Annotated in this window: 52 protein-coding genes and 1 pseudogene; 22 read left to right on the forward strand and 31 right to left on the reverse strand. The window is 40.7% G+C overall.

Annotation, left to right across the window (positions count from 1 at the left end; genetic code table 11):
• Window positions 1–313 precede the first annotated feature (313 nt).
• Window positions 314–661, reverse strand: a complete 348-nt coding sequence (locus tag NIES592_RS21785; RefSeq protein ID WP_016871409.1) for a histidine triad nucleotide-binding protein — start codon at window positions 659–661, stop codon at window positions 314–316.
• A gap of 79 nt (window positions 662–740) precedes the next feature.
• On the opposite strand from NIES592_RS21785, the gene NIES592_RS21790 reads away from it, so the two are divergent.
• Window positions 741–2,273 carry a YifB family Mg chelatase-like AAA ATPase gene (locus NIES592_RS21790; protein ID WP_073556869.1) on the forward strand — a complete coding sequence of 511 codons (1,533 nt, stop codon included), beginning with the start codon at window positions 741–743 and terminating at the stop codon, window positions 2,271–2,273.
• A 168-nt stretch (window positions 2,274–2,441) separates the two neighbouring features.
• On the opposite strand, the gene NIES592_RS21795 is transcribed toward NIES592_RS21790, so the two are convergent.
• The 7 genes from NIES592_RS21795 to NIES592_RS21825 all read right to left on the reverse strand — a co-directional run bounded on the left by NIES592_RS21795 (window position 2,442) and on the right by NIES592_RS21825 (window position 10,667).
• Window positions 2,442–3,401, reverse strand: coding sequence for an RsmB/NOP family class I SAM-dependent RNA methyltransferase (locus NIES592_RS21795; protein ID WP_009459410.1), 960 nt, complete (start codon window positions 3,399–3,401; stop codon window positions 2,442–2,444).
• Window positions 3,402–3,767: 366 nt separating this feature from the next.
• Complete coding sequence (locus NIES592_RS21800) at window positions 3,768–5,027, reverse strand: FAD-dependent hydroxylase (RefSeq protein WP_062250125.1); 1,260 nt, start codon at window positions 5,025–5,027, stop codon at window positions 3,768–3,770.
• 393 nt (window positions 5,028–5,420) lie between these two features.
• Window positions 5,421–6,176, reverse strand: coding sequence for a YebC/PmpR family DNA-binding transcriptional regulator (locus tag NIES592_RS21805; RefSeq protein WP_073556870.1), 756 nt, complete (start codon window positions 6,174–6,176; stop codon window positions 5,421–5,423).
• Between the two features lie 327 nt (window positions 6,177–6,503).
• Complete coding sequence (locus NIES592_RS21810; RefSeq protein WP_062250121.1) at window positions 6,504–6,965, reverse strand: hypothetical protein; 462 nt, start codon at window positions 6,963–6,965, stop codon at window positions 6,504–6,506.
• Between the two features lie 51 nt (window positions 6,966–7,016).
• On the reverse strand, window positions 7,017–7,718 hold the full coding sequence (locus NIES592_RS21815; protein WP_073556871.1) for a hypothetical protein: 702 nt from the start codon (window positions 7,716–7,718) through the stop codon (window positions 7,017–7,019).
• Between the two features lie 108 nt (window positions 7,719–7,826).
• Window positions 7,827–9,353 carry a lysine--tRNA ligase gene (lysS, locus tag NIES592_RS21820; RefSeq protein WP_062250117.1) on the reverse strand — a complete coding sequence of 509 codons (1,527 nt, stop codon included), beginning with the start codon at window positions 9,351–9,353 and terminating at the stop codon, window positions 7,827–7,829.
• A 228-nt stretch (window positions 9,354–9,581) separates the two neighbouring features.
• On the reverse strand, window positions 9,582–10,667 hold the full coding sequence (locus NIES592_RS21825; protein WP_073556872.1) for a hypothetical protein: 1,086 nt from the start codon (window positions 10,665–10,667) through the stop codon (window positions 9,582–9,584).
• A 1,700-nt stretch (window positions 10,668–12,367) separates the two neighbouring features.
• On the opposite strand from NIES592_RS21825, the gene NIES592_RS21830 reads away from it, so the two are divergent.
• Complete coding sequence (locus tag NIES592_RS21830; protein WP_073556873.1) at window positions 12,368–13,807, forward strand: glycoside hydrolase 100 family protein; 1,440 nt, start codon at window positions 12,368–12,370, stop codon at window positions 13,805–13,807.
• Window positions 13,808–14,003: 196 nt separating this feature from the next.
• Here NIES592_RS21830 and NIES592_RS21835 read toward each other — a convergent pair whose 3' ends face one another.
• From NIES592_RS21835 to NIES592_RS21845, 3 genes are all read right to left on the reverse strand, one after another.
• On the reverse strand, window positions 14,004–14,606 hold the full coding sequence (locus NIES592_RS21835) for a hypothetical protein (RefSeq protein ID WP_073556874.1): 603 nt from the start codon (window positions 14,604–14,606) through the stop codon (window positions 14,004–14,006).
• Window positions 14,607–14,726: 120 nt separating this feature from the next.
• Window positions 14,727–15,752, reverse strand: coding sequence for a glucokinase (locus NIES592_RS21840; protein WP_062250110.1), 1,026 nt, complete (start codon window positions 15,750–15,752; stop codon window positions 14,727–14,729).
• A gap of 202 nt (window positions 15,753–15,954) precedes the next feature.
• Entirely contained in the window at window positions 15,955–16,602 is a 648-nt protein-coding gene (locus NIES592_RS21845; protein WP_073556875.1) for a histidine phosphatase family protein, read from the reverse strand.
• 852 nt (window positions 16,603–17,454) lie between these two features.
• Here NIES592_RS21845 and NIES592_RS21850 point away from each other — a divergent pair.
• The 3 genes from NIES592_RS21850 (at window position 17,455) to NIES592_RS21860 (ending at window position 19,399) form a co-directional block, all read left to right on the forward strand.
• Entirely contained in the window at window positions 17,455–17,985 is a 531-nt protein-coding gene (locus NIES592_RS21850) for a hypothetical protein (protein WP_062250106.1), read from the forward strand.
• 318 nt (window positions 17,986–18,303) lie between these two features.
• Entirely contained in the window at window positions 18,304–18,801 is a 498-nt protein-coding gene (locus tag NIES592_RS21855) for a hypothetical protein (RefSeq protein WP_073556876.1), read from the forward strand.
• 106 nt (window positions 18,802–18,907) lie between these two features.
• Window positions 18,908–19,399, forward strand: a complete 492-nt coding sequence (locus NIES592_RS21860; protein ID WP_073556877.1) for a hypothetical protein — start codon at window positions 18,908–18,910, stop codon at window positions 19,397–19,399.
• Between the two features lie 168 nt (window positions 19,400–19,567).
• On the opposite strand, the gene NIES592_RS25460 is transcribed toward NIES592_RS21860, so the two are convergent.
• Window positions 19,568–19,705 (reverse strand): hypothetical protein, encoded by a 138-nt coding sequence (locus tag NIES592_RS25460; RefSeq protein WP_178379605.1) that lies wholly within the window; start codon window positions 19,703–19,705, stop codon window positions 19,568–19,570.
• A 27-nt stretch (window positions 19,706–19,732) separates the two neighbouring features.
• Here NIES592_RS25460 and NIES592_RS21865 point away from each other — a divergent pair, with 27 nt between their 5' ends.
• Window positions 19,733–19,921, forward strand: coding sequence for a hypothetical protein (locus NIES592_RS21865; RefSeq protein ID WP_062250100.1), 189 nt, complete (start codon window positions 19,733–19,735; stop codon window positions 19,919–19,921).
• 21 nt (window positions 19,922–19,942) lie between these two features.
• Here NIES592_RS21865 and ctpC read toward each other — a convergent pair whose 3' ends face one another.
• Both ctpC and ispG read right to left on the reverse strand, forming a co-directional pair.
• Window positions 19,943–21,226, reverse strand: a complete 1,284-nt coding sequence (gene ctpC / locus NIES592_RS21870; RefSeq protein ID WP_062250099.1) for a carboxyl-terminal processing protease CtpC — start codon at window positions 21,224–21,226, stop codon at window positions 19,943–19,945.
• A 310-nt stretch (window positions 21,227–21,536) separates the two neighbouring features.
• On the reverse strand, window positions 21,537–22,763 hold the full coding sequence (gene ispG / locus NIES592_RS21875; protein WP_062250097.1) for a (E)-4-hydroxy-3-methylbut-2-enyl-diphosphate synthase: 1,227 nt from the start codon (window positions 22,761–22,763) through the stop codon (window positions 21,537–21,539).
• A 105-nt stretch (window positions 22,764–22,868) separates the two neighbouring features.
• Here ispG and NIES592_RS25465 point away from each other — a divergent pair, with 105 nt between their 5' ends.
• Complete coding sequence (locus NIES592_RS25465; RefSeq protein ID WP_178379606.1) at window positions 22,869–23,012, forward strand: hypothetical protein; 144 nt, start codon at window positions 22,869–22,871, stop codon at window positions 23,010–23,012.
• A 209-nt stretch (window positions 23,013–23,221) separates the two neighbouring features.
• Window positions 23,222–24,253 carry an isochorismatase gene (locus tag NIES592_RS21880; protein ID WP_178379607.1) on the forward strand — a complete coding sequence of 344 codons (1,032 nt, stop codon included), beginning with the start codon at window positions 23,222–23,224 and terminating at the stop codon, window positions 24,251–24,253.
• 77 nt (window positions 24,254–24,330) lie between these two features.
• On the opposite strand, the gene NIES592_RS21885 is transcribed toward NIES592_RS21880, so the two are convergent.
• Entirely contained in the window at window positions 24,331–25,215 is an 885-nt protein-coding gene (locus NIES592_RS21885) for a LysM peptidoglycan-binding domain-containing M23 family metallopeptidase (protein ID WP_073556879.1), read from the reverse strand.
• 276 nt (window positions 25,216–25,491) lie between these two features.
• On the opposite strand from NIES592_RS21885, the gene NIES592_RS21890 reads away from it, so the two are divergent.
• Window positions 25,492–26,709: an HhoA/HhoB/HtrA family serine endopeptidase gene (locus NIES592_RS21890; RefSeq protein WP_009459431.1), complete on the forward strand. Its 1,218-nt coding sequence runs from the start codon at window positions 25,492–25,494 to the stop codon at window positions 26,707–26,709.
• 70 nt (window positions 26,710–26,779) lie between these two features.
• On the opposite strand, the gene NIES592_RS21895 is transcribed toward NIES592_RS21890, so the two are convergent.
• The 3 genes from NIES592_RS21895 to ispD all read right to left on the reverse strand — a co-directional run bounded on the left by NIES592_RS21895 (window position 26,780) and on the right by ispD (window position 28,901).
• Complete coding sequence (locus tag NIES592_RS21895; protein WP_062250091.1) at window positions 26,780–27,127, reverse strand: DUF760 domain-containing protein; 348 nt, start codon at window positions 27,125–27,127, stop codon at window positions 26,780–26,782.
• A 242-nt stretch (window positions 27,128–27,369) separates the two neighbouring features.
• The gene (gene scpB, locus NIES592_RS21900; protein ID WP_073556880.1) at window positions 27,370–27,900 is read right to left on the reverse strand and encodes an SMC-Scp complex subunit ScpB; all 531 of its coding nucleotides are present in this window, start codon (window positions 27,898–27,900) and stop codon (window positions 27,370–27,372) included.
• Between the two features lie 311 nt (window positions 27,901–28,211).
• Window positions 28,212–28,901: a 2-C-methyl-D-erythritol 4-phosphate cytidylyltransferase gene (gene ispD / locus NIES592_RS21905; protein ID WP_073556881.1), complete on the reverse strand. Its 690-nt coding sequence runs from the start codon at window positions 28,899–28,901 to the stop codon at window positions 28,212–28,214.
• A gap of 164 nt (window positions 28,902–29,065) precedes the next feature.
• On the opposite strand from ispD, the gene NIES592_RS21910 reads away from it, so the two are divergent.
• Both NIES592_RS21910 and NIES592_RS21915 read left to right on the forward strand, forming a co-directional pair.
• Window positions 29,066–30,025 carry a glycosyltransferase family 9 protein gene (locus tag NIES592_RS21910; protein ID WP_073556882.1) on the forward strand — a complete coding sequence of 320 codons (960 nt, stop codon included), beginning with the start codon at window positions 29,066–29,068 and terminating at the stop codon, window positions 30,023–30,025.
• A gap of 752 nt (window positions 30,026–30,777) precedes the next feature.
• A complete protein-coding gene (locus NIES592_RS21915) occupies window positions 30,778–31,542 on the forward strand; it encodes a hypothetical protein (RefSeq protein WP_073556907.1) in 765 nt (254 codons plus the stop codon).
• A 92-nt stretch (window positions 31,543–31,634) separates the two neighbouring features.
• Here the strand turns inward: NIES592_RS21915 and NIES592_RS21920 are convergent, their stop codons facing one another.
• Window positions 31,635–32,108, reverse strand: coding sequence for a CRR6 family NdhI maturation factor (locus NIES592_RS21920; protein ID WP_073556883.1), 474 nt, complete (start codon window positions 32,106–32,108; stop codon window positions 31,635–31,637).
• A gap of 410 nt (window positions 32,109–32,518) precedes the next feature.
• Between NIES592_RS21920 and NIES592_RS21925 the strand changes: the two genes are divergently transcribed.
• A complete protein-coding gene (locus tag NIES592_RS21925) occupies window positions 32,519–33,139 on the forward strand; it encodes a TMEM165/GDT1 family protein (protein WP_073556884.1) in 621 nt (206 codons plus the stop codon).
• Window positions 33,140–33,214: 75 nt separating this feature from the next.
• On the opposite strand, the gene NIES592_RS21930 is transcribed toward NIES592_RS21925, so the two are convergent.
• Window positions 33,215–34,075 (reverse strand): tetratricopeptide repeat protein, encoded by an 861-nt coding sequence (locus NIES592_RS21930; protein ID WP_073556885.1) that lies wholly within the window; start codon window positions 34,073–34,075, stop codon window positions 33,215–33,217.
• 391 nt (window positions 34,076–34,466) lie between these two features.
• Here NIES592_RS21930 and NIES592_RS21935 point away from each other — a divergent pair, with 391 nt between their 5' ends.
• Entirely contained in the window at window positions 34,467–35,513 is a 1,047-nt protein-coding gene (locus NIES592_RS21935; protein WP_084552373.1) for a hypothetical protein, read from the forward strand.
• An 84-nt stretch (window positions 35,514–35,597) separates the two neighbouring features.
• On the opposite strand, the gene NIES592_RS21940 is transcribed toward NIES592_RS21935, so the two are convergent.
• Both NIES592_RS21940 and malQ read right to left on the reverse strand, forming a co-directional pair.
• Complete coding sequence (locus tag NIES592_RS21940; protein ID WP_062250076.1) at window positions 35,598–36,767, reverse strand: homocysteine biosynthesis protein; 1,170 nt, start codon at window positions 36,765–36,767, stop codon at window positions 35,598–35,600.
• Window positions 36,768–36,998: 231 nt separating this feature from the next.
• Window positions 36,999–38,504, reverse strand: coding sequence for a 4-alpha-glucanotransferase (malQ, locus tag NIES592_RS21945; protein ID WP_062250075.1), 1,506 nt, complete (start codon window positions 38,502–38,504; stop codon window positions 36,999–37,001).
• 108 nt (window positions 38,505–38,612) lie between these two features.
• Between malQ and NIES592_RS21950 the strand changes: the two genes are divergently transcribed.
• Together NIES592_RS21950 and NIES592_RS21955 are read left to right on the forward strand one after the other, a co-directional pair.
• Window positions 38,613–39,038 (forward strand): NUDIX domain-containing protein, encoded by a 426-nt coding sequence (locus tag NIES592_RS21950; protein WP_073556887.1) that lies wholly within the window; start codon window positions 38,613–38,615, stop codon window positions 39,036–39,038.
• 144 nt (window positions 39,039–39,182) lie between these two features.
• Complete coding sequence (locus tag NIES592_RS21955; RefSeq protein WP_009459452.1) at window positions 39,183–39,578, forward strand: RidA family protein; 396 nt, start codon at window positions 39,183–39,185, stop codon at window positions 39,576–39,578.
• 286 nt (window positions 39,579–39,864) lie between these two features.
• On the opposite strand, the gene NIES592_RS21960 is transcribed toward NIES592_RS21955, so the two are convergent.
• A complete protein-coding gene (locus NIES592_RS21960; RefSeq protein ID WP_009459453.1) occupies window positions 39,865–40,317 on the reverse strand; it encodes a hypothetical protein in 453 nt (150 codons plus the stop codon).
• 425 nt (window positions 40,318–40,742) lie between these two features.
• Between NIES592_RS21960 and NIES592_RS21965 the strand changes: the two genes are divergently transcribed.
• Window positions 40,743–42,239, forward strand: coding sequence for an aldehyde dehydrogenase family protein (locus NIES592_RS21965; RefSeq protein ID WP_073556888.1), 1,497 nt, complete (start codon window positions 40,743–40,745; stop codon window positions 42,237–42,239).
• 204 nt (window positions 42,240–42,443) lie between these two features.
• Here the strand turns inward: NIES592_RS21965 and NIES592_RS21970 are convergent, their stop codons facing one another.
• Together NIES592_RS21970 and sfsA are read right to left on the reverse strand one after the other, a co-directional pair.
• Complete coding sequence (locus NIES592_RS21970; protein WP_073556889.1) at window positions 42,444–42,884, reverse strand: hypothetical protein; 441 nt, start codon at window positions 42,882–42,884, stop codon at window positions 42,444–42,446.
• 108 nt (window positions 42,885–42,992) lie between these two features.
• On the reverse strand, window positions 42,993–43,853 hold the full coding sequence (gene sfsA / locus NIES592_RS21975) for a DNA/RNA nuclease SfsA (RefSeq protein ID WP_073556890.1): 861 nt from the start codon (window positions 43,851–43,853) through the stop codon (window positions 42,993–42,995).
• A gap of 21 nt (window positions 43,854–43,874) precedes the next feature.
• Between sfsA and NIES592_RS21980 the strand changes: the two genes are divergently transcribed.
• Window positions 43,875–45,143 carry a tetratricopeptide repeat protein gene (locus NIES592_RS21980; RefSeq protein ID WP_073556891.1) on the forward strand — a complete coding sequence of 423 codons (1,269 nt, stop codon included), beginning with the start codon at window positions 43,875–43,877 and terminating at the stop codon, window positions 45,141–45,143.
• A gap of 62 nt (window positions 45,144–45,205) precedes the next feature.
• Window positions 45,206–45,566: pseudogene (locus NIES592_RS24165) on the forward strand (potassium-transporting ATPase subunit C).
• Here the strand turns inward: NIES592_RS24165 and NIES592_RS21995 are convergent.
• Together NIES592_RS21995 and NIES592_RS22000 are read right to left on the reverse strand one after the other, a co-directional pair.
• Window positions 45,457–46,212, reverse strand: coding sequence for a lipoate--protein ligase family protein (locus tag NIES592_RS21995; RefSeq protein WP_073556893.1), 756 nt, complete (start codon window positions 46,210–46,212; stop codon window positions 45,457–45,459). The pseudogene NIES592_RS24165 and the gene NIES592_RS21995 overlap by 110 nt on opposite strands.
• Window positions 46,213–46,239: 27 nt before the next feature.
• Window positions 46,240–46,728, reverse strand: a complete 489-nt coding sequence (locus NIES592_RS22000) for a YbjN domain-containing protein (protein WP_062250061.1) — start codon at window positions 46,726–46,728, stop codon at window positions 46,240–46,242.
• 181 nt (window positions 46,729–46,909) lie between these two features.
• Here NIES592_RS22000 and NIES592_RS22005 point away from each other — a divergent pair, with 181 nt between their 5' ends.
• On the forward strand, window positions 46,910–48,352 hold the full coding sequence (locus tag NIES592_RS22005) for a deoxyribodipyrimidine photo-lyase, 8-HDF type (protein ID WP_073556894.1): 1,443 nt from the start codon (window positions 46,910–46,912) through the stop codon (window positions 48,350–48,352).
• A 51-nt stretch (window positions 48,353–48,403) separates the two neighbouring features.
• On the opposite strand, the gene NIES592_RS22010 is transcribed toward NIES592_RS22005, so the two are convergent.
• The 4 genes from NIES592_RS22010 to NIES592_RS22025 all read right to left on the reverse strand — a co-directional run bounded on the left by NIES592_RS22010 (window position 48,404) and on the right by NIES592_RS22025 (window position 54,055).
• A complete protein-coding gene (locus NIES592_RS22010; protein WP_073556895.1) occupies window positions 48,404–49,255 on the reverse strand; it encodes a class I SAM-dependent methyltransferase in 852 nt (283 codons plus the stop codon).
• Window positions 49,256–49,396: 141 nt separating this feature from the next.
• A complete protein-coding gene (locus tag NIES592_RS22015) occupies window positions 49,397–50,656 on the reverse strand; it encodes a glycosyltransferase (RefSeq protein WP_062250057.1) in 1,260 nt (419 codons plus the stop codon).
• 710 nt (window positions 50,657–51,366) lie between these two features.
• The gene (locus NIES592_RS22020) at window positions 51,367–52,392 is read right to left on the reverse strand and encodes an ABC transporter permease (protein ID WP_073556896.1); all 1,026 of its coding nucleotides are present in this window, start codon (window positions 52,390–52,392) and stop codon (window positions 51,367–51,369) included.
• A 34-nt stretch (window positions 52,393–52,426) separates the two neighbouring features.
• The gene (locus NIES592_RS22025) at window positions 52,427–54,055 is read right to left on the reverse strand and encodes an ABC transporter substrate-binding protein (RefSeq protein WP_062250054.1); all 1,629 of its coding nucleotides are present in this window, start codon (window positions 54,053–54,055) and stop codon (window positions 52,427–52,429) included.
• 773 nt (window positions 54,056–54,828) lie between these two features.
• Here NIES592_RS22025 and NIES592_RS22030 point away from each other — a divergent pair.
• From NIES592_RS22030 to NIES592_RS22040, 3 genes are all read left to right on the forward strand, one after another.
• Window positions 54,829–55,164: a hypothetical protein gene (locus NIES592_RS22030; protein WP_016871397.1), complete on the forward strand. Its 336-nt coding sequence runs from the start codon at window positions 54,829–54,831 to the stop codon at window positions 55,162–55,164.
• 402 nt (window positions 55,165–55,566) lie between these two features.
• A complete protein-coding gene (psbB, locus tag NIES592_RS22035) occupies window positions 55,567–57,096 on the forward strand; it encodes a photosystem II chlorophyll-binding protein CP47 (protein ID WP_062250052.1) in 1,530 nt (509 codons plus the stop codon).
• A gap of 194 nt (window positions 57,097–57,290) precedes the next feature.
• Window positions 57,291–57,395 (forward strand): photosystem II reaction center protein T, encoded by a 105-nt coding sequence (locus tag NIES592_RS22040; protein WP_071846783.1) that lies wholly within the window; start codon window positions 57,291–57,293, stop codon window positions 57,393–57,395.
• The last annotated feature ends 276 nt before the right edge of the window (window positions 57,396–57,671 follow it).

Genomic DNA, 57,671 nt, shown 5'->3' on the forward strand with positions numbered 1-57,671 from the left:
ATACGTTGGCGCTTTGCGCGCGTTGTAAGGTTGCTGTCATTGTTCTTATGATTGCTTAACTTTCGTTAATGATTTGCGTAGGTTGTTTTACCTACATCCATAAGCTTAGAAGAAAGTTTTAGAATTGTAAACATTATTTAATTAATTTTTATTTATTTATGTAAACAAAATTCATAAAAAATTCTGATTTTATATTGTTTATAGGTTTTTTCTGTAAGCGATCACTCACTAAGAATTTATGAATTGCCCTTAAAAGTGACAGTTACCAGTTAACAGACTGTTCACTGATAACTGATAACTAACTACTGATATATCAACCGGGAGGCCATGCCATGTGTCTTCCTCCTAAGATATGCAGATGTAAATGGTAAACAGTTTGACCACCATCATCGCCAGTGTTGATCACCACACGATAGCCATTTGTTAGTCCGGCTTGGGCGGCGACTCGCTGAGCAGTTAACAAAAGATGCCCCAAAAGTGCTTGGTCTTCTGGTTCGGCTTCAGCTAGTTTCGGGATTGGTTTTTTCGGAATTACAAGGATATGAACTGGTGCTTGGGGGTTAATATCTTTGAAAGCCAGTGCTAAATCATCCTCATAGACTATATTGGCTGGTATTTCTCGACGAATGATTTTGCCAAAAATTGTGTCTTGGGTTGTCATGTGTAATTTTTTATTTGTCATTTGCCAATAGTCAATGATAAGACAAAGGACAAAGGACTATGACAAAGGAAAAAAGACCATGCTTGCCAGAGTCTGGAGCGGAGCGATTGTAGGCATTGATGCAGTGAAGGTGGGCGTAGAAGTTGATGTTTCTGGGGGTTTGCCAGGAATTGTTGTGTTGGGATTACCAGACGCGGCGGTACAAGAAAGTAAGGAAAGGGTAAAAGCTACTCTCAAAAATTCGGGCTTCGCCTTTCCGATGCGAAAAATAGTGATTAATCTTACACCTGCGGATTTACGTAAAGAAGGTCCCTGTTTTGATTTGCCCATTAGTGTAGGAGTTTTAGCAGCTTCCGAACAAGTTAATACTGAGTTGTTAGAGAATTATCTTTTCTTAGGTGAGGTTTCTTTGGATGGCAGTTTACGCCCAGTAGCTGGAGTGTTGCCTATAGGTGCTGCTGCCAATAAGATGGGAATTACAGGTTTAGTTGTGCCTGCGGATAATGCCCAAGAAGCTGCTTTAGTTAAGGGGTTGAATGTTTATGCTTTTAAACATTTGGCAGATGTAGCTGATTTTTTAAATAATCCAGGACTTTACCAGCCTGTACAGTTGGATGAAAAAGTAGAGACGCAACTTGGTGCATCTTCTCTACAAGCTGATTTAAAAGATGTGAAAGCCCAGGCTCATGCTCGTCGGGCATTAGAAATTGCTGCGGCTGGGGGTCACAATTTAATTTTTGTCGGACCACCAGGAAGTGGTAAGACAATGCTAGCAAGACGCTTACCAGGGATTTTGCCGCCGTTGAGTTTCCCAGAAGCTTTGGAGGTAACACGCATTCACTCGGTAGCTGGTTTATTAAAAAATAGAGGTTCTTTAGTACGCGATCGCCCTTTTCGTAGCCCCCACCATTCCGCATCAGGTCCATCCCTCGTTGGTGGTGGTACATTTCCCCGTCCTGGCGAAATTTCACTATCACATCTGGGTGTACTTTTTCTAGATGAGTTAACAGAATTTAAACGTGATGTTCTGGAGTTCCTGCGTCAACCTTTGGAAGATGGCTTTGTGACGATTTCCAGAACAAAACAATCCGTAACGTTTCCGGCTCAATTTACTTTAGTGGCAAGTACCAATCCCTGCCCCTGTGGTTATTACGGTGATACTATTCAACAGTGTACGTGTTCGCCACGCCAAAGAGAACAATATTGGGCAAAGCTGTCTGGGCCTTTAATGGATAGAATTGATTTACAAGTTGCGGTAAACCGTTTGAAGCCAGAGGAAATTACCCAACAACCAACGGGAGAAGCTTCAGCAACAGTTAGGGAAAGGGTACAAAAAGCACGCGATCGCGCATCTGTAAGATTTAATCATGAAGCGAATTTGCGTTGTAATGCCCAAATGCAAAGTCATCATTTACAGAAATGGTGCAAGTTAGATGAGGCAAGTCGTAACTTATTAGAAAATGCAATTAAAAAATTAGGTTTATCAGCTAGAGCAAGCGATCGCATTCTCAAAGTAGCACGTACAATTGCTGATTTAGCAGGAGACGAGAATCTGCAAGTTCATCATCTAGCAGAGGCAATTCAGTATCGCACGATAGATAGAATGCAGTAAGGCATTTATGTTTATTCTTACAACTTACTTAGTAAGTGTAGCGATTTAAAATGCAGAGGGACGCGGAGTCTTAGTGCCAAAATTTTGCGATGAATTTATTCCAATCTTCAGGTGTCCATTATTCTATAGAGGCGCAAACACCATTTATTAGCAGACTTCTGATTTGGTCTAATCATCACCGTACATATTTATCCAAATAGCAGACAAACTATCGATATCTAATATCTTTTTCTCGCCCTCATGAGTGTTTTTAAACAGTGCTGTAAAAGCACCTGCTCCTAAACCATCTTGAGGAAACATTCGATAACAAGGAATTTTAGTTAGATGAGACTGATAGTCTTTTAAATGATTAATTTCCATTGGTTCAAACTGAGAAAACTTTTTTATTAACCATTCACAAACTTCTTCATTTTCTTCTGGTGAATATGTACAAGTCATATAAGCAAGATAGCCTTGTGGAGCGACAATCTGAGCAGAGTTAGCTATAATGCGTTTTTGCCGATTTGCATTCTTATTAATAGCACTAGGATGAAAACATCCTGGTGCTTTTTCACCTTTCGCTATTAAAGATTGCCCAGTGCAAGGAGCATCGACTATCACTAAATCAGTGGATAAAGGTATGCTTTGTGCAAAAATACTAGAATCTCTGTTGACAACTATAGATCGACTAATATGACAACGCTTGAAATTAGAAATTAACATTCCCAGGCGTTTCCCAATCACTTCATTACTAATTAATAACTCTGGTTGCAATAGTTTCCAAGCAAAAATGCTCTTACCTCCTGGTGCAGCGCACATATCAAAAATAACCTGAACTGGTTGATTAACTGCTAGTAAAGTTGAAGCCGCAAATACAGAAGAAAAATCTAAACAATAAAAATATCCTTGTTCGTGTAGTGGATTCTGACCGGGTTTGGAACCCAAAGATAAACGATCTATAAAAGGTGGTTGCCAAGTTATAGGTTCTTCTACGATCAAAGGTAAATTTTCTACTTTATCTTGACACCAGATGATGCAGGGTGGAAAAGATTTAGGGTTAATTAAAGCTTCTATAAAACTTGCTTGTTCATCTGAATTATTGAATAAACGTTTGCTAAGTTTTAGTAATAGTTTTGACGGTGGTTCCATAAAATTATAATAGTAAATTTATAGTTGCAAAATTATAGAAAAATTATTTGATTCTGATTATTAGATGATTTCAAAATAAAAATATAATATATTGAGATGGCCGAGCATTTATTAGGCATATCCAGAAAATAATATGCGTTACCCAAAATACTTGTAGAGACGCTTCAAACAGCGCGTCTCTACGTTCTTCTTCACCAGATGTCTAGTTACGGTATTTAATAATTTTCGCCACAATTTACGTCAATAAGCATTACTGTGGTGGGATGAAGATTTGATAGATACATGATAGTAAAAACACCTAGTCGAAGGCTATCAATTCCATCAGCTGAAAATAGCCCAAAGCGATCACCTCGTTTTCAATTAATTTTAACGTCGTGCTAATTCGGGAGTACGCCCTTTCAAACCAATCATCAATTTGAGAGTGTATATTTTCAGGATTGGTAATCGCTGCATTGCCCATAAACCTAAGCGACGAACTACCATTACAGGCAAGAATGTATTAGAAAACATCCTATCTAACAAATCAGTAAAACCCAAAATAGTCAGGTTCTCCCGTTTCCGCCAACGTTCGTAGCGTTTGAGTATTTTGATGTCGCCAATATCTTCACCAGCTTGATGTGCTTGTTGGATTACCTCTGCTAAGGCTGCTGCATCGCGGATACCCAAATTTAAACCTTGTCCGCCTACGGGGTGACAGTTGTGTGCTGCATCACCTACCAAAGCGAGTCGGTGTTTGGCATAGCGATCGCTTTGCATGAGTTGCACCTGAAAAATAAAGCGATCGCCCAACAATTCTAACTTACCCATCTGATTACCAAAACGACGAGTTAACTCTTTTAAAAATTGTTCATCATCCAAAGCACATAAGGCTTTTGCTTCTTCATGGGGGGCAGTCCAGACAATTCTACAACGATTTCCTGGCAGAGGTAAAATTGCAAATGGGCCGCTAGACCAAAATTTTTCGTAGGCAGTGTGATTGTGTGGTTTTTCGGGCTTGACAAATGCGACAATGCAAGACTGCCAGTATTTCCAACCATGAGTTTTAATACCAGCAGCTTGGCGAATAGGCGATCGCGAACCATCAGCAGCTACTAGTAATTTGCTGCGGACTGTCCGCATTTCCCCTGCTACTTTGATATCTATTGTGACAATATCTTGGTGATAACAAGTACTTACCACTTCTGCTGGACATAAATAAGTCACATTCTGACAATCTTTGACAAACTCGCGCAGAGGATACAACAACGCTTGGTGTTCCGCTACATAACCCAAATCTTGCTTGTTGATATCTGTTGTTGTAAATTCCACCACATCTGGGTGATCAGCATCAGAAAGGCGGACGCGACGGTAAACTTCAATTTGAGGTAAGATTTTGTCCCAGACTCCAATACCTTGATAAATTAGCGCCGACAGCATATGTACTGCGTAAGCTTGTCCCTTAGCTACTGCTGCGGATTCTGCTTTTGCTTCTATCAGCAGTACACTTAATCCTGAGTCTTTGAAAGCAGATGCTAGGGTGAGACCGATAATTCCGCCGCCGACAATGACCAAATCATAGTCGTATCCCCGTTTGTCTGTGGCTACCTGGTTGGGGGAAAAAGTTTGTGGAAGCTGTGCTTGCGCCATTGTTAAGACAGATTACAGCATTTTAATTATTATTTTTACGCGATCGCGTCGTGGAGGGCAAGCGGGAGGTGGGGGAGTATGAGGAGTATGAGGAGTGTGTAGACGCGTAGCGGCTTCCCGTAAGGGTGGGGTATGAGGAGTAAACAACTAGCAACTAACTACTAACTAAATAAAGAAAAAACCCTACTGGTGCATGAGGAACGCAATAGGGTAGAAACCGTGTTTATGTGTGTAGAAGAGTAAGGTAAAGTTACTTATTATTGATTGTTAATGTTCAGCTATTGGTTGCTTGGCACTACCAGTTACCAGAATATAGTCATCAACAATATCAATAATCTCAAACGGATATGACATTGTTGTGTAATTGAGATGAATTTTGTGTTTCAGAGTTCACTAAGCCATAACAACCATTAAGTTTTCTGGCATTTCAAAGTTAGCGGTGACGTTTTGGACATCATCCAAGCCTTCTAAAGTATCTATTAACTTCAGTAGTGATCGCGCCTGTTCTGTGTTATCTACTTCTACGTTATTACTCGGAATCCAACGCAATTCAGCGTCTGTTACCTGAAAATTTTTTTCTTTGAGGGTTTGGTTGAGGTTTTCTAAATTTGCTACCCCAGTAAAAACCTCAGCAGTTTTCTCATCAGTCATTTCGTAAGATTCAGCACCACCTTCTAGGGATGCTTCTAAAAGTTTTTCTTCGTCTTCTACTCCCTCAACAATACAAACGCCTTTTTGGTCAAACATCCAGCTGACGCATCCTGTTTCACCAAGATTACCACCGTTTTTGCTAAAGGCGGCACGTAAGTCAGCTGCGGTACGATTGCGATTGTCTGTCAAGGCTTCTATTAAAATAGCAACGCCTCCAGGGCCATAACCTTCGTAACGAATAGCTTCTAAACTGGAACCATCACCTGTAAAAGTTCCTGCACCTTTAGCGATCGCCCTTTCAATATTTTCGTTGGGGATACCCGCTGCTTTGGCTTTTTCTATTGCTGTTCGCAGTTGAAAGTTACCTGCTGGATCTGGGATACCATTTCTCGCAGCAATGATAATTGCCCGGGAAAGTTGTGTGAATGTCTTACCCTTTTTGGCATCTACTACAGCTTTTTGGCGTTTAATATTTGCCCATTTACTATGTCCTGCCATACTTTACAAGAGTTATCAGTTACCAGTTATCAGTTGTCAGTTTTAATTATCTCTTGGGTTTGAGTTCATGGATATCAAAAGGCAGCAGCCTTTTCTTTCCTCGAAGGTAAGGTAGTTTACGGAGTACGGAGTGCTTTACCTCAATCCTTGGCAGGTAAAAGCCGCCCAAAAGTGAGGGTATGCAAAGGGAAATTTTTCACTACTATTTTTTTGTTTAGTAATTTCAAGCATTACTCCAGCGTACTTTCTATATTCGCGATCGCATTCCAGATATTCAGGTGAATCTACTGGGTATTTTTTCCCTGATTTCTGGCTTCCTTGCGCTTTTTAACTTTCTCCACAAATCTCTGCCAATTTTTCTAACAATTCCTCTGCTAAATCCAACAAGTCAATTTCATCATCACTGAAATCACGGTAGATGCTACCACTCGTAACGCTACCTACTAACACATTCTTCAACGCAAAAATCCGCTCTTCTTCTTCACCAAAACTCAAACAGTTTTCCAACTCAGTAGCAATTTCTTGTAGCGATTTATCTTTTAACTGCTTTCGGACTTTCACCGCAACTGAGTCATTACTTTCCAAAAAGTTAACAACAGATTCTACAAAAGTATTTTCCTCGTCATTTCCCCAAGTTTCTAACCAATCACCATCCACATCTTCACAATACAAATTTGCAGCGGTCAGCCCATACTTAAGTATGTCATCCTGTAATTTGCGTGCTTCTTCTAAATGTCGAAGAAACTCTTCAAATTTGCTTGGGCGGTCATTTTTAACTTCTCTAATCATGATGACCAAATTGTTGTGAATCTTAATCTAGATAAACGACAGAACTTGTAACTATAAACTGAATTTTAAATATATCCTTGATTTGAGGTTATCACTGTTATGTAGTGACAAATTGACTATTTTATTAATAAAATCATTTTTGCCAGGATTGTAATTTAAAAATAAACCTCTTTCAATCGCCCAGAAACGTAAAGTACTTTCCCAAGAATCGGATTTTTCTTGAGAATATTTATTAGCAAGGCTAGTAAGTTGAATACACAATGCCTTATCTTGCCTACTGCTAACAATTATATCAGTTGCCATTGATAGGTCTGCTATGTAACGCTTGATAACTGTACCGCCACGAACTTCAATACTATTGACAACAGAGTTGAGTAAATCAGCATCTTCCTGACGGAAATCCCCTGCCATTAACTTTTGTCGCCAGATGATAAATTTTGGATCGTTTTCCTTTAACCATTTGGCAAATAACTCTCTAAACCAGTATTTTTCAGTGGCTGTCATTTTTGTATAATAAACTTCTTGCTCCTCTTGGGAACCTAAAGCTTGAATATCAAGCCAAATTTGAGAGTCTTTAATAATTTGTTCTAGAAACAGTCTTAAAAATCTTTTAGTATTACCATTGAGCGAACCAGACTTAACATCTTTAACCCAACGATCTATTTGTTCTAACCTCTTGGCTAAACTTGGGTCTATTGTAGACGCTTCCTTAATCAGAGATTTTAATGTTTGTTTAATATCTTGTGCTTGCAAAAGATACCAACCTTCGACTTAGATTTTAAATTGGTAAATTCACACTCACCCGGTTTTAAAATTATTACATATTTTTGTGGGACAGGTATATTTACCTGTCCCTCCCTTTTAGGTATTTTCCTTAGTTGCTTCTTCTGATTTCTCTGGCTTGAGTAAGGGGAAAGCGATTGCATCCCGAATGCTAGCACAGTCAGTCAGCAACATGACCAACCTGTCAATACCAATACCTAAGCCTCCAGTGGGTGGCATTCCGTATTCTAAAGCTGTCAAGAAGTCTTCATCTACTCCCTGGGCTTCTAAATCACCTGCTGCTTTGCGGGCTGCTTGTTCTTCTAGGCGTTGACGTTGATCAATAGGATCAGTAAGTTCTGAGAAACTATTAGCAGTCTCTCGCCCGACAATAAATAACTCAAAACGTTCCACCAAACCAGGCTGAGAACGGTGTGGTTTTGCCAAGGGTGAAATTTCCACAGGATAGTCAATCACAAAGGTAGGTTGAACTAGGTTCGCCTCGACTTTTTGTTCAAAGGCTTCATTCAGCAACTTGCCAATTGATGGGCAATCTTCTATACCTTCTAATCCAGCATTTTTACATGCTGTTTTTGCCTCTTCCAGAGTTTGGAAAGAGTTAAAATCCAAGCCTGTGTATTCTTGTACCAAGTCGTGCATGGTTACACGCCGCCAAGGCGGCGTTAAATCAACTGCTTGCTCTTGGTAAGTAATTTGCAATGTGCCGAGTGTCTCTTGGGTGACGGTGGTAATAATCCCTTCCGTGAGTGCCATCATGTCGTTGTAATCGGCATAGGCTTGGTAAATCTCAATCGTAGTAAATTCTGGGTTGTGCCGGGTAGAAATTCCTTCGTTGCGGAAAATCCGTCCCAGTTCAAATACTTTTTCAAACCCCCCAACAATCAACCGCTTGAGATGAAGTTCTGTAGCAATCCGCAAATACAACTCCATGTCTAAGGTGTTGTGATATGTGATAAACGGACGCGCATCAGCACCTCCTGCTTCCGTTTGTAAAACAGGAGTTTCAATTTCCAAGAAATCACGTTCTTCCAAGTATCTACGGATACCAGCAGTAATTTGAGCGCGACGCCGGAAAGTTTGCCGAACTTCTGGGTTAACAATTAAATCTACGTAGCGCTGACGGTAGCGTTTTGCTACATCTGTCAAACCGTGCCACTTATCAGGCAAGGGCAACAAAGATTTAGTCAGGATTGTATATTGTTTAACGTAAACTGATAACTCGCCCTTTTCAGTCCGTTTGATAGTTCCTCTAGCACCCAAGATATCGCCGACATCTGTAAGCTGTTTGAGATGATTAAAAGCATCGGCGTCAATATCTGCCATGCCTTCCTGGATGCGATTTTTCTCTAAATAAAGCTGAATTTTGCCGGTTTCATCTTGTAAACTGAAGAAAGCAAGTTTACCCATAACGCGACGCGCCATGATGCGTCCAGCGATCGCCACATCGATATCTACTTCTTCTCCATTGGCTAAATCAGCAAATTTTTCCTGCAATTGTGCTGCGTAATGGGTAGATTCCCAACGATAGGCGTAGGGATTCATCCCTAATTGTCTCAACTGTTCTACTTTCTCTAGCCGTGTAGTACGGATTTCTTCTTCCGACATAGTTAACGAACTTTCAGGGGGCAAGAATTAATTATAGATGCTGCTAAAGTAGCCAACAGCTGGTGTTGAAAATAGCGATCAGGGATGAACTTAACAGCAAACGCATGATCCATCTGTGTTAATCGCCTTGCACGGTGTTCGTTCAAATTTTTATCCCCTCTTTTTGGGTGCGATCGCCCTTGGGGTTCTCCCTTAAGAACAATAATATTTGGTAGTCACTGATAACTGTTAAACAATACCCCCAGCTAATTCTTTTTTATAACCCAAGCGCGATCGCTCCTGCAAAAATAACTGCTGCATTTGTTGCAGATAAGGACACAACAAAGTCTTTTGTTCAGTATCCAAGTGGCTAATAATTGTTTCTGTCAAAATTTGACACCATTTTTCTGTCATTTCCCATTGAATACCTACACCCTCCACAACCATCACACACAACGGTAGCAGTTCTGTTTCTATAGATGTCATGCTCTTTTCCAAAAAGCACAACCACAGATAAGCTTGAAACATGTTCAAATCGCGCAGACAAGAGTGTTTAACATCTGCCTTACTCAATTCCCCTCTCCGGCTATGATGATTAGGCAACAACTCCACCAGTTGCTGATAAACAGATTCAGCAATTTTTGGTGTAGCTAATATCATCTGTTCTATAAGCTTTAATTCCGGTGAATCTATTTCATACTTGACAGCAGCCGCACAAACTCTTTGCCAGGGCGTAGCAACTTGTTCTTCAACAAATTTTAAGTAGGGAGTCAGTAATATTTTTTCTGTTGGTGTAAGTTTTTTCAGAATTAATTGGTTAGTAAAGTTTAATTGTGTAGTCATAAAGCCAAGGGAACGCCAATCCCTAGATATGACATGCTGTTCTTGAAATACCAGTAATACTGGTTCTAATGAATATGCCAATTGTGTAATCTCTGGTATTCCCAATATAAAAATGTGATTATTTTCCCATGTTTCGTTTGTAGGTACATTAATTTCAACAGAGTGTTTCTCGTAAATATCAAGTATTTTTTTATAGACACGAAAAGCAAACTGAGTTATGAGCCTTGCTTCGTTCAAATCTACGATATTTGGTATATAACTGTAGAATGTTTTTGCTTGTATACACGCCATTTGGCAATTAATATTTAATACATTATCCCTCAATCTAGCGGATGTTAAAGCTCGCCCCTCTGGTGAAGCGGTTGTCATCAAACTAGTATAAAGAGATTTTTCTAATGATACATGGGAAAAATCAAGTGTGTAACGCCTTGCCCAAAGCTTGAGCAACCTTTTTACTGATGGATTTTGAACAATTTCTACTGATTTAAGCATCAACTTTTCCTTGGGATTTTTTAATTTTTGTGGCAAATAAATTAAAGTGATATAATCGTTAATTATGATTTATTTTCGCATTCATAATAAGTTTTAAGTAAAGAAAGATTTGCGATAAATTAAATCTTCAGTTTAATAAATTGCTTATGTAGCAGAAATATATAAGATTGAATTATTACAACTATCAAGTGTAATTAAAAGACAAATAAGAATATCATAGAATATTAGTTGAAACAGAGATACTCTACTAAATTACGATTCGTCATGAAATAAATTTCACAGCATAAATTATACAGCCGTTTTAACCTGTATATACCCGTTATGGAGGCTTCCTGGAGGGTAAATTATTCAGGACTAAATTTTAGGCTTGTTAAAAACAGTGCAACACATCAATTGAAATGAACTAATTGTCAACTACTAGGACTGTTATCGGTGTTCAAAACTTAAGTAGAGGCTAATAAACTGCGTCAATAAACTTTAGTTTTTTATTTTTTCAACAGCAAACATAACTAGGTTTTGCAGTAATAACCCCTTTTTTGTGTACTTTACACAAACTTTAATAATAATCCGGAAAGATTTCATAAATTTTGCTAGGTAATATTTTTTCTTCTCCTAGATGTATGTGTAAATTATTATATAATTATAGTAACAATAGCTACAAAAATCTGATACTCTCAATAATTAGTTTAATTAATCTAGGTGAGGCTCAAAATACTTATTTGTATATCTGATAACAATTATTTGTGTATTCCAGATTTGTGCGATCGCGTTCACAGGACTTTGAATAGGACGCCTTGTTGAATTTGTGTATTCTGCGCTCTCAATCATTTTTCCTTGCCTACGAATAATTTAAGGGGGTTACATTCTTTATCTTCGGGTTATGAGTCTTCCACTGTTCCCCGTTATCTTTCCCGTGGAGTAAGGGCTTGGTTAGTAAACTTGCTGACTGAGGAGGAATTATTGCACCACCATCTAGCAGATGTAGCAATGGATCATGGCAATGAATAATTAACCAAAGAATTACCGTTAATCAAAAATCTTTGAAATTTATCACAAGGAAGACTATTGATAAACTTATTTTTGTTTTAAAACTGGTTACTTTTGCTATTTTGCGTGTATTTTCTTATGCAATTTATTAACTTTTATTGCTTCTTTGGCAAAAGTAGATTACAGCTTTGCAAGTAAAATTAAACACCAATTATTCTAAACATAGAAAAATGACTTTTAAAATTCATATTGCATATTGTGAAAATTCGTTATAATTTCTTATTATGTCTATCTCAGCAAATCGTTTCATTATAGTCAAAGTGACTTGTACATAAAATTAAGTATACTTGCTGAAACAGTATTTAAATTTACGAAAAATTTAAATACTACTGGGTATATGTCTTTGTATGGTAAAAAGTAATTTCTTAATTAGAAATTCAAAAAATAAAAAAGTAGATTTAGCTTACTTGCAAAAATCAAAGTCCTTGCTATTGCTAATTAATTAGCAAAGAATAATCTACTTCAATCCATATAAACAATGTAAAAAAGCGCATATAAAAGATAGCAGTAAAACAATTGCTTTTATTTAGCATTTACTCTCGTCTTTTTTTAATTAAAAAATGTGCTTGTTATGATGAGGATATTGGGAAAAATAAATCAAGGAATATCTACTATCTAATTAATAGTACAAGTTACATGGAGATTTTGTGGCGATGCAATTAGAAGACAAGGTAACACTTGAAAATGTAGAACAAGAAGCATGGGAAGTTTTAGAAAAATCAATAATGTACTATAAAGGTCGTCCAGTAGGAACGGTCGCAGCCATTGACAGTACAGTAGATGCGCTCAATTATGACCAATGCTTTATTAGAGATTTTGTCTCTTCCGCTCTACTATTTCTCATTAAAGGTAGAACAGAAATTGTTCGTAACTTTCTAGAAGAAACTTTAAAGTTACAGCCAAAAGAGAATCAGTTGGATGCCTATAAACCAGGTAGAGGCTTGATTCCAGCCAGCTTCAAAGTAGTTGTATCTCCAAGTGGTGAAGAATACTTAGAAGCTGATTTTGGAGAACATGCGATCGCCAGAGTCACACCAGTAGATTCGTGTTTTTGGTGGGTAATACTGCTACGTGCTTATGTAGTAGCTACAAAAGATTATTCATTAGCATATCAAAGCGATTTTCAACACGGCATCAGGTTAATTATGGAGCTATCTTTAGCGACACGTTTTGATATGTATCCTACCCTGTTGGTTCCAGACGGTGCTTGTATGATTGATCGTCGTTTGGGTATCTACGGGCATCCTTTAGAAATTCAATCCCTATTTTATGCTGCATTACGTGCAGGGCGAGAACTACTAGTTTGCCAAGGTAATCAAGATATTGTTACAGCTATTGATAACCGCCTACCTCTTTTACGCGCTCATATTCGTAAACATTATTGGATAGACTTAAATCGCCTCAATGCTATTTATCGCTACAAAGGTGAAGAGTATGGTAAAGGAGCTGTCAATCAATTCAATATATATGTAGATTCGCTTCCTTATTCTGAATTAGATCGGTGGCTACCAAGAAAAGGTGGTTATTTAGCAGGGAATGTGGGACCATCACAGATGGATACCCGCTTTTTCACATTAGGAAACTTGGTTGCGGTTATTTCTGATCTTGCTAGCGAAGAACAATCGCAAGCCATTATGAATTTAATAGAGAAACGCTGGGAAGATTTAGTCGGAGATATGCCGATGAAAATTACTTTCCCTGCCTTAGAAAATGAAGAATATAGAATTATTACTGGCTGCGATCCGAAAAATATACCTTGGTCTTATCACAACGGCGGCAATTGGCCAGTATTAATGTGGATGTTAGCAGCAGCTGCCATCAAAACTAATAGAGTGTGTCTAGCAGAGAGAGCAATTGCAATTGCCCAAACCCGCCTCAAGGACGATGAATGGCCAGAATATTACGATGGTAGAAGAGGGCGACTACAAGGCAAACAAGCTAGAAAATATCAAATATGGACTGTTGCAGGCTTCTTATTAGCAAAAGAATTGATTAATAATCCTTCTTGGTTGCCATTAGTCAGCTTTGAACCATTTACAGCAGAACAGGTTTCTAGGGCTTGTGAATTTGAACTCAACAGCTTTGACACTTGAATCTATTGGGTGGTTGTTGGTTGTTAGTTGTTAGTGGTTGGGAATTAGTAAAAAGTTAACAGTTAACAGTGAGTAATAGAATTTGATAACTGATAACTGAATTACACTTCCCCACTCCTCACACTCCACCCTTACCTTAAGCCGCTACGCGTCTACACACTCCTCATACCCCCACTCTCTGCGTCAATTCTCATCCTCATTTTTTCAAAACTAAGTGGAAAGAATTCAAATATCCGTTAATAGTTTTAGATAGAGACTTGTGTTGCTTATTGGTTGTGATCGCCATGACTTGATACAACCGCCCATCAGCAACGTACATGCGGTTTTTAGTTATTTTCCCACCAGAGTTGACATACTCGATTTCCTTGCCAGGATGACCATTGGAACTACGGATGCTACGCTGACGAATTAAATTACTTTGCGTAGTTTTTACAGCCATAGTTTGGGCATTGTTAAGTATTACTTGGGGATTGGTCATTTGACCATAGTTATAGGGAAAGTCGTTGTATGCTACTACATAAGCCACTTCTTGGTTAGCTACTTGCCCAACAAACAGTTGTAAGTTTATTTCCCCCATATAGGTTTTTTGGGTCTGAGACATGGCTTTAGGTCTCCCTGGCATTAAGACAGTGAAGCTACCATCTGGAGCAGTAAACAACTTCCACTCTGACTTAATCGGTTTATTGGGGGCTGGTTTGGTAGGAGAAATGGGGCGTTGGGGGGGACGCGCCTCAACGCGTGTAAATCCGCTACATACTAAAGCCAAAGTAATTAGGGATAACAACACTCTTTTTGTCATAGTTTTTGCTTTTACACGTGCTAATATTACGTAGACTGATAGTTTGTTATAACTTAGCAAAATATCTAGAAGCACCCGTAAAATTGTGTAAAAACAGCATTGTAGTCCTACGCATATCTACTATAACCTAGCAGCGTAAATAGCAGCACCTATCAACCCAACTTGTTGATTTGTTACAACATGTACTGGTATTTCTTCTAGCAGGGGACGCATTCTACCTTTATGGGTGAAATGAAACAGGAAATCACCTTTTTGAATTAAAGACAGAATTTTTGGGGCAATACCACCAGCAACATATAAACCACCGTAAGGGAGGAGTTTGAGAGCAAGGTTACCTGCTTCCGCGCCGTAAGCTTCTATAAATAACTGCATTGTTTGTTCACAAAGGCGATCGCTTCCTTGTAGAGCAGCGTTACCAATAGCAGCACCCGGATCGACGCTTTTTTCTTGTTTTCCTGCCTCTTGTTCCCAGGTTCTGACTATTTCGGCAATCTCTGGTGATTCGTCGTCAATTTTGCGATCGCGTAAAAATTGGTAAATAGAAACAATTCCTAATCCAGAAACTACCCGTTCCACAGAAACGCGCTGGATACTATGTTTATCCAACAGATATTTCAACAGCTGAAACTCCAATTCAGTCCGGGGGGCAAAATCAGCATGTCCACCTTCAGAGGGGAAAGCTTGATAAAAATTTCCCTGTTTGATTAAAAATCCTTGTCCTAAACCAGTACCAGCACCAATAATCCCAATCGGTGCATCTGGATCGTATTTGCCAGTTTGAAGTGTATAAAAGTCTTGTGCTTCTAAGCCTAAAATCCCATAGGCAACAGCAGTAAAATCATTAATTAAAGAAACATAAGTGATACCGAGTTGTTGTTGCAGACGTTCAGCATCGAGAAACCAAGCCAAATTAGTCAGCTTAGCGGTATTGTGAACTATAGGACCAGCGATCGCAAAACAAGCTTTTTGGGGTATCGGCGTATTAGCTGCGGTCAAAAACTGTTGTACTATTGGCACTAAATCGGGAAAATCACCACTGCGGTAACGTTGCTCATACACTGTACGTAAAAGAGGTTCTTCTGTTTCCTCTATCAGTCGCAGAATGGTTTTTGTCCCGCCGATATCTCCAGCTAGTAGTAAAGTCATAAATATTTAAGTTAATAGTTAGTGGTTGGTGGTTGGTGGCTAGTAGTGGATAGTTAGTAGTTGATTTTTTATCAATAACCACTATCGGTTTTCAATTACCTACAGATTGTTGACTGTTTGTCCATATACGACTATCAACCACTAACCACTATCCACTAACAGTCAGCAAGCGAAATTGGTTTAGCTATAATCCTTAATATCTCTAATTAAACCGAACAAATTCCTCTACTTGAGTTAAGTGAGAAGTATCTCCCTTCAGTTCGAGAAACCATTCAGGATGTTGACGCACAACTTTTACTAAACTACACAAACTTGCTTTAACTTCTGTTACAGCAATTTCCCCAACAAGTCCCATAGCTGCCCCTAGTACGGATGCACCATGTCCCACCAGCAAAATGTTGTCTGGAGAGTATTCCATGGCCAGACATCTAGCAGTTTGTCCAGAACGCGCCCGCACTTGTTGTTGAGTTTCTGGGTATTTAGCTGCAATCCGGGGTGTGTAGCTAATATCTATTCTAGGGAATAATTCACTCAAGGCAGAAGTAGACAGTCTTTGTGGTTCCTCTGCCATCCAAGCAGGATTAAGCCATTCACTCAAACCTGTTTCTAGTTTAATTGGTAAATCTAGAACTTCTGCAACAGCGTTTGCAGTTTGCACTGTTCGCAAGAAAGGCGAAGCAAAAATATGGGCAATTTTTTCTCGCTTGAGGCGATTAGCTAGCTGCTTTGCTTGGATGAAGCCATCTTCAGACAAAGGCGGATCGTAACGTCGTTCGGCGGTAAGAAACCAATCAGGGTTAACAAAATCAAGACGGTTAGCGTGTCTTGCTATCCAAATGATTTGACTCATGGATGGATTCCCAAGCGGATACACTTTGCGGACTGCAAAGTAAATATCATATCAAGTCCGGTGAATCACTTAGAATCAAAAATCGCGGACATGGACATATAGTTATGCTTCAAGGTAGTACTCGACAAATTGATTTTGATAGGTTTGTATTAGTTTCTTTGTGGTGAAACAGATCATCTTGAAACCACCAAGACACTAAGGATATTAGCACCAACTGTATTGCCTATTAACCTGTCAAAATTTTTATGGCAAACTAGTAGAATATAATTTTTATTTCTTGGCAATAAAAATAGTAATTGCCTTTTACATTCAATTGGTATAACAAAGCCAAATACAGGTAGTCCGGCATAAGCATGAAGTGCTTACAGTCGTTATATTAAGTTTTAAGCTGGTTGTAAATATGTCTATTAATGTCTGATAAAATATAAGTAGATCTCAGAAAAGATTGAAAATAAGCTGAAGTCTAGTTATTCCAAATGGTGATAGATGTCTCAAGATAATCAGTCCTCTTTGCCATATTGGTTAATTGACTAGAGAAATAAGAATGTAACTATCCAGAAATAAAAATTATAAAAATTATACTTTTTAGTCCACTAATGCTTTTGTTGTAGAAGTACTTTTCTATTTCTCTAGTTTGGCATGTGTAAACACATATAAATTGGAGAAATAACCTATGCATGTAAATCAATTTCTTTGCCAAGTTTGTCTCAGGCTTTAACAGTCTTCATCCGCTTATTAGCCTTGCTAAAAACGGATGGAAAATGCTTAAGCTGCTCTTTATCGGTAAGCAACCGAAAGCTAAAAATTTATCAATTTTTACAAAAGTGAGAGTTCATATCTCCAGAGGTAAATATGAAAAATACACTTTTTTACAAAATTACTGCTGTAGCGATCGGATCACTCCTTAGTTTGTCTGGTACAGCATTTGCAAGTACATATAGAACTACAGAAATAACCCTCACAAATACTTTGGGTAATGTTGAAACCCTAGTCGCTCAAGTTCCTCTTCAACTTGCTCTGAGAGAGGTACCAGCATTCGCCAAATCGGTATCTGTTGCAGAAAGCGCACTAGGAAACGCTTTAGCTGCTGCTCAATCACAAGCGATCACTGGTTCTGGTAAAACTGCTTTAGCTAAGTCGATCGCTCAGGCCAAGACTTTAATTGGAAATGCCACTGCTATTTCTGGTTCAACTGCTATTAGCGACAAAAAAGCAATTGCAGTTTCGCTAAGTAAAGCAGAAACAGTTCTTGGTGATGCTTTGGCTATAGCTCAATCCGACGCGATTAGTGGTCCTGGTAAACCCGCTATTGCTACATCACTAGCCACTGCAAAAACAGCTGTAGGTAACGCAACTGCTATTGCTCAAAGTAGCGTTCGGTAGGGTTCATAATTAATTTTTCCAGGATTTACGCAAAATATGACAATGTGTAGTACTAATTCTTCAAAATAGAACTACGTTGTTAGTGAGTACTGAAGTATTCACCACTAACCTAAGGGCATTTGTAGTCATTTTTTGGAGAAACGGTGTAAGTTACCCAAGAATAAAGTTTTCGTTTGCATCTCGCGTCAGTTATGTTTTCGAGTTGCAGCGGGAAAAAGCTTTATCTTATCTTCACGGGAGGGTCAGAGAGGGTGTCCAGAATCCGATTAATGCAAAGATGGGTCACCCTCTCGGTTTTTGAATCAGGAGATGAGCAAGATGAAAGAAAATCACTTTAGTCGAGTAACTGCTTTAGTGATGGGCTTGCTGATGATTTTCTCGGGTCAGGCATTATCATTCTCATTGAACCCCACCAAGGTAAATGAAGATTATGCATTAGATCACTCAAATTTTATTATCGCTCAAGAGAAAGTATCAGTAGGAGTTGCCGTTGCCGTTGCAGTGAAGGTATTAAATCAAGCGGTAAGCGTTGTGCAAACAGTGGCACAAACTGTACCAGTGAACATCCCTTCAAAGTACAGAGATATTGTCTTACCCAAACTTCGACAGGCTCAACAATCGATGGCTAAAGCTCAAGTTTCAGCTCAGAAGGGAGATAACGTTCAAGTGGTTACATCTGTATCTCAGGCAGTAGCCTTTATGGCTGAAGCACAAGCCGGAGCCAAAGGAGATGCAGGTTCTGTGCAGGTAATTACTCAGGCTATTGCTAAAGCAAATGAAGCAATAGCGATAGCTCAGGCTCAAACTCAGAGTTAGTCTCTCTAATCAATTAAGTATAAATGAGCAGATGTTCTCGAGTTGGCCATTGTATTGACTCCAAAACAGTCAAAAGTAGTATTTTATTCCCATCTAAAATTTATACATGAAAATCCTCAGGGTTTTTGCAGCCTGTGTAATTTTAATAACTGTGGGGAACACAGCTGTAGCCTACAATATCATCCCCACTAGTCAAAATTCTATCCTTCAGTTAAACAACAATCGCGATGTCAATAGTGTTACAGCTATTAATACCCGGAATTCTCATAGTTCATCTGATTACCAAGAAAGTACCATCAGCCTTAGCGCATTCAATCTCAGTCGCCCACACATCCTTAGCATTAATACTTCCGGTTCTGAATTGCAAGGCAACATCACTTTCGATGGCAGAGTGATCAGACAGATTCGTGGCAAGAGAGTCTATGTTAATCTGTCACCCTATCTTTCTAAGGGAAAACACATAGTCAAAATTTCAACTCGTTATTTTCCTGCATCATCTTCAGTAAAAGTCGAATTTAGCGGTCTTGGTATCAATGTGACTCAGGAAACTAGTGGTAGTGGGCGATTAAACTACATTCTGAATGTGAGTGTTTACTAGTTAAATACGTGGCAATATCTTTTTATTTCTATACTGCAATTGCGAGCTATAGAATGAAAAATTGGCACAATCTTCTAACTCTTGAGATTGTCGTAATTGGTTCTGAAAAAGGTACAGTACCGATTTTGCTTCAATAAGAAACGAAGTAGAAAATGGAAAGTAAACTACCTACGCTCCCTCGGTGAGCGTGTAGTATTTTTGTCCAGCAGAAAACATGGTAGTAGATTTCTTGCGTCCTCTATCACTGCGACTTGCATCTGGACGACGGGCTTTATCCCCCGTTCCAGTCGTCAACTTGCCCGCCATTCATCCCACACTTATCGGGTGAAAAAAATGAGCAATGCACAAAATTTCTATATTGTCAAGCGTCCTGCTGGCAACTGCGAAATCATCCCTAGCAATGAAGTTGCTGGGGATGACAATCCAGAAGTTATGGAAAAGTGGGGACCCTTTGAATCGCCAGGGGAAGCGATCGCTCGTCGTGTAGGACTGATTCGCGCGGGTAAATGCCAACCAGTCTAAAGGCAAAATTTAAACCACTTTCTAATTTCTTTGTGCATTTGTGCCTTTAGCTGCAATTTCTTTAGCTAACACTTCCACTGCTTTAGCAAACTGCGGATCTGCTTGAGTAGCGACTTTTTCTCGTTCTTTGATCCACAAGTCTTGTCGCTGCTTATCACTTAAGTCCACTACTATGTTTGGGTCAATTCCATGTTTATTGATATCTCTACCCAGGGGGGTATGATATTTAGCGATCGTAACTGCTAATCCTGAACCATCATCCAAGGGGCGTACAGACTGTACTAGACCCTTGCCAAAAGTCTGACTACCCACTACGACTGCACGCTTGTTGTCCTGCAATGCGCCTGAAAGAATTTCACTAGCACTGGCACTACCTTTATCTACCAATACCACCAAGGGTTTGTTCGTTAAGGCCCGTCCGTTGGCCATTTCTCGTTCTGCCTCACCCCGACGATCGATGGTAGAAACAATCGTGCCTCTATCCATCCACATGCGGGCAATGTCCACACTAGAGTACAGCAGACCACCTGGATTATTACGTAGATCTAAGATGTATCCGGCTACCTGCTTGCTTTCTAAATTCCTGATTGCATTCCGCATTTCTTTTGCAGCATTGGCACTGAACTGCTTCAAGCGGATATAGCCAATATTACCGGCAGGCGTTTGCTTTTGAGAAAATTCTACCGGATGGATTTCAATTCGCGCTCTTGTTATTGTAAAATCTTTTCTTTGACCTTCACGCAGGATTGTTAAGTTAACTTTAGTACCTGGTTCACCTCGGATTAGGGATACTGCTTCATTAGTATCCATGCCCTCTGTGCTTTTACCATTGATGTAGATAATGGTGTCTTTTGCCAGAATTCCAGCCTTAAATGCAGGTGTATCCTCAATTGGAGCAATTACAGTTAACTTTTTGGTTTTTTCATCCAGACCTATCTGGATACCAATACCTGTCAATTCACCAGAGGTATCAACTTGCATATTTTTGAATTCCTCTGGGTCCATAAACCGGGTATATGGATCATCTAGCTTCTTCAGCATTTCCCGGATGGACTTATATGCTTCCTCCTTGTTTGTGTAGGACTTATTCAGGTACTCACTCCGAACAGCTTTCCAATCTACCTGATTAAAAGTACCGTCTACGTATTGTTTATTAATAATTTGCCAAACTTCATCTACTAGTTCCTTAGGACTTTCTTTAAAAAGAGCTTGTCCTTGCGAGTGAATGCCAAGGCTTGTAACTGCGATTGTGGATAGCGTCACCGCCGTAGCACCCAAAACAAGTCCATTTCTTGTAATTACCATAATGACAGCTGCGTGGCTAGGGACAAAATTTTATATGTCAGTATGCTCAATCTAACACAGGCAAATACTGTACAGAATGAACATATCTTGTTATTTCTACAAAGTTATTAGGGATTGGGGAGGTGGGGAACTCGGGGCCCCCACGACCGACAGGGAGTGGGGATTAGGGGCAATGGGGAAGTGTGAGGAGTGTGTAGACGCGCTTTAGGCGGCTTCCCGTAGGGTGGAGTGTAAGGAGTGTGAGGAGTGTGATATTTCCTTGTCTCCCGTGTCCTCCTGTTCTCCCTTGATCCTCAGATCCCTAACTTCCTCACGGTTCTACCCAACGTCCATCTGCTTTGATCAAATTGATTAACTCCTCTACACCATGTTCTTCTGGGACTTTTTTGATTTCTTCTCTGCCACGATACAGAGAAATATAACCTGGAGTCTTACCGACATAACCATAGTCAGCATCTGCCATCTCTCCAGGACCATTGACTATGCAACCCATGACTGCGATGTCAAGTCCAGTGAGATGCTTGGTAGCTTCACGGACTTTGTGCAATACTTCTTCTAGGTTAAATAAAGTACGTCCACAGGAAGGACAAGCGACATACTCGACCATTGTTTTCCGCAATCCTAAGGCTTGCAGAATACTGTAGCAAACAGGAATTTCTTTTTCTGGAGATTCAGTCAGCGACACCCGAATTGTATCGCCAATGCCATCAGCTAACAAAGTAGCAATACCAGCTGTGGATTTAATTCTTCCGTATTCACCGTCTCCAGCTTCTGTCACACCCAAGTGCAAGGGGTAATCCATACCCAACTCATCCATTCGCTGTACCATAAGACGATAAGCAGCAATCATCACTGGTACTCGCGAAGCTTTCAGGGAAATCACTAGGTTGTGGAAGTCTAAAGATTCACAAATCCGGATAAATTCTATGGCAGATTGCACCATCCCTTCTGGTGTGTCACCGTAAGTAAATAGCATTCTTTCAGCTAGAGAACCATGATTTACCCCAATCCGCATAGCTTTGCCTTGATCGCGCAAAGAAATTACTAATGGTTCTAGAGTTTCGCGGATTTTTTCACCAATTTCGTCAAATTCGACTTTAGTGTATTCGGTTCTGTTTGGATTCGGTTTTTCAAATACATACAGTCCTGGATTTATCCGTACTTTCTCTATGTGCTTAGCAACTTCTAAAGCTATCTTCATGCCATTGTGATGCACATCAGCAACAATCGGCACATCTTGATAGGTTTTAATTAATTTTTGTTTAATTTCTGCCAAAGCTTTGGCATGAGCCATACTTGGTACTGTAACACGGACAATTTCACAGCCTATCTCATGTAGACGCCGAATTGCGGCAACAGAACCATCAACATCAAGAGTGTCCTCGTTGATCATAGATTGCACCACTACCGGATGACCTCCCCCAATGGTGACATTTCCTACTTTCACTGGACGGGTTTTCCGTCTTTTAATAGTTGTGTCAAAAGTAGGTTGACTGGATAAAGTATTTGCAGTAATGGGTGTAGGCAGAGTTTGCATAATCTTTTAGGTAATTTTGCGGTAGCGAAAATATCGGATTTGAAAACGCTCTGTTTCCCAGATTGCCATAGTTAGTGCTTTTTTGGGCAAATAATTAGCAAAAAAATGCTATCGGGAAATAATGAAAGAAAAAAGCAGATATTGACGATTTTTCTCAATGGTAAAAATATGCGTTCTGCATTGTTTTGGCAAAATAGCGATCGCTTGATTTCTCAATTACCAATACTGATTTATAAATGTCATAAGTAGTAACAATAATTGTTACTTATCCACCCTATTTTTATCCCCAACACTAATTCATTTTCTCAAGGTGCAACTTAATGGCTACTGTCTTTGATAAGTATACAATTAATACGTGTATGGTACTTAAAAATACATTCTTAAGCGAAATAATACGTATTAATTAGATGAAGATGGTAGCAAAAACCCGAATTTTAGCTGCGAATTGTAATTGTTGTATGAATAATCAAACATCCACCCAACTACCCATACCCCCACACTTCAACCCCGAAACAGTGGGCGCAGTCTGGCGTGTCCCTTACCAACAACGCGCCGCAGCTGCACAAGCATGGACAAAACAACACGAAATCAAACCCGCATCTGAAGATAAAACTCGGATTTGCTTACTTCTAATCGATGTGCAGAACACTTTTTGCATCCCCGAATTTGAATTATTTGTTGGAGGAAAATCTGGTAATGGTGCAGTAGATGATAATGTTCGTTTGTGTGAATTTATTTATCGTAACTTGAGAATAATTACAAAAATTATACCAACTCTAGATACCCATACAGCGATGCAAATTTTTCATCCTATTTTTTGGATGAATGCTGCTGGTGAAAATCCAATTCCTGCTGAAACTAACATTACACCAGCAGATATTGAACAAAGAATTTGGCATGTAAATCCTAATGTTGCTTTTAGTCTAGGATTTGATTATGAGTTTTTAGAAAAATACGCTTACCACTACGTTAAACAGTTAACTCAAAATGGTAAATATCCCTTAACAGTATGGCCTTATCATTCTATGTTGGGTGGTATTGGTCATGCTTTGGTTTCTGCTGTGGAAGAAGCAATTTTTTTCCACTCTATTGCGCGTAATAGTCAAACGCAATTTGAGATTAAGGGTAATAATCCTTTAACAGAAAACTATTCTGTTTTAAGTCCAGAAGTTTTGGAAGATTTTGATTCTCGTCCTATTGCTCAAACTAATAAAAAGTTAATTCAACAGTTATTAAACTTTGATGCTGTGATTATAGCCGGACAAGCAAAAAGTCACTGTGTCGCCTGGACAATCGATGATTTGTTAACAGAAATTCGGCAGGTAGATATGAAATTGGCGAAAAAAGTTTATCTGCTGGAAGATTGTACTTCTGCTGTTGTGGTTCCGGGTGTGGTGGATTACACAGAAGCAGCAGATAAGGCGTTTGAACGATTTGCTGATGCAGGAATGAAAATAGTTAAGTCTACCCAGTTAATCAATTTTTTCTAACGCAAAGGAACGCAGAGGAAGGCGCGGAGTAGCGCAGAGGAAATCTCTGTGTTCTCTGCGTGGAAAAACTACTCTAATTACTTCAAATATTCTCCTGGATCTTGAGCAACCCAACCCAAAGAAGAGTTTGAACGTATTTCAAAATGGAGATGGGGTTGAGTTATGGTTGGTTGTCCTGTTTTGCCGACGGTTCCTAGCAAGTCTCCCTGTTTAACTTGCTGACCAACAACAACTTTGATACTTTCTAACTGGGCATAACGGCTTTGCAATCCGTTACCATGATTGATTATTACTAAGTTACCGTACGTACCACGATCGCCTGCAAAAACTACTGTCCCTGGTGCGATCGCTTTTACAGGTGTTCCGATAGCAGCCAACAAATCAATACCACTGTGAAAGAAGACTTCACCGTTATTTGGGTTAAGCTGCCAACCATAGGGAAATCCCACTTGAACTGCTGATGGTAAGGGATAGCCGTTTATTTGCACAGCAGGGGAGTTTCCACTAGAAGTTGGGGATGTGGAGATATTCGCACGACTTAATGCTTGATTAGGTGCAGGGATAAATGCGATTTGAGATGGTGGTTTACAGCCATTCAACTCAAAAAGAGCATCAGCACGAACTTTGTATCTTTGTGCTAATTCTCGCCAAGTTTCACCACGAGCTACTTCTACCACAATCCCATCGTAGGGAGGGATGAGAATATTATTACCCGCACTCACTCTACCGTTTTTTAAAGTCGGATTCATGGTGATAATAGTATCAGGAACTAAATTGTAGAGCTGGGCGATGCTCTGCAAGGTTTCGCCACGGGCAACTCGATGGCGCTGGAAACGTTCCAGAGCTGGAGTTGGGCATTTAGCTACCTGTGCTAGTGCAGGATTTGGGCGTGTGGATACGAGTCCCAAAGCAGAGATTAAGCTAGAGAAAATTATTAGAAGTAGGCGATCGCGAACAGTCATGTATGTTAAGTGGAGCGAAATTAAAGTACTCAACGTCAACAGTTCGGGTATGGTGCGAGCATTCTTGCGATTCTAGCTAAATTTTATAGTTAGTTGGTTGTTGATTGTTAATAGTTGATTGTTGATTGGTATTAACCAGCAACTAACAACCACCAACGATTAACAAAAATCTACAATTTCACCGCTTTAATGATCAAAATTAATCTGTCCACTTGGCTGTTGCTTGACTACACTTAGAAATTAGCATCTGCATTGCTGTCCTTGAGTATAGTGATTATGAAGTTATCAAAGAAACAACTGGCCGTTTATTTTTCATTAGTTGTGGGCGGCGGCGTATTCGGCGGTAGTGCAGTGTTGCTAGCCAGTCCCTTTCTCCTGACACAGAGGCGTACATTTCAGGAGCTAAGGAATGTGACAATGGGCGCGCCGTCAGAAACAGTAGTTACCAATGCTTGGGGAAAAAGCATAGAAGTAACAGGGGGTGAGAGTGTTAATTTTATTGCTGCTGCCGTTCAAAAAACAGGACCAGCAGTCGTACGAATTAATGCGACACGCAAAGTAGCAAATCCTATCTCAGAAGCTTTTAAAAATCCTCTCTTACGCCGATTTTTTGGCGAAGATGAAGAACCTATTCCACAGGAGAGAATTGAGCGTGGTACGGGTTCTGGTTTTATCCTAAGTAAGAATGGAGAGATTCTGACCAACGCTCATGTAGTAGCAAACACAGATACAGTACAAGTTACCCTCAAAGATGGCAGAACTTTTGAAGGCAAGGTAATGGGAGTTGATCCCATGACAGATGTAGCAGTGGTGAAAATTCCTGCCAAGCAATTACCTAACGTGAAATTGGGTAATTCACAAAATTTGATCCCCGGACAGTGGGCGATCGCGATTGGAAATCCTTTAGGTTTAGATAATACTGTTACTATCGGCATCATCAGCGCCACAGATCGCACCAGTTCCCAAGTTGGCGTACCAGATAAACGAGTTAGCTTTATCCAAACCGACGCCGCCATTAATCCTGGTAACTCTGGGGGCCCTTTATTAAATTCCCAAGGCGAGGTAATTGGAGTAAATACTGCTATTCGTGCTGATGCTCAAGGACTCGGTTTTGCCATTCCGATAGAAACCGCTGCGCGTATTGCTAATGAACTTTTCACCAAGGGGCGTGTGGAACATCCCTTTTTAGGGATCGAAATGGTAGACCTTTCTCCTACCAAAAAACAGCAAATCAATCAAGAAAACCGTCTCAACATCCAGCAAAATACTGGTATTGCCATCAAGGGAGTTCTAGACAAATCACCTGCACAGCGAGCAGGACTGCGCTCTGGAGATGTCATCCAAAAATTTAACGGCAAACCAGTCAAAACTGCTGCTCAAGTACAAAAATTGGTTGAATCTAGCAGTGTTGGAGACACTCTGCAAATTGAAGTTAACCGTGACGGCAAAATTCAAACTTTTCCAGTACAGTTAGGAGCCTATCCCCAAAAATAGCCATTAGTCCAGAGTCTAAAGTCTAGAGCCAAGAGTTTTTTACTACTGACCATTGGCAATTGACTCTTTACTAATGATTATTAGCCAAATGATCTAAATGCATCCGTTGTTCCATCTGGCGCAGGAAATAGCCGGTCATCATTGCTGATGCTAAAAGACCAGCAAGATTATCTCGATCTGTTGTAATTTGGACGTTGAAGTTTTCAGCAGGCAGCATCCCAACTAGCCCCTGGACATTTTGCGAAATGATTTGCTTGATTTCGGGGCTAACGGACTGAGCGACGCTGGCCAAAACTTCCGGGGGCTGATGTTGCAAGTATTTGAGTAACTGATTAGACTGTTCCTCAAAATTGTCACTCAGATGCTGATGAGGGTGTTCTTCAAAATTGTCATTCAAAAAGTCAGGATCAAACACCATTGGCAATTTAAGTTTAGCGGAGTTGCTAATTCTACTCTAAACCATTGTATAGAGTTAAGACATATTTCCTCAGCTACTAGGAGTAGCAGTAAGAGTTGGTAGTTGATTGTTGATAGTTAGTAGTTAGTGGTTGGTGGTTGGTGGTTGTTCACTACCCCTCACACTCCCCACCTCCCCTAATCCCACAAAGTGGGGATCCCTAGCCCCCCATCACCCCACCTCTTCATCCGCCGATCCCCAACCTACTCTGTCTCCGAGGCTGCTTCTAGTTTTAGCTCCAATTGTCGCTGCTGTTGTGAACTAGAAAATGGTGAGGGAAGTTGTTCGATTTGGAAATACTGATGAAATTTGGGTGTTACTTGTAATGAGTAGGAGCGAGAGTCGCTATCTCGGCGTTTCTTAACAAAACCAAGCTCAACTAATTCTTGCACGTGTTGATATGCTCCTGAGCCACGCAGGTTAATTAGGTCAGTTTGGAGCATAGGACTGTTCAAGGCGATCGCTGCTAGAGTTCGCAATGCACCCACCCCCAATTCTACTGGTATCAGGGTTTGTACTAAATGTTGAAAATCAGACCGCAGTTGTAAGCAGTAGCCGTTTGGAGTTTCTACGACTTCTAGGGCAGTGTCTCGACGAGCATAGTCGTCAATCAGGTCAATAATACCTTCTTCGGCAGTAGCGCGATCGCACGCGGCATACTCAGCAATTTCGCTGATTGATAGGGGTTTGCCCTTCAAATAAAGAATTGCTTCTATTTTTGTCGCTGCATTCATTGATCAATAGTCACTAGTCAATAGCCAATAGTCAATAGTCAACAGCAAAGGACAACTGACAATTGACAACCGAACAAGGAAAGAATAATAAGTGTAAGGACTCTAATAGCACAATTTGAAACGAAAGTCAATGCACTGGTTAGTTGTTAGTTGTTAGTAGAGACGCGAGGAACATCGCTTTTGTACATTAGTAGTTAGTGGTTAGTATTTAGTGGTTATTTTCATACTCCTCACACTCCCCACACTCCTCTACTCTTTTCCTAATGCGTGAATTTTGAATTGTTTTCTCCCCATCTCCCAATCCCCGATCCCTACTTCTGATCAAATCTAGTGTTGAGGATAAATTCAGCGATCGCTAAATCTTGTGGAGTCGTTACCTTTAAGTTTGTTTCCTCTCCTTGGACAATTTGCACTTGATAACCGCATTTTTCAAACAAAGCGGCATCGTCTGTGACTTCCCAACCGTGAGCTACACCTTCGCCGTGACACTGTTTTAGCAGCTTAACATCAAAACCTTGGGGAGTTTGTGCTGCCCACAGCTGGCTTCGTTCTGGTGTACTCTGAATTATGCCATTTTCATCTACAACTTTGATAGTATCTTTGACTGGCACAGCGGCTATTAAACCAAGACAATGACAAATTGCTTCAGCACATCTGTTGAGTAAATCTGGTGTAGCTAGACATCTAGCTCCATCATGGATCAAAACTTGTTCAGCATTAGCTGGTAAGGAAAGCAAGCCATTGTAAACAGATTCTTGGCGGCTGGAACCACCCTTAATTAATTTCACAGGTTTAGTTAACTGTAAATCAGCAATAATTTCCTTAAAGTCTTGCCAATCATGGGGTTGAGAGATAATTCCTATCCAACTAATCTGCTCTGATGCTTGTGCAGCTAACAGCGTCCAAGCAATAATTGGTTGCGATCGCACTTGTAAGAGGAGTTTATTCCGATGACTCCCCATTCTTCGTCCGGTTCCGGCAGCTGGAATTAATAAATGCACAGAGTCCCTTAATCTTTAAAAAATTAAAAAATGATGAACAGTAAATTATGAATGATGAATTATAAATTATGAAATTTTCAGCATTCAGCATTCAGTATTCATTATTCTTACTTAGTCCCTATCTTCCCCTAAAATAGGGAGCGAGTAGGCTTACATTAAATATTATGCGAATAGTAGCCCTTGTCCCTGGTGGAATAAGCGACCAAATTTTATTCTTTCCGACACTAGACGACCTGAAGCGTAATTATCCTGACGCTCAGATAGATGTCGTTGTGGAACCCCGGTCAAAGGCTGCTTACCGGGTGAGCAAGTCAGTGAACGATGTACTGATTTTTGATTATAAGGACCGTAACAGCTTGGCTGATTGGGCTAACTTAGTAGGCATACTTCGCGATCGCGAATACGATGTTGCTATTGCCTTGACACAAAGCTTGTTAATGGGTCTTTTACTATGGTTGACTGGAATCCCCACACGTATTGGTTACAAAGGCAAGGGAGCAGCTTTTCTCACTAACACCGTACCTCTCAAGCAAGAACAATACGCTGCTGACGTGTATCACACTTTGCTGCAAGAGTTGGGCATTAAGTCCCCTTGTCCACAGTTAGCTGTGAATGTACCTAAATTAGATATTGATTGGGCAGACAAAGAGCAGCTAAGGTTGGGAGTCAAAGAAACTGGTTACATTTTGATTCACAATGGTGTAAATGAGTTGCCAGCAAATCAAGGTCAAGATAGGACATATCCTGCTGAGAATTGGCTGGACATTATCCAAGATTGCCAGCAGAAGCAACCAGATATACCTGTGATGGTAGTTCAAGAACCAGGCCAACAAGAGTTTGTCGCTCAGATAAAGCAGTCCATACCCGACATAAAAATTACTTCCCCAGATAATATAGGCAAGTTAGCGGCAATGATTGCAGGAGCCAATTTGTTGTTGTGTACAGATAGTGCGGCTATGCAGCTTGCTGTTGCTGTTCAGACTTACACTATTGCCTTGTTTGGTTCGACAGATCCAGCGAAGTTATTGCCCAAAAGCGAGAAGATTATTGCAATCAAATCCTCTACAGGCAAAATAGCAGATATTTCGCCCAAAACTATTTTGGAAAAAATCTGGGGTGGTTAGTACTGCTTGAGGTAAAGTCAAAAGTACACTCTTGAGTAGATGCACAGAGTGCGGTTCCCTGAAGGGTTGTCCTGATGAAAAATTTCACCTTTTGCCCTTAATTCCCAGAGGAAACCTGACTCTTGTTTTTAAATAAGCAGAGGGGTATCTGAATAGGACGGGGTGACATCTTGATATTAATCCCATTTTGCTTAATCGTTGTGGGGATTTGAATCTCCTTTCTGCTTGTAGGAATAAATTCACAGGCGGAAAGGAGGTTCCATATTGTTTACCCTACTCTACTATTACAAAAGTGACTTTTGTAATACATGTATTTAGCTGTTTTTTCATTTTTGTAAGTGAAATTACTTGACTAAAAGTGTTTTAAAATACTTACATGATTTTAAAATTTACGGTATAAGAGTTTAAACATGAGTAGTTATTAACTGCTTAACTGCTTAATAAAAAACTATTAAAAGCAGCTCATTTTCATCAAGAGACTATATGAGGTATCTTAATGTAAAGAAATTCATTCATCAAAAATAAAGATTTACACTAGAACAAATATCAATTTCTATTATCAGTTTTTGTCACTTGAGTTCAGCAAAACAGAAAATCCCCAGCTATTTAACGGTTATACTTGCCAAAGTTGCCTAGTGTGATTAGCTTTTGGATGCATCTAATGCACTATTAACTGTGTTGCTTGACTTTGAATCTTGCTAACTGGCAAAAGATCCACCAAGAAAGTCATGAAATTTTCAAAGGGAAAACAAATGACGATTCAATTACATGGTTATACTAGCAGTGCCAAACGTTACATTCAAGTGCAAAGCCAGCCCCATCATATTACTGGTATTTTGAGAAAAATGCTCTGCTTGTGTGGAAGTAAGTATGAAAGTAAACTGATGAATACAGAAAGTACTTATTTTGAGTGTGAAGAAGATGGAACAATTACTTTTTACCAAGCACTCAGTACTGATGAAGTGCAATCAGGAATTTGGACTTATCTAGTGTACGAATGTGCAGAAAGTGAAGAAAAGGTATTCCAAGATAAATTTATTGATACAAGTATTAATTCTTTACAAAAATTGTTAACTGGTCAAAAATTAGTTCAAGATGCTGTAGGTATTTATGAGTATCTTAAATATAAATTTTATGAAAGTGAATATTTAGATGTTATTCTTCCTTCGGATTGGGATAATCTCACCGGTAAAGCAATAGCTAATCTGCTTTTGGAAGAATTTAAGGCGTTGAATTCTTCATCTCTTTTTGCAGAAAATATCGGCAAAAAATATATGAACACAGTTATAAATAAATTTATTCAACTAGGACTAGAAATTTTGGAAACAGGTAGCACAATCATTGATTTTGAATTACGTCAATATGATGTATTGAAAAATATTAGAATTGGCGAAATCGCAAATTTAATTATAGAGCATAACGATTATCTTCTATGGCAATCATCATTACCTAGCAAATCTAAAGCTGTGGAATATGCTTTCAGTGCCGCTCTAGATTTAATATGTAGAATTAATTAATTTGAATTATACCAATTTTGATTTTTAACTTTAGTTTTTACTTGATAAATAACTCTCTCTCAGGAAGCTGTTTTGCAATCCTGTCTTCGTAATTAAAACATTGCAAAAAAACTCTCGTCTAGCTCATATCCTAGCATTTGAGCCATTGATTGTAGACGTGATTTACTAGGTATGTTGTGTTGTTTTAGCCAGTCACTTAAAATAAAAATCTTATGCATCAAAAAGATTTCTAAAGCCTCAGGATTATACTGAATTCCCTCTTTGGAACTGAATTGATGCGGTACTAGCATAGCTGTGTAACGAGCGAATTCTCCTGTTTTCCAGTCTAGTAAAAATGGTAACCAAGGATAACGGGCGTCGAGGCGAACAAACCACAGCCGCACTTCTGGAATTTCTGGAAATTCTCGCGGATCGTCCTCTTGTTGGGAATAATTAATCTCAAAGCGTAACTGTTGTTCATAGGATGCGATCGCCCCTTCTTGCAGTAATTGCTCAATTACCGTTGCTACAGGAGATAGATCCAAGCTATTAATGGAGTCAGAATTAAGAGCGATCGTAATAGTCATAATTAAATAATCTGAGAACTTTAACTCAAAAGCAACCTCGACAATTCAGACTACCAGCTTTGTGAGTCCAACGCTAGCAGGAGAAGGGAGACAAGGGGAAAAGATAACTCACATATCCTTCGTGTTCCTGCATCCTCAATCATTAAAAAATTCCTTTACTACAACCTGAGATAGATGTATAATTACTCATAAATAAAGAAGGGGAGTAGCTGCTGGCAAAACATTAGCCAGCCCATCTAAATCAACATACTGGTGATGAGCCTGGTTTAGATGACAATCAAGCAATAAGCTAGTTGGAAGCGAGACCTTCACTGAGTTCACACAAAAAATAAAGTGTGAAGTTCAGTGAGGTTTCGCTAGTCTCATTGAGCTTCACACACGGGTAAACGATTCGTCTGGAGCTTAAGAGAGTGCTAACAGGTTTCACCGCAGGTTTATTACTCATTACAGTTTCTGAGTTAGGTGATAAAACCTTTTTTATCGCCGTAATTTTGTCTATGCAGCATTCGCGGCGGCTTGTATTTGCGGGTGTTGTAGCAGCTTTAGCGGCGATGACAATACTGTCCGTAGGAGTTGGACAGGCTGTGTCCTTGCTGCCAAAGCTTTACATATATTATGCTGAAATTGTTTTGTTTATTGCCTTCGGTATTAAGCTGTTGTATGAAGGTAGTCAAATGCCTGCCGCAACCTGCGATACTGAAATTGTAGAAGAAGCAAAAACGGCAGTAGCTGAGGCAGAAAAGCAACTGAAAAATCAAAAAAGTATTTGGGCAATTTTACTAGAAGCTTTTGTATTGACATTTATGGCAGAGTGGGGCGATCGCACACAATTTGCCACCATTACCCTAGCAGCAGCAAATAATCCTGTAGGGGTAACAACAGGTGCAATTTTAGGACATGCCATTTGTGCAGCGATCGCAGTGATTGGTGGAAGAATGTTAGCAGGACGAATTTCGGAACGAACACTTACCATAGCTGGCGGATTCCTATTTATTTTATTTGGGATCGTCGCTGCTGTGGAAGGAGCGTGAAAGTTGGGGAACGGGGGGACGACAAGGGAGGACACGGGAATTGTCTTCCTTGTCTTCCTTGTCTTCTCCTCTTCTCTACGGTGTCGGTGCTGACGTCGCAGCAGGAGTGGGAGTCACAGACTCAGAACTTCTTTTATTGATTTCGTCTTTGTACTGAGCTGGCGCTAAAGCTGCGGCTTTATCAAACAAAGGTTTTGCTTCATCAGCTTTTCCTTGCTCTTTGACAACCATCGCTTTTGCCAAAACAGGTCGAAAATCATTAGGAGCTATATTAACTGCCTGATCATACACAGATAAGGCTTGAGGATAGCGTTTTTGACTAGCGTAAACATTACCCAACATCACTTGCACAGCAACAGTATCCACACTACCGGGTTCAATTTTATTTGCTTGACCGGATTTAGCAAGGGTATCTTGTAATAACCCAATTGCTGCTTCCGGGCGCTTTTGGTTGAGCAACAAAGCTACCATTCCTTGCAAAGCCTCAAGATTGCCTGGCTTGGTTTCCAAAATAGAGCGATAAGCCTGTGCAGCACCTTCCTTGTCGCCGATTTGTTGTTTGGCTTGTGCCAACAGCACGCCATACCTAGTTTGTTCCGGATTGAGCTTCGCTAATTTTTCTAGAGGTTCAATTACTGCTTTAATGTTACCCGCACCCAGACTTAGTAATTGCAAACGAGTTTCTAACAAGCCTCGCAGTGCTGTTTGATTTTCCGGTTCTCGCTGTAAAACTTGTTCATAACCTCTTGCTGCATCTTCCAATTTTGCTTTTTGATCTGAGGAAGACGAATTTCCTCTGCCGCTAGCGGAATTTGGGCTGGGCTGTTGCGTATCATTAAATGCGGCTATGATGGGAACCATAGACACCCCAACAAAAGCTATCACTGCCAACACTAAAACTACTTTGACTAACCAACGATTACGCGGCTGAGACACAAAACCGTCCTTAACTCTAATAAAACTATTGTTTACACAAATTGAGAAAATTAAAAAATTGGAAAAGTTTGCGGAATACCGCTAACAAACTGTGAACTTTATAACAAATAGCCATTTGTGATGCTTAAGCAAGAGATGACTTTAAGAGGAGACGCCTAAATTGTAGCTATGGTATGCTTCCGAAACTAGTGTAAAGACGCTAAATTACACATTTAGTATGTATGCGAAAAATCGCGTCTTTCAGTATCATAACAGGGCAAACGATGGTGGTTGTTTTAAAAGTAAATATACTTTTAAAAGTAAATATACTTTGAGCAGCCGCACAAACGCTCTTCCCTGTTGCGTTAATAAAATCCCACAATGGGATGTGTCTCCGCCGCAAGGAGTTTTTATGAATTCCGACTTAATGCCGTCCCCTGAATCGTCAAATTCCACAGCTTCTGATGAAGCTAAACCTAGTCAAGAAGCAACTACTACATCAGTAGTAGCAGCCGAAGCATCTCAAAGTGACACTTCGTCTGTAATGCCAAGCGAAACTGCTAATGATGGGAACTTAGGGAATCGACAGCAACCGATTCCACCTCCCAGCGAACCGATGCAGTATCGAGCGATTGGCTTAGTCCGAGGTCGTTACATTGCTAGCAGTGAACAATTTACCCAAGGTGTAATGTTGACCCCAGATGGCACTAAATTAGATACCGTGCTACTTGGCCGAATCATGAGTTTAGTCAAAAACCACCTCGATTTAGAGCAAGAGCATCTGTGGGTTGTTTATCCGCGCACACGTCAAGAAAATGACCAATTGCATCTTCAAATTGTAGGGGTATGGGAGCCAGAAAAACTGGCTAAAAGTTCCATAACCGAACAGCAGCAACAGTTGACCTTATCAGAGGAGGAAACAGCAAATCCTGATTCACCCGAGAATTTAGAGAAAACACCCCAAAATACCTCACCAGAACCGACACCATCATCAGAAATTTCAGACGGTGGTTTTTCTGTTCGTGGCGAAATAGTTTACCAGTCATACGACACAGAGAACTTGGTAATCAAGATTAAGCAATCTGCCCGTAAGCCAAATGATAAACCCAAGTATTTCAAATTGAAACTCAAGGGCAAGCTAGAAACCAAAGCAGTAGGAAAGTTTTGGGACTTGCAAGTCCAGCGACAAGGTGAATCTTTGGTTGTAGAAAAGGCGACATTTATCGCAGAATTACCCAGAAAACGTAGCACTAAACCACAGTTCAAACGTGGAGCTAAAGGCGGGGGAAGCCGCCGTCCCAGTGGTAGAAAGCCCTATCCCCCAAGACGAAACGGAGAAGGTTCACCACGTCCAGTTAAAAAAGTGGGCGAATCTCCATCAGCATCGCCACCTCCCAGACCTATACCCAAAGGTTCTGTTCCCAAGCCTGTGAAACGACCGAAACCACCACAGGAGTAACATAGGAAAGCAGGGAGAATATCAGGGGTATGAGGGGTATGAGGAGAAAATATTTCCCCACTCCTCACACTCCCCTATCTCTTGTTAAAATTCCGTCCACCGATCCTGGGGCAGAAAAGAGCGTTCCATTGGAATTTGAGCGACTGGTTCGGTAAGAGTAAAAGTACCTGCTTGAATCCATTGTTTTAACTCTTGGGCGACTTGTCGAGAGAAGAGTATGCTTACAACGGGCGCAACACGTACTGTTTTGCCTTCAATGATTATGCGTCCTGTTTTGAGTTGAGCGTAACTGACCAAGCCAAAAGTGGGGCGTACCCGCCGGGGAATGGAAAAGTCTACGATGGGTGCAACTAAGTCTTTATCACTAACTGCACATTTGGCTACTACTTCCTCGCTTAACACGGGAAATGGTACGCCTACACCTAGCATTAAAGAAGGACCGTAATTTTTGAAGTAACAACCTCGTACCCAACGAGCATCCATTTGTTTGGCATCACCAATTAGGGCTAAAGTTGCAGCTGGACCAATAGGTGTACGATTGGGCAAGCGTTTTTGTAAGGGGAAATGCTGTGTTCCTTCCCATGCTACATAGCCAATACCCCCACCCAGGAAAATTCGTGTGCCAATACCGACTAGTTGCAGATCAGGATCGTTGAACAGAGGGGAAATAGCACCAGGATTAGAATACACTGCATTACTCAAACGCGGCTGTAGGGGACCTAAATAAGTAAAAAGTGGGCGATCGCCTCCATTCACTCCTACAATAAAATTTTGATAAAGATTTCTCGGATTAAATAAATAAAACTGATTAATAGTGTCACGGGTAATTGTTGTTTCAAAAGTAGCCCTGGGGTAACAATCTGTAACTTGTCCTTGAGCGCGTACGTGTACAGGTTTACCAGCAATCAAATCTTCAATTACATGACCACCACCTCGTTCTCGGACTTCTTCCCCCTCCATCACCTCTACAGCAGAACTTGCACCCAAGTATAAATCTACAGCACCAAAACCTGAATAGACTGGCACACCATCCAACCAACAGCGACGAATTTTGATTGGCGGATCAGTATGTCCCAGGTTAATAATTGCACCACTAGATTCCATTGGCTCAAAAGTGCCAGTAGTAATTACATCGACCTCCTTAGTAACTTTTGTCACGCCAACTTCTGCAACTCTGGTTTTTAATTCTTCAGCAGTTAACACCACCGCGCGTTTGCGACTGATTTTTTCATTAATTTCCGCAATTGTTCGCATATTTAAAGGCACTAGGGACTAGAGACTAGGAGAAGAGATGGCGATCGCTCTCACTCCTCGTCTAGTTGAAATTAGGTGGGTTATACCCACCCTAACTAACCAAAACGATTCCAAAAGGGCAGTATTTGTCTTATACCATTTCACATTCACAAAATAATTGATACAAATTCTTCTCCTTGTCCTCCTTGTCTCCTTGCTTGCGAAATGTATCAGACTTATAGTGAAACGGTATTACCCCTTATAACGCCCATAAATCATAACCATCTCCCTAAGACGGTTGCTGTATTCCTCAGTTAAGGCTTCACTTCGATAACGCCAATCCCAATTGCCATCAGCTTTACTAGGGGTATTCATGCGAGCATCAGAACCCAAATTGAAGACATCTTGGAGGGGAATAATTGCCTGATGGGCAACAGAACTCATTGCCAATCGGATGAAATCCCAGGCAATGCCGTGGGGACCATTACAGCCAAGGTATTTTTGGACGCGATCGCGTTCATAATCAGAAGCATCTTGATAATACCAGCCAATGGTTGTATTGTTGTCGTGGGTTCCAGTATAGATTACGCTGTTAGGAACTACATTAAATGGCAAGTAAGCATTGTTAGCATCGCTACCAAAGGCAAAATGGAGAATCTTCATTCCTGGAAATCCAAAATGATCTCTGAGATCCAATACTGCCTGATCGATGTAGCCTAAGTCTTCAGCAATAATCGGTAGGGTGCCTAACTCTTCACGAATTGTCTCAAACAAAGCATAGCCTGGTGCCTTTACCCATTTGCCATTGATCGCCGTTTCCTCTCCTGCTGGAACCGACCAATAAGATTCTAAACCTCGGAAATGATCAATCCGAATTAAATCTGCATGAGCGAGGTTTTCACGTACACGTCTGACCCACCAATGAAAACGAGTTGATTGTAAGTAATTCCAGTTGTAAATTGGATTTCCCCAGAGTTGACCCGTTGCTGAGAAATAATCTGGTGGAACCCCTGCGACTTCAGTAGCTTCTCCCGTTTCGGGATCGAGCATAAAATTCTCCGGATGGGCCCAGACATCTGCACTATTATGGGCAACGTAAATGGGAATATCGCCTATAATCTGAATATTTTGTTCGTTAGCGTAGAGTTTAAGCTCAGACCACTGTCGAAAAAACTCGAACTGTAGAAATTTATGGAAAAATATCTCGTCTGTCAATTGCAGACGGCAATGTTCTAGTACCTCTGGTTTGCGCTTGCGCAGTTCTTCAGGCCACTCAGTCCAGGTTGTTGTTCCTTGCGTATCAAGCAAGGCCATAAACAGGGTGTAGTCTTCTAGCCAATTTGCTTTACCCCGACAAAAACCCTCAAACTCTTTCTGCTGCATTGGACTAGCCTTGTGTTTAAAGTTTTCACAAGCTTTCCGTAACACAGGTATTTTCCAAGCAATCACTTGCTCAAAGTCTATATGATCCAACGGAAAATCTGGAATATCGCGCAGATCATCTTCACTTAACAAGCCTTGATCTTTTAATACATCCGGACTAATCAGCAGGGGATTGCCTGCCATAGCAGAAAAACACATATAGGGTGAATTGCCAAAGCCCGTAGGCCCCAAGGGTAATATTTGCCACAATTGCTGCCCACTGCGAGCCAAAAAATCTACGAACTTATACGCCTCCAAGCCCAAATCTCCGATACCATAGCGACCGGGAAAACTGGTTGGATGTAGCAAAATACCACTGGATCTAGGAAAAGGCATAAATATCCTGAACTATAGAGAGCAAAGATATCCACTGAATTTAGCATGGAACAGTTGTTGACTTTCAGTTATCTGGAAGACCAGATTTGCTGTCACAATTGATGTTTTATGAGTTATCAAAACCCTGTTCCGACTGTTGATATCATCATCGAATTGCTTGACCGACCTCATCGACCAATAGTGTTAATTGAGAGACATAATCCGCCATTAGGCTGGGCCATACCTGGTGGTTTTGTTGATTATGGGGAAACTGTGGAAACAGCAGCACGGCGTGAAGCCTTGGAAGAAACTGGTTTAGAGGTGGAGTTGATTGAGCAATTTCATGTTTATTCTGATCCGGCACGCGATCGCCGCAAGCACACGATCAGTATTGTGTTTTTAGCAACGGCAAAAGGAGAACCAAAGGCGGGAGATGATGCCAAAGGGATAGAAATTTTTGAATCTTGGCGTGTACCGGAGAATTTGTGTTTTGATCACGATATAATTTTGCGAGATTATTGGCAGTATCGGCATTATGGGATACGTCCGAGGTAGGGATTGGGGAGATGGGGTGGTGGAGGGGTGTGTAGACGCGCCTTCTTCGGCTTCCCGCAGGGTGGAGTGTGGGGAGTGTGAGGAGTAAGTATTAAATAACTACTAACAACCAACTATCAACAACCAACTATCAACAGAAGAATTATGAGTAGAGAGATTATTCGTACAGAGAAAGCACCAGCACCAGTAGGCCCGTATAATCAGGCGATCGCTGCTGCTGGAAAGATGATATTTGTGGCTGGACAGATTGCACTTGATCCAAATACTGGTGCTATTGTCGGTGAAGGAGATGTCAAAAAACAAACTGAGCAGGTAATGGCTAATTTAGAAGCGATTTTATTAGCTGGAGGGACTAGTTTTGCTGATGTGGTGAGAACAACTGTATTTTTAACTGATATGAATGATTTTGCGGCGGTGAATGCCGTGTATGCAAAGTATTTTGATGAGGCGACAGCGCCAGCACGGGCCTGTGTACAGGTATCACGTTTACCTAAGGATGTGTTGGTAGAGATTGATTGTATAGCGGTGGTTAGTAGTTAGTTATTGATGCTTAGGAATCAGTGAACACTTAAGATTTAACACTTAACAGTGAGTAATAAAATTCGCTCACTGCTAACTGATTACTGATAACTGAACGATACTCTCCCCACCTCACATGTAATGCGTTAGCCGCAGATTTTGCTACAGTTTTTAGTGCTATGACCAAGCTAATAATGATGCAATTTAAAGATGGTAACAGGCAAAGACAAGCATAAAAACAAAGCCCGCACAAGCGGGCTATAGAAAAACAAACAGCTAACAATTGCTTAAGAAATAGTCTCAGTTACTACCTTTGTTGTTGCTGCTGGCGTCTTACATTCTCCCGATATTGGTCTAGTTGTTTCTTTTGTTGGGGAGTTAAAACAGCTTCCATTTGCTGTTGTGAAGACACCAAAATTTGCTGCAATTGGGTTTTTTGTTGTGGGGTAAAATCTAATGCAGCAAAAGCTTGTTGAGGAGGCTGACCTGATTGCATCGCAGTCTTGATTTGATCACGCTGCTTCTGTGTAAGCACCTTCTCAATACTATTACGAGCGTTAGCACGAATTTGAGCTATCTTTTGTTGTTGTTGCTGTGATAATTGTATACGGGGTGGTTGTAGTTGTTGGTTTGCTTGTGCAAGTTGTAATGGAACTTTTGGAGCGCTTTCTGCTTGCACAGAGCGCTGGGGCATGACTGTAAAACTGAGGGCTGCTGCTGCTGCTGCTGTGACTATCAGTGACAGATTTTTGAGTTTCATTTATTGCCTCGTGGATTTCTCCCTTTCGTTTTATTAATTATAGAAACTGATTGTCCATAACTACGTCCGTAATCTTCGCGCTTTCAGTAGAATCTCTTGTAAAGTCGTCTTGAAAAGAAGGCAGATGGCAGAGGGCAAAAGGGGGTAAGAATTTTCATAGCAAGGTTTATGCCAAAACAGGAGCGTGAATGACTATCTTGAAAATGGGTATTGGGGATCAACTTAACAGCAAACCTATTATCCATCTGTGTGCATCTGTGTACCCTACCCTACTCTACGAGAAGCCGCTTGTGCGTCTACGTTAATTTTTCATCTCCTTGTTGTGGGCAATTCCCCGTGGGGGTATAGGAAAAGGGTAAAACCCCCCAGATTTCTCTGTAGAACTAATCTAAAGAACTAATCTAAAATCTAAAATCCAAACTCGAATGGTCACTCCACTAACTTGTCGTAATTATATTAATGGTCAATGGCTAACCGCTGTTGCGGGAGCTACTTTAGAAAGCCGCAATCCTGCTAACAAGCGTGAAGTCATTGCTACTTTTCCCCGTTCTACTGGCACTGACGTAGAAGCAGCAGTGGTTGCTGCCCGTCAAGCTTACCAAATTTGGCGGTTAGTTCCCGCCCCAGCCAGAGCAGAATATGTTTTTAAAGTCGGGGAACTTTTAAGTAAGTACAAAGAAGAACTAGCACAGTTAATCTGTCGGGAAATGGGTAAACCCATAGCAGAAGCACGGGGAGATGTACAAGAAGGTATTGACTGTGCTTTTTATAGCGCAGCCGAAGGGCGACGCTTGTTTGGACAAACCACACCATCAGAAATGCCCAACAAATTCGCTATGACAGTACGGATGCCCATCGGAGTCTGCGCCCTCATTACTCCCTGGAACTTTCCTATCGCTATTCCCTGCTGGAAAGCCATGCCAGCTTTAGTCTGCGGTAACACTGTTATTTTTAAACCAGCAGAAGATACCCCTGCCTGTGCTACAAAACTAGTGGAAATTTTTGCCGAGGCAGGTTTACCACCAGGAGTCATGAACCTAGTACATGGCGTGGGTGAAGAGGTTGGAAAAGCTCTAGTTGCTCATCCTCATGTAGATTTGGTGTCTTTTACAGGTTCTTCTGAAACAGGTGCAGAGGTTGGTTCCATCTGTGGACAGACTCACAAACGCGTCTGTCTAGAAATGGGTGGTAAGAATGCTCAAATAGTCATGGAAGATGCAGACTTAGAACTAGCCCTAGATGGCGCAGTTTGGGGAGCATTTGGTACAGCCGGTCAACGCTGCACTGCTACTAGTCGTCTGATTCTGCATCAAGACATCAAGGAAAAATTTACTGCTATGCTCAAAGAGCGTACTAGCAAATTACGTCTGGGTGCTGGTAGTGATCCGAACACACAAGTCGGACCAATCATCAACGAAAGACAACTGCAACGAATCAGCCAATATCTAGATATTGCTCGTGCAGAAGGAGCAAAGGTATTAATAGGTGGAAAAATCGCAACAGAAGGGGAACTAGAAAACGGCTACTTCTTTCAACCAACAATCCTTGACGAAGTAACGCCGCAAATGCGAGTTGCTCAAGAAGAAATATTTGGGCCAGTAGTAGCATTAATAAAAGTTAATAGCTTTGAGGAGGCGATATCAATCCTCAACAACACCAAATACGGTCTTTCTTCCTCAATTTATACCCGTGATATCAACCGTGCCTTTACAGCCATGCGCGATATCGAAGCGGGAATCACCTACATCAATGGCCCTACCATCGGTGCAGAGGTACATTTGCCCTTTGGCGGCGTCAAACAAACAGGTAACGGACACCGAGAAGCCGGAACTACTACCTTGGATATTTTCACAGAATGGAAGACAGTTTATGTAGATTTTTCTGGTAGCTTGCAAAGAGCACAAATTGACAATCGGGAATAGTACTGACTTGAAAATGGGTGTGGGGGTGTAGGACGAGTCAAATGTTCAGAGAGTGCAGAGAAAAAACAAAGGTTTTGTCTATAAAATCTTCTAATTAGGACTAACGCAAAAAAACTCTCAAACTCCTATTTCTCCGTGTACTCTGCGTCCTCTGCGGTTTGTTTTTTTCGTTAGTTGTGCGTAAGTCCAGCTAATAAAATCGCTTCAACTACGAAAACGAGCAACGCTCAGCATTAGGGGTGCTGTGAGTAACACCCAGAACATCGGCAGTCCAAAGTAAATTGCTACGTAAATCGCATTAGTAGTGCGTGTCTTGATAGGCTCAACAGAGAGCCAAGCATTCATGATGCCTATATTAATTACTCCCAGCAGGAAGTGGAGGGTTAGCACAAGAATAGTAAGAATGACTATCCAGTGGGTGGCTAAGTTCAGCCGTTGTCCCCAAATGATAATGACAAGAGCTAGGGTAGTAGCGAGAGTGAGCCAGCGTATGCCCATAATGGGGAAGAAGATAATGACGGCCTCATTAGCATTGATTCCAGGGTGTTTGAATGGGGAGAGGGGTAATGACCAAAAAAATAGCAGGGCGGTAGTAGCAAGTGAAGTGAACCAGCAGCCCCAAAATAAAGTTTGTTTTATAATCATTATGTATTAATGTTTGATATGAGTTAAAATTATGACAAAAAACTTTTTATCGAACACCGATGCACACGGATGCACACAGATGATCACAGATAGATTATTTGTATGCTTTTATATCTTAATGTTAGGTGAGTTCGACGTAAAAGATAATTTAAGTTTCGCTAAACCTAAGTAGCGGATACCTATAGGTGAGATTTCAAAACGACAAGGTAGAACTTCTAAACCTAAGGATATTGCTTGCCGTAACAATTTTCCATATACTGGATCGGCACTATCACCAGGGGCAAATTCTTCACAATCTCCCCGATTAATGAAATAAAGCATCACTGCCCGATTTTGAGGAAGGAGTGCCATCAATTCTCGCAGATGTTTTTGTCCTCTTGTTGTTTCTGTGTCGGGAAATAGGGCGAGTTTGTCCTGCGCCCAGGTAGTGTTTTTTACTTCTAAATAAATCGGACGATGATGATCTGTGATTAGCAATTTACTGTCTTCTCGTGATGATGCTTCAGATAAAATTGTTTTATCTACGTCGATTAGTAATGAATTTGCTTGTTGGGTTACTGTTGCGGTTGCAGATAGAAAAAAATCTACTCGGCTTTTTTTATCTTGTCCGTAGATGACTTCACCACGAATTTGACTATATTTACCCAACTGGGGGAAAAGATTTTTTTCTAATGCTAATTTAATAACGCGATTAGGCAAACTTGTATTAACGCCTACCCAAGTTGGTTCATTATCATCCACTTGAATTAATTCCCAAGTGTAGGCTAATTTACGGTTAGGATTCTCACTTTTAGAAAGCTGCACTGCATTACCAGGGATACACACTCCTGTCATTGGTCCTGTATTTGGACAATGTGCTGTCACTACCTCTCCAGAAGCAAGTTCAATATCAGCAAAAAAGCGTTTATAGCGTCTGAGTAAAATACCAGGGTATAAAGTTGGGTAATAGTAAAGGTAGTCGGTAGTCATTAGCTAGTAGTTAGTAGTGATATGAATGATGATTTTTACAGTAGGGGATTGGCTAGAGCAAAGCAAAAAGATTATGCTGGAGCGATCGCGGAATTTACTCGTGCTATTGAGATCAACCCTCACTTTGCTGATGCTTTCTGCCAACGGGGTTTAGCATACTATGATTCTGGCGAAATTCTCTTGGCTGTTTCTGATTATACGGAAGCTCTACAACTAAATCCTGAAAGTGTTGAGGCTTATTATTGTCGCGCTTTGGCAAGAGTGGCGCTGAAAAATTTCCCGGGGGCGCTTGCAGATGGGGACCAAGTTATTCGTCTCAATCGCAATCATGCTGCGGCTTATAATTTACGGGGAATTATATACCGCAAAATGGGACGTGTCCATGATGCGATCGCTAACTTTAAGTTAGCTGCGGATTTATATCTACAGCAAAAGGATAAAGATAACTGTCGTCTGTGTTTGGAAAAAATTAAACAACTGCAACCTAAACAAAATCTGACTGTGGTTCAGCAACGCCCTACCCCAACTAAACCGATTATGTCGCCACAGGAATATTTCACTCAGTTGTTGGAAAAGGCAGAAAAGGGGGATACTCGCCAAGCTTTAGAAGATTTAAACTGGGTGTTGCAAGTCGATCCGCAAGACGCACAAGCTTATTGCTGTCGTGGGGTGGTACGTTATAAACAGGGAAATTATCGTCAAGCGATCGCAGATTTTAACCAAGCGCTACAACTCAATTTCCAAGATGCGATTGTCTATCGCAACCGAGGAAGGGCGCGTTTTCAGCTAGGAGATCATCAAGGAGCGATCGCAGATTTTAACCAAGCACTGCAAATAAAACCTGAGGATGCCCTGCTTTATATTGCCAGAGGTAATGTTTACCGAGCAATGGGTAATTATGTCAGTGCGGTAACTGACTATACTAAAGCTCTACAAATTAACCCTGATGATCCTCAAGCCTATTACAATCGCGGTCTTGCTTATGCCCACATGGAAGAAATGCAACGCGCCATAGCAGATTACCAGCAAGCAGCAAGTATATTTTGTGAAAAAGAAGACTGGAAAAATTACGAACACGTCGTTGAAAGTCTCAAAAAAATCCAGTCTCCAAGCATTGAATCTAAGCAAACTCAGTATAACATGCTACGACAACGCTTATTGAGACTGGTCGGAGGATATTGGGAAATAGCCCAGAGGTTAATTGATCAAGCCAAGAGATACTATCCTGGAATGTCAGAAGAATGGTACATGGAAAAAGTGATTGATGATTTGGAACGCGATCGCGGTTGAATCATTGAACTGAGGTTGCTAATCCCAAATTCTTAAACACTCAAACTTTAGTACTTTGGCTCATTACAGCTATTATTTATCCGTTCGTAATGATTGGGCTTGGGCAAATTGTGTTTCTGGCTCAGGTAAATGGTAGTTTAATCAAAAATACCCAAGGTGAAATAGTCGGTTCTGCTCTAGTTGGTCAACCTTTCACAAGCGATCGCTATTTTAACAGTCACAAAGGTGCGAGGAGTCCAACCCCAGCAATTGGAAACTTTGATTAACCAAAATACTGATGATCGTTTTTTGGGTATCTTTGGTGAACCAGGAGTTAACGTCTTGAAGTTGAATTTAGCTTTAGCTGACTTAGCGCCAAAATGGCTTGCCATTCATCTTCAGAAAGTGGTTGCACAGAAAACTGCATATCAAAGCAATCATTAGCAGTAGTCAGCAAAACTGCAATAATCTTTTCCATGCTCAAATTTTGCTGAATTTGCAGACAACTAAATGACTCACTGCCAAATACTTCGGTAAATAATTCTACATCTGGTTGCAAACGCATTGAACCATGTTGCAAGATAGCCTTACCACGTCGTAACTGGGCGCTACCAATGAGTTTATAACCATCTTTTGTGATTAAATCTGCACCAGTAGTAGTACCGAAACAGTTTGGGTTGTGGATGTAACCCCGACCAGCGCTACCGTAGTGTAAATCTATGCCAAGCTGACGCCATCCTTGAATTAAAAACTCACAAATTTTTTGGTACGCTTCAATGCGATTACCACTGAGTCCAGATGTGACGACGGCGTAAGTTAAATCACCTTGGTGCAAAACTGCCCGTCCGCCAGTGGGACGCCTTACCAAATCTACTTTTTGACCTTGCCAAGTTAAATTCTGCCAATGTTGAGGATACTTATGTTGATGATAGCCAAGGGAAATAGCGACTGGCGACCATGTATAAAATCGCAAAGAAGAGGGATGCTGTCCCGATAAGTGCTTTTCTAATAACCAATGATCAATAGCCATCTGGATATTGCCACTGGCTTCTAGTAAAGGAATTAGTCGCCAAATCTGCTTGTTATGCATTTATACAGCAAATCCCCATGTAATTACTTAAGCTATACCAAATTCTGAGTGTAAAGTTTCGTCGTTAGTATCGGCGATTGTTGCCACAACAGTGATCAGGCGTGAGACTTCGCTAGCAGACAACTCTGCTAATGTGCGCGTAGCCAGTACAACTACTTGATTTTCAATAATGCCAAAACGAGACTCAAAAGTACTAGAGCAGTTCATTTCCAATAATTGCCGCATTAGTTTAGGTTCATCTTTAGCAGGTAGCTTTAGTACGGGAGACCACACTGTGATCGTATCTTCATCTGTTGTCCCTGTAAGCTGGACAAAAACTTCTACACTGCCATAAGTAAATTTCCAGAGATAATTACCCTCTGGGGACTGGCTAACCATAGCACTGTCATTTTGTTCCAGTGAATCAATCACGTTTTCAATTACTTCTACATGGTTGATCGTTGCGGTATCTGTCACCAATTCATTGATCAGTTCTTCAGTTGCGATCGCTTCCGGATTTGGTTGGTAAGTTGCCATACAGATTTTTCCTCAAGTTTATGACTCACCCACCCCTACTTTATACCTTGGCAGCACAGAGGTGGAAAATTTACCCCACCCTAACCCTCCCCTTCCACAAACAGCAGAATTTTTCCGCAGACTGATGCTAATTAGCACTATTAGGTCTAATCTAGTACAGGCGAACTATTTAGATGAGTGAATGTCTGACTTAATTCTGTTTTGGCATCGTCGCGATTTACGCATTTCTGATAATACCGGGCTTGCCACCGCACGACAACGTAGTGCAAAAGTTGTCGGTGTATTTTGCCTTGATCCAAATATTCTGGAACGGGATGATGTCGCCCCTGTGCGAGTGACTTATATGATTGGTTGTTTGCAAGCACTACAAAAACGATATGCACAAGCTGGTAGCCAGTTATTGATACTCCACGCTCATCCGACACAAGCAATTCCAGCACTGGCGGAGGCATTGGGTGCAAAGGCTGTATTCTGGAATTGGGATGTAGAACCCTATTCTCAAGAACGTGATCGCATTATAATATCTGCACTCAAAGAAAAAGGTATTGAGTTCCTGGAAAATAACTGGGATCAGGTATTGCACGCACCAGAAGATATTCGTACTGGTTCCAATCAACCCTACACTGTTTACACACCCTTTTGGAAAAATTGGATTAGCAAACCAAAGGCGGAACCAGTAGAAACTCTAGAAAATGCTGAGGGTTTAACAGAAAAAGAAAAAGAAATTGCTAAAAGTGCTGGAGTTATTGCACTACCCTCAGCTAAAGATTTAGGATTTGTCTGGGATGGAGAATTAATTATTGCCCCAGGAGAACAAGCAGCACAAGAACGCTTAGAAGAATTTTGCGATCGCGCGATTAACGAATATCAAGAACAGCGAAATTTCCCAGCAGTTGACGGTACATCTCGCTTGAGTGCAGCATTAAAATTTGGTGCGATCGGCATTCGCAGAGTTTGGCAAGCTACACAAGAAGTCTGGGAAAACAGTCGCAGCGAAGAAACACAAAGCAATATCCGTACTTGGCAACAAGAATTAGCATGGCGGGAATTTTATCAACACGCTATGTATAATTTTCCCGAATTAGCAGCAGGTGCTTACCGCGACGCCTTCAAAAATTTTCCCTGGGAGATTAACCACGAACATTTCCAAGCTTGGTGTGAGGGTAAAACTGGTTATCCTATCGTTGATGCAGCAATGCGTCAGATGAATGAAATTGGCTGGATGCACAATCGTTGTCGGATGATTGTTGCCAGTTTCTTGACTAAAGATTTGCTCATTAATCCCCAAATGGGGGAAAGATACTTCATGCAGAAACTAATTGATGGTGATTTATCTGCAAATAATGGTGGTTGGCAATGGAGTGCTTCTAGTGGTATGGATCCCAAACCAGTACGTATTTTTAACCCCGCCAGTCAAGCACAAAAGTTTGATCCAGAAGCTGAATATATTCGGCAATGGGTTCCTGAGTTGCGTTCGTTTGATACCGAGTATCTAGTTACTGGTAAAATTACACCTTTAGAACGTCAGGCTGTTGGTTATCCTGCTCCAATTGTGGATCATAAACTACAGCAAAAGATGTTTAAAGAACGTTATCAACAGCAAAAAGTTCAGCCTTTAGGATAAAGGACACCCCTCTCCGTGGGTTTGGAGAGGGGTACCTCTTGTGAGTTTTTTTCATGCTTGGGACTGCCCTTTGCCTTTGTTCTTTGAGCTTAATTTAACTAGATGAACTCCAGACATACGTTGGAAGCCAGGAAATAGCTTCATCAATACATATTCCATCCAGGGAAATCTCGTCAAGTATTGGTTAAAGTCTCCTGGAATATATAGTGATCGACACAACTGATATCTAGAGTCCCAAGTCTCTATTTCCTGAATGTTCCAAATTCCCCACTGGAATTTAGCACTCGTATGTTTGACTGCATCAAATCTGTGTCGAACTGCTAGTAACAGTCGGGAAATTGCATCAAACACAATCCAAGAACCCGGAAATTGTTCTGCTAATGTAGCAAACAGAGTCTTGACCTGTTGCTCAGAAAAAAAAAGTAGCACTCCTTCGGCAATGAACAAGATTGGCCCATCTGTTGAAGCTTTGACTGACTCTATCCACCCTGTTTCCAACACTGAAGCTGAGATGAACTGACGGCGATCGCTTTCTTCAAAAAAGCTTTTTCTTACTGTCATTGCATCTGGTAAATCTAAATCAAACCAGCGCAGGCTGCCATTATCTAATCGCTCAAATCGAGTATTTAAACCCGCGCCAATTTCTACAACAGGAGTTTGGGGATACTTTTGCAGAAACTCGCTAACTATCTTGTCAAATGCTTTGCCTCGAATACACACCGCAGTTTGAGAGCTTTTCTCCTGCAAGAATTTCTGGAAGTCATAGTCAATTTGAGTCAAGAGTTCGGCAGCTCTTGGATCAGTTAGGATGGGATCGAGTTGCTTCATCTCAACCGCCCGTGCCCATAGTGTAATCAGCAGGGTTTCTTGAATAGTTCCTAAGTTGACAGTTGTCGAATTCATAATTAGATTTTTGTTAAATTAGCCAATAGAAGTTTTAGCATTGAGTGATTAAAGCGGGATTTGATAAAGATTTAAATTGCAGAGCCTACAAGTAGAGCAACTCAGGTTAGTAAGGTGAGTGTTAGAGTTGGCTGAATTTTGTTAAAGTGAAACATTACTGCTAACTGACTGGCTTGAAAGTTGATAAGGTCGGTATTCAATTAATCGAATGTTCCAAGGCCCTTTGATCTGATACATGATGCCGCGCCATTCTACTTTTCGCATCAATATCGCCGATACCACCGTGACTGCATAAACTAACTGTGTCAATGGAATTGCCACCAGAGTTTTTGCCATCATTAGGGCTGAAAATCGTGTCATCGATTCACCCCGCGCCCGAACCACTCGCCGCACAACATGCTCCACCAATACTAGTTGCACAGCCATTGCTAAGATGTAGCAGATGAGTCCACCTGTTATCCCAATTGCAGTACCCATATTGCTGTTAATTAATGCAATCAGTAGTAACACTATTGTCAGTACAATAGCTAATGTGGACGTGAATACTTGGGTGACAATGAGTGGCCACTGAGGATTGTATAGCCGTGCAACTAGTAATTGGCGTCTAATAAAGCACAGGCATCGAGCTAAATTGCATTCCTCGCGATTGGGCATTATAACTGTGGGTACAAATTTTACTTTTAAGTTCATTGCTTGTAATGCTTTATGGATGGGGACATCGACGGAAACGCTTTGTTTCCATATCTCCAACAGGCACGCTCGCTGCAAAACAGAAAGCCTCATTGCCATTGAGCCTCCCCAAGGGGCTTGGTGGATACACATAAAAACCACGGCTACTGTGTTCCATAGATATCGAACCAGCGAACCCCACTGTCCAGTTTGCGGCATATACCAACGATTTCCTGTAGTGGCTCCTACCCGCTCATCTATTAGGGGTACAACTAGTTCACGCAGCCAGTTCGGATGGGCGATGACATCAGCATCTATAAAAGCCACTACTTCATAAGAATCGTCTAGTACATCGATAGCTTGCACCAATGCACTGCCTTTGAGACTACAAGTGTTGTGCCGAGCAATTAAAGGGCTGACTTGAACATGTGTTGCTCTCTCTTGCTGGATCGTTTTGTTAACGATATTCCAGGCTGGATCTTGCTGACTATCAACGATGATGTGCAAGTTGTATTGTGGATAGTTTTGGTGGAGCAAGGCACGCACACAATCGCTTAAGAATGGATCGGCACCTCGCAAGGAAAGGATAACTGCCGCTTTAGGTAACAACTCGTCTTTGATAGTCTTCAAGCTTGGCAAGTAGAATGATGATACAAAAGCCAGTACATAAAATGTCTGAAGAACCACAAAAACTACCAAAACTTCAAAAATAGCGATCGCTAACTCGTTCATTGGTTTACCTCAAACTCATTAAAATTCTTTAATTACTTGAAGCAGAAAAATAAAAAATCCTCGTATTTAGCCTTGATTATTTTATTGACAAAGTGATGTCAGAGCATTAATTCTGCTAGGATAAGTGACAAATGCAAAGGACAAAAAAGTTGACGCAATAACAAGCTTTCTCTTGCTTCAATTGTTTATCAGTGCAGCAATTTCGCCTCACTCTTGCAATCCGCATCATTAAGCAAAATCAGCATGACATATCAAAAATAAATGAATAATTGTGTACACAAAATTAGTATTTATTAGGTCTAAAATATTTCAACTATCCCAAGCTTTTGAACCAAAAAATAAATTGCTTATACAAGCTTCAAAAAAACTAATTTATTACATTTTTCAAGTTTCTTTCTTCTAACTTGTCTTGATACGCATTTTATGCCAATGAGATACTAAACTGCAACTCATATGCAACAAAATTGTAATCCCTGAATAAAATCAAAAATAAGTGTCAAAATAAACGAATATTGAGAGGTCACAACTATGTTGCATGGTGTTGTATGAAAGTTGCATCTCAATTTACAAAATAGTCATTTCCTGTAATGCTCGACTTTAGTTCATTATGCTTAAATTTTCAAAAAAATAAGCATAATACGCTTTCACCTTTTGCTTTATATTTGCCAGTGGAAGAAAAGCCGCTGGCTTTTGATTGCAATAAAGACAAACTAATATCGAATGCGTGGATCTACGTAGGCATTTAAAATGTCAATTAAAATGCTTGCACCCACAACTATTGCTCCAAAAAATACCATGATTCCTTGGACTACAGGGTAATCTCGCTCTGAAATTCCTTGATATAATCTATTTGCTAAACCTGGCCAAGAAAAAGTTACTTCTGTCAAAATTGCTCCACCTAATAGAGAAGCAAAAGTTAATCCCAAGACAGTAATAACTGGGATCAAAGCATTTTTAAAAGCATGAGAAAATAAAATTGTCTTCTCAGGAATACCTCTTGCTCTGGCAGCTTCTACATAATCTGCTTTCATCGTTTGCTTTAAATTTACACGTACAATACGCTCAAAAATGCCACTCAGCAAAATTCCCAAGGTAAAACAAGGAAGAATGAGATATTGTACAGCAGTGAAGAATTGCGTGAAATTACCTTTTAAAAGACTATCTATGCTATACAATCCGGTAATAGTATCCGGTGCAGAAATAGTTGCAGGGTAGCGTGTTCCTAAAGGCAATAAATCGAACTGAACAGCAAAAATTAATTGTAATATCATTCCTGCCCAAAATATTGGCAGTGCATAGGTAATAATTCCAAATAATCTTCCTCCTACATCCAAAGCTGTACCAGGACGGGAAGCAGAAATCACACCAACTACAATCCCAACAATCAAAGCAATCGCAATACTATATATTGCTAATTCTGCTGTCGCTGGGAAATATTGCCAAATAATATCCCAAACTTGTTGTCCGCGACTAGAAATAGATTTACCCATATCGAAGCGCAGTAAGTCGCCTATGTACTTGAAGTACTGTAACCACAAAGGTAAATTTAAACCTAGCTGTTTTCGCATTTCTTCCTTAGCACTTTCTGGAGCCCGCGCACCCAAAATTGCATCAACAGGATCTCCAGGTGTTGCTCTTAGTAAAAGAAATACGATAGTAATGATCGTTAATAACTGAAGCGGAGCCAACAATAAACGGGCTGTGATGTAATATGTTAATGCTTTGGAACGGGACATAATAATATTGGTAATGGGTAATTGGTAATATGTTTTATTTTTTGAGATTCCTGTATATCAAAATTTGAGTGGGATCTAGTTGTACACCACTTATACCTGTTTGAGCAAATACATAATCTTTACTTTGCCATAGGGGAATGTAAGGGATATCTCGTACCAAAATATTTTGGATTTCTGCAAATATTTGCTTGCGTGCTTCGAGATTTTGTTCTTGACGTTGTTTGTCAATCAATTGATTCATCTGGGGATTATAGTAAAAAGAACCTTGAGATTGGCTTCCCCCATCTTCACATCCCTTTTCTGGTGAACCTTGATTACAAGATAGAAATGGCTGAATATAATTATCTGCGTCCAAAAAATCAGGATACCAATCAAGTAAAAATGTTGGATATAAGCCCTTGGCAATGTTTTTAAAAGCAGTGGTAGACTCTACAGTATTAATTTCAAATTGAAGAATACCATCCATTGTTTTTTTAGCAAGAGCTTTGATGACTATTGCTGCTAAACTCCGAGTTGGAGAACCAGAGGGATACCAAATTTCGACTTTAGCTGGATTATCTTGGGAAAAGCCAGCTTTGAGCAGCAATTCTTTGGCTTTTTGAATATTTCCATCACCATATTGCTGTTGAAAAACTGGTTGATAATCATTGAATGCTTTGGGGATTAAACTATAAAGTGCTTCTGCTTGACCATACAAGACTCGCTCGTATATTATTGGTCGATTAATCATTGCCGCGATCGCACTTCTGACTGCTGGATTATCTACTGGCTTTTGATTGCGGTTGATAGCCAGATAACTGACCACATTACCTTGATTAGGAATCGCTTGCCAAAACCCTTTTTTTGCACTCGCTTCCAAACTGCGAACTTGATCTGGATCCATACTTAAGCCAGCCACATCCACAGCTTTTTTACGGAAGGCGTTATATAAATTCACCCCACTGCTAAGAATTTGGACATTAATACCTTGATTTAATGGTTTTTCTCCCCAATATTTGTCAAATACATCAAACTGCAATGAGTCAGGGCCGAATTTTGCTAATTTGTAAGGGCCAGTACCAATAAAAATATTTGGGGTAAATTTTCCTTCGCCAATTTCATAAGCTTTTGGCGATACAGGACAAACACCAGCAAAAGCCAGCAATGATGGGAATGCTGCAAATGGCTTTTTCAGCTTTATTGTTAATTCGTATTCGCTTGTAGCTTTGGCCGACTCTACCACATCTCCCAGCAAGAAAGCAGGTTTACCCTTGTTTTCGATAAAGCGGCGTATAGTAAAAGCCATGGCTTCGGCGTTAAAGGGAGTTCCATCGTGAAATACCACTCCTTGACGTAGGGGGATGGTATAAGTCAAACCATCTGGGCTGACTTTTGGGAAGGCGGTAGCTAGCTGCGGTTTAATTTCTGTGCTTCCTGGTTCATAAGTGTAGAGGCGATCGCTCATGTTATAAACCAGTGATAGTGATGCCAATTCATAGGCATCAGCTGGATCTAGAGTACGTGGTTTTAGTGTTGTACCAACAGTAATACGACCATCACCAGATGTTAATGTGGTTGTCTGTGGATTAGTACTACAACTTACAACTACAAATAAACACAAACAAACAGTAAGTACTTGTGTTATCCGCACCCATCGTCTAGTAGACAAAAAAGGCCAATTCATAAATTATGGATAATATGAAATTTTGGTATGAATGGTTTGTAATTTTACTACATAACTTCCAAAATAATGTTACGGTTTGGCTTTTTGGATGTGAACTTCCATTATCATCACGCACAATCACACTGGAAAATGGGTGTGGGGGTGTAAGGGTATAGGGGTTGTAGGAGCAGTTAAATTTTCATACTTGGTTGTGGGATTTTCCCATGATTGACTAACTTGAAAAAGATCACGAGACAAGGGAAGAAATTTTTTCCATTCGTTATTGATATGTACAGTTGATGATGGCTACTTAATTAAGTACACAAATAGTTTCACTATTCCCTATCCCCTATTGCCTAATTTTGAATTTTATTAGCTTTTTTAAAATTAGATAAAAAACACATTGCTTAACATCTCTTAATAAAAGACAATGTTTAATTTAATTAAAATTACAAAATAACAAAAGCTAGTCTTAAATTCGGATTTGATAGAAGAAGAGGTTTGTTAGGTCTTAGTAGAACGAACAGCTTGAGCGTGCATCTTCGCAAATGTAGAAATGATTGAGGAGGAAGTAACAGGCAAAGGGGCACAGAGGGAGTAGGAACTTTTAATCAACTTTACTCCTTGCTCCAAACTCTATGACTTTGCATGTCAGATTTATGTGTCCTCTTTGTAGTTTCCACTCTTTTTTGATCCAATAGCTATAATGTACAAACCTCAATTTATACATATATAACTGAGGTTTTCACGGTATTGCTAACAACTAATCTTGAAGAATCAGCGAGACAAAAAGTGTGAAGTACTTCTTTTTATCTGAAGGATGGACAATTGGTAGAGTTTGGGCATCTGAAGGACTTTGGCAGATAACTGCATGGCGACGCCAACCAGATATTCAACGTATGAATATTTGTCTGTTAGAAGAAGGCGAAGTCATGTGGCTCTACCGAGTAGAAGATGCTGTGATCACCGTAGAAGTGAAGCCAATCACATCACCCCAAACAGGTGTATCTAGTCAAGCGATCGGTCAAGTTATACTGAGGCGGTTAATGAGTGCAGAGCAAGTAATAGAGCGCTTGGAGACTGCTTCAGCTAGATGTCAGCTACAAAGTCATGAATCAGTGGTGCAGTAATTATTAGGGGGAAAAGGTAAAAGGGTAAGGGGATGGAATTTTCCTTTTGCCCTTAGCCTTTGTGGTTATATTCAAGATATTTTTCAAGTGTTAATTTTTTGTTACAAATTATAACCAACAACCAACAACCAACAAATAACTACTATCCACTAACCAGTTACTAACCCTAAATGCCTTTATACCCTTGCAAACAGCTCCATCAATAGTTACACTTTTTTAAACATTCTCATTTTTGCTTGGCGATCGCGACCTTGGGGTCAAACGCCCCCAAATGTTGTTGATTGCTTAAGTAACCACGCTGTCTGACTTTTAAGACCAAGCTGTGGAAAATTCAAGCTCTGGCAATAAAAAAACACAGAAAAATTGCTTTGTAAACAAACTCATCGAGGAGGAGCGTAGTCGATGGGACTACCTTGGTACCGAGTACACACAGTCGTTCTGAATGATCCAGGACGACTGATTTCTGTACACTTGATGCACACAGCGTTGGTGGCCGGCTGGGCTGGTTCAATGGCTCTATACGAACTGGCTATTTATGACCCCAGTGACCCAGTTCTCAATCCCATGTGGCGTCAAGGTATGTTTGTGCTGCCATTCATGGCACGCTTAGGTGTCGTAGGCTCTTGGGGTGGCTGGAACGTAACTGGTGCTGCCAACTACGACCCTGGTTTTTGGTCATTTGAAGGTGTAGCCGCCGCTCATATTGTTCTGTCTGGTCTATTATTCCTAGCTGCTGTTTGGCACTGGGTTTACTGGGACTTAGAACTGTTTCAAGATCCCCGTACAGGCGAACCTGCTCTTGACCTGCCAAAAATGTTTGGCATTCACTTGTTCTTATCTGGTCTTCTTTGCTTCGGTTTTGGTGCTTTCCACCTCACAGGATTGTGGGGGCCTGGAATGTGGGTTTCCGATGCCTACGGCTTGACTGGTCACATCGCACCAGTTGCGCCGGAGTGGGGGCCAGATGGCTTTAATCCGTTTAATCCTGGTGGTGTTGTAGCTCACCATATTGCCGCCGGGATCGTAGGCATTATTGCTGGTTTATTCCACTTGTCAGTACGACCACCCGAAAGGCTCTACAAAGCTCTGCGGATGGGTAATATAGAAACCGTACTTTCTAGTAGTATTGCTGCTGTATTCTTTGCTGCTTTTGTCGTTGCTGGAACCATGTGGTACGGTAGTGCCACTACTCCAATCGAATTGTTTGGCCCTACCCGTTATCAGTGGGATCAAGGTTACTTTAAGCAAGAGATTCAGCGTCGCGTACAGGCAAGCCTTGCTTCTGGTGATAATCTCTCAGAAGCCTGGTCACAAATCCCTGAAAAATTGGCATTCTACGATTATGTCGGCAATAGCCCCGCTAAAGGTGGTTTATTCCGTACAGGCCCAATGGTGAAGGGTGATGGGATTGCTCAGTCTTGGGATGGTCATCCAGTATTCACAGATGCTGAAGGTCGGGAATTAGAAGTACGTCGTTTGCCTAATTTCTTTGAAACCTTCCCTGTAATTCTGACTGATAAAGATGGTATTGTCCGCGCTGACATTCCCTTCCGTCGGGCAGAATCTCAAAACAGCTTTGAGCAAACTGGTGTGACAGTTTCCTTCTACGGTGGTAACTTAGATGGTCAAACTTTCACAGACCCCGCTGATGTGAAGAAGTGGGCCCGTAAGGCTCAATTGGGCGAAGTCTTTGAATTTGACAGAGAAACCTTAAACTCTGATGGTGTATTCCGCACCAGTCCCAGAGGTTGGTTTACCTTCGGACATGCCTGCTTTGCATTATTGTTCTTCTTCGGTCATATCTGGCATGGTGCTCGGACAATTTACCGAGACGTGTTTGCTGGTATCGACCCAGATTTGGAAGAACAAGTCGAATTTGGTGTGTTTGCGAAAGTGGGTGACTTGTCCACCCGCAAGAAGGAAGCTGTCTAAAGCTTGAGAAGATTAGGGATTAGGGACTAGGTAATTTCCTAATCCCTACCTGAGTGTATACTATAAATTACTGCCGTGAGACACACGGTGGATGCTTGTAGAGGGTACAGTCAATTGACTCCCAGTGAAGCAAGAATCTCATAGTTATAGTGCTATGAGAATGTCAAATTTCTAGATATGCAGGGGCTTGTGATATGGAAAGCGTGGCATATATCTTAATTTTGACTTTGGCAATTGGAACTCTTTTCTTTGCGATCGCATTCCGCGAACCTCCTCGCATTCAAAAGAAAGAGGATTAATTTTTTGTTGCCAAATTTTTGATATCGATCCTTAGAAACAAATGACCGCTGTTACTTATTCAGTAGCGGCGGTTATTTATTTAGAACTATTTTGACAATAGGGGAACGGGAAACAGGGAAAGGGAAGAAGGAAAGTCTCGATACAAAATAATTCTCCCTAGTCCTCCTTCGCCCCCTAATCCCCGACCGGGGACCGGTGAGTTCCCCCTTCTTCCCCAACTTTTAGATAAAAACATTTGATATCTGATATAATTTGCTATCTGTGAACTAATGTGC

The sequence above is a fragment of the Fischerella major NIES-592 genome, assembly GCF_001904645.1.
Lineage (GTDB): Bacteria > Cyanobacteriota > Cyanobacteriia > Cyanobacteriales > Nostocaceae > Fischerella > Fischerella thermalis.

What these genes read in the sequence shown, in the direction of transcription:
- NIES592_RS21785 (WP_016871409.1), bottom strand. Translation starts at nt 661, where the DNA reads ATGACAACCCAAGACACAATTTTTGGCAAAATCATTCGTCGAGAAATA.
- NIES592_RS21790 (WP_073556869.1), top strand. Translation starts at nt 741, where the DNA reads ATGCTTGCCAGAGTCTGGAGCGGAGCGATTGTAGGCATTGATGCAGTG.
- NIES592_RS21795 (WP_009459410.1), bottom strand. Translation starts at nt 3,401, where the DNA reads ATGGAACCACCGTCAAAACTATTACTAAAACTTAGCAAACGTTTATTC.
- NIES592_RS21800 (WP_062250125.1), bottom strand. Translation starts at nt 5,027, where the DNA reads ATGGCGCAAGCACAGCTTCCACAAACTTTTTCCCCCAACCAGGTAGCC.
- NIES592_RS21805 (WP_073556870.1), bottom strand. Translation starts at nt 6,176, where the DNA reads ATGGCAGGACATAGTAAATGGGCAAATATTAAACGCCAAAAAGCTGTA.
- NIES592_RS21810 (WP_062250121.1), bottom strand. Translation starts at nt 6,965, where the DNA reads ATGATTAGAGAAGTTAAAAATGACCGCCCAAGCAAATTTGAAGAGTTT.
- lysS (WP_062250117.1), bottom strand. Translation starts at nt 9,353, where the DNA reads ATGTCGGAAGAAGAAATCCGTACTACACGGCTAGAGAAAGTAGAACAG.
- NIES592_RS21825 (WP_073556872.1), bottom strand. Translation starts at nt 10,667, where the DNA reads ATGCTTAAATCAGTAGAAATTGTTCAAAATCCATCAGTAAAAAGGTTG.
- NIES592_RS21830 (WP_073556873.1), top strand. Translation starts at nt 12,368, where the DNA reads ATGCAATTAGAAGACAAGGTAACACTTGAAAATGTAGAACAAGAAGCA.
- NIES592_RS21835 (WP_073556874.1), bottom strand. Translation starts at nt 14,606, where the DNA reads ATGACAAAAAGAGTGTTGTTATCCCTAATTACTTTGGCTTTAGTATGT.
- NIES592_RS21840 (WP_062250110.1), bottom strand. Translation starts at nt 15,752, where the DNA reads ATGACTTTACTACTAGCTGGAGATATCGGCGGGACAAAAACCATTCTG.
- NIES592_RS21845 (WP_073556875.1), bottom strand. Translation starts at nt 16,602, where the DNA reads ATGAGTCAAATCATTTGGATAGCAAGACACGCTAACCGTCTTGATTTT.
- NIES592_RS21850 (WP_062250106.1), top strand. Translation starts at nt 17,455, where the DNA reads ATGAAAAATACACTTTTTTACAAAATTACTGCTGTAGCGATCGGATCA.
- NIES592_RS21855 (WP_073556876.1), top strand. Translation starts at nt 18,304, where the DNA reads ATGAAAGAAAATCACTTTAGTCGAGTAACTGCTTTAGTGATGGGCTTG.
- NIES592_RS21860 (WP_073556877.1), top strand. Translation starts at nt 18,908, where the DNA reads ATGAAAATCCTCAGGGTTTTTGCAGCCTGTGTAATTTTAATAACTGTG.
- NIES592_RS25460 (WP_178379605.1), bottom strand. Translation starts at nt 19,705, where the DNA reads ATGGCGGGCAAGTTGACGACTGGAACGGGGGATAAAGCCCGTCGTCCA.
- NIES592_RS21865 (WP_062250100.1), top strand. Translation starts at nt 19,733, where the DNA reads ATGAGCAATGCACAAAATTTCTATATTGTCAAGCGTCCTGCTGGCAAC.
- ctpC (WP_062250099.1), bottom strand. Translation starts at nt 21,226, where the DNA reads ATGGTAATTACAAGAAATGGACTTGTTTTGGGTGCTACGGCGGTGACG.
- ispG (WP_062250097.1), bottom strand. Translation starts at nt 22,763, where the DNA reads ATGCAAACTCTGCCTACACCCATTACTGCAAATACTTTATCCAGTCAA.
- NIES592_RS25465 (WP_178379606.1), top strand. Translation starts at nt 22,869, where the DNA reads ATGCTATCGGGAAATAATGAAAGAAAAAAGCAGATATTGACGATTTTT.
- NIES592_RS21880 (WP_178379607.1), top strand. Translation starts at nt 23,222, where the DNA reads ATGAATAATCAAACATCCACCCAACTACCCATACCCCCACACTTCAAC.
- NIES592_RS21885 (WP_073556879.1), bottom strand. Translation starts at nt 25,215, where the DNA reads ATGACTGTTCGCGATCGCCTACTTCTAATAATTTTCTCTAGCTTAATC.
- NIES592_RS21890 (WP_009459431.1), top strand. Translation starts at nt 25,492, where the DNA reads ATGAAGTTATCAAAGAAACAACTGGCCGTTTATTTTTCATTAGTTGTG.
- NIES592_RS21895 (WP_062250091.1), bottom strand. Translation starts at nt 27,127, where the DNA reads ATGGTGTTTGATCCTGACTTTTTGAATGACAATTTTGAAGAACACCCT.
- scpB (WP_073556880.1), bottom strand. Translation starts at nt 27,900, where the DNA reads ATGAATGCAGCGACAAAAATAGAAGCAATTCTTTATTTGAAGGGCAAA.
- NIES592_RS21910 (WP_073556882.1), top strand. Translation starts at nt 29,066, where the DNA reads ATGCGAATAGTAGCCCTTGTCCCTGGTGGAATAAGCGACCAAATTTTA.
- NIES592_RS21915 (WP_073556907.1), top strand. Translation starts at nt 30,778, where the DNA reads ATGACGATTCAATTACATGGTTATACTAGCAGTGCCAAACGTTACATT.
- NIES592_RS21920 (WP_073556883.1), bottom strand. Translation starts at nt 32,108, where the DNA reads ATGACTATTACGATCGCTCTTAATTCTGACTCCATTAATAGCTTGGAT.
- NIES592_RS21935 (WP_084552373.1), top strand. Translation starts at nt 34,467, where the DNA reads ATGAATTCCGACTTAATGCCGTCCCCTGAATCGTCAAATTCCACAGCT.
- NIES592_RS21940 (WP_062250076.1), bottom strand. Translation starts at nt 36,767, where the DNA reads ATGCGAACAATTGCGGAAATTAATGAAAAAATCAGTCGCAAACGCGCG.
- malQ (WP_062250075.1), bottom strand. Translation starts at nt 38,504, where the DNA reads ATGCCTTTTCCTAGATCCAGTGGTATTTTGCTACATCCAACCAGTTTT.
- NIES592_RS21950 (WP_073556887.1), top strand. Translation starts at nt 38,613, where the DNA reads ATGAGTTATCAAAACCCTGTTCCGACTGTTGATATCATCATCGAATTG.
- NIES592_RS21955 (WP_009459452.1), top strand. Translation starts at nt 39,183, where the DNA reads ATGAGTAGAGAGATTATTCGTACAGAGAAAGCACCAGCACCAGTAGGC.
- NIES592_RS21960 (WP_009459453.1), bottom strand. Translation starts at nt 40,317, where the DNA reads ATGAAACTCAAAAATCTGTCACTGATAGTCACAGCAGCAGCAGCAGCA.
- NIES592_RS21965 (WP_073556888.1), top strand. Translation starts at nt 40,743, where the DNA reads ATGGTCACTCCACTAACTTGTCGTAATTATATTAATGGTCAATGGCTA.
- NIES592_RS21970 (WP_073556889.1), bottom strand. Translation starts at nt 42,884, where the DNA reads ATGATTATAAAACAAACTTTATTTTGGGGCTGCTGGTTCACTTCACTT.
- sfsA (WP_073556890.1), bottom strand. Translation starts at nt 43,853, where the DNA reads ATGACTACCGACTACCTTTACTATTACCCAACTTTATACCCTGGTATT.
- NIES592_RS21980 (WP_073556891.1), top strand. Translation starts at nt 43,875, where the DNA reads ATGAATGATGATTTTTACAGTAGGGGATTGGCTAGAGCAAAGCAAAAA.
- NIES592_RS21995 (WP_073556893.1), bottom strand. Translation starts at nt 46,212, where the DNA reads ATGCATAACAAGCAGATTTGGCGACTAATTCCTTTACTAGAAGCCAGT.
- NIES592_RS22000 (WP_062250061.1), bottom strand. Translation starts at nt 46,728, where the DNA reads ATGGCAACTTACCAACCAAATCCGGAAGCGATCGCAACTGAAGAACTG.
- NIES592_RS22005 (WP_073556894.1), top strand. Translation starts at nt 46,910, where the DNA reads ATGTCTGACTTAATTCTGTTTTGGCATCGTCGCGATTTACGCATTTCT.
- NIES592_RS22010 (WP_073556895.1), bottom strand. Translation starts at nt 49,255, where the DNA reads ATGAATTCGACAACTGTCAACTTAGGAACTATTCAAGAAACCCTGCTG.
- NIES592_RS22015 (WP_062250057.1), bottom strand. Translation starts at nt 50,656, where the DNA reads ATGAACGAGTTAGCGATCGCTATTTTTGAAGTTTTGGTAGTTTTTGTG.
- NIES592_RS22020 (WP_073556896.1), bottom strand. Translation starts at nt 52,392, where the DNA reads ATGTCCCGTTCCAAAGCATTAACATATTACATCACAGCCCGTTTATTG.
- NIES592_RS22025 (WP_062250054.1), bottom strand. Translation starts at nt 54,055, where the DNA reads ATGAATTGGCCTTTTTTGTCTACTAGACGATGGGTGCGGATAACACAA.
- psbB (WP_062250052.1), top strand. Translation starts at nt 55,567, where the DNA reads ATGGGACTACCTTGGTACCGAGTACACACAGTCGTTCTGAATGATCCA.
- NIES592_RS22040 (WP_071846783.1), top strand. Translation starts at nt 57,291, where the DNA reads ATGGAAAGCGTGGCATATATCTTAATTTTGACTTTGGCAATTGGAACT.